Genomic DNA, 56225 nt, shown 5'->3' with positions numbered 1-56225 from the left:
CCAGCGGCGTGCTGACCGGCGGCACCGCAGGTTTCACCGTCGGCGGCACGCTGACGGTTCCGGGCAACCACCCGGCAGGCGTCTACAGCGGTTCGTACGACGCGACCGTCACCTACAACTGATCAAGGAAAGGGGCGCGCCGGGCCTGTTGGCCTGTCGCGCCCTTTTTTTCTCAACTGATCCGCGATGGTTAATACCACCAACCTTGTTGTCGGCTTCTTCCTCGCCAGCAGTCTGGCCCTGACACCCGTCGCGGCCAGCGCGGCTCCCGGAGAAAGCGCGACGGCGGCAGGCGCCGCCAAGGCCACGGTGGTCAATCCCACCGGGGTGATCAAGGTGCGCGACCTTCGCTTCGGCGCTTTCGTCAGCCCCATCGCTGCCAGCACGATCAGGATCGACCCGGACGGAACGCTGGCCCCCGGCGGAGACGTGGCCAACACCGTCGATATCGCGCAGCCGCCCAGCGGTCGCGGCCCGGCGCGCTTCACCATCACCGGTGAAGGGCAGCGCAAGTTCTTGGTCTTCCTGCCCAACAGCATTCGGATCAGCAACGGCACCAGCACCATGACGGTCCGGAGGTTCCGGTTTACGACGCGTCGTAACAATCCGGTAACCGATCCGCGTGCAACATACGACCTGGATGTCGGCGCCACTCTAGACGTCGCCGCCAACCAGCAGGCCGGTGTCTATACCGGCACGTTCGACGTAACTGTAAATTACAACTGATCTCGGCTTGCGCGGGACTCCGCGATTGAGGATAGCTGAGAGGGGTTCTGACGGGGTTCGCAATTAACCATGTTTCACAAGATCGAAAACAGGCTCGCCCGCCTCGCGCTTACCTGCCTCGCCGCTGGCGGGGCTTTTGCGTCTGCCGCCGGTGCCAGCGCTCAGGATGCAGCGCCCGCTCCGATTGAGGCCGGACCGCCAGCCGGGTCGGTCGGCGGCATGGGCGACATCAACCTCTACCCCAAGCGCATCGTGATCGACGCGCGCCAGCGGATCGCCACGGTCGGCCTCTACAATCGCACGGCCAATGCCGGCGATTACGAGATCAACATCACCGACATGATGATGACGCCCGACGGCCGCCTGCTCGCCTTCGACAATTTTGACGACGCCGCGGCCAAGGCTAACGTCAAGACCGCCAGCGACATGCTGCGCTGGTCGCCGCGCCGCATCCGCCTGATGGGCAACGAAGCGCAGACGGTGCGTATCATGTCCCGCACGCCTGCCGACCTGCCGGATGGCGAGTATCGTTCGCACTTCATGGCCGTCTCGGTGCCCGACGCGCAGGACTTCGGCTACTCGATCGGCCAGGCCACCGGGCAGACGCCCGCGGCTGACGAAATCGGCGTGACCATCCGCCCGCGTTTCGGCATTTCGATCCCGGTCATCGTCCGGGTTGGAGAGACGACGCTGGATGTCGGTCTGTCCAATCTCCAGCTTGTGAACGGGCCCGAAGGCGACCAGGGCATCGGCATTACCATTGCCCGCAGCGGCACCCGTTCGGCCTTTGGTGACATTACCATCAAGCTCGCCGGCAGCAGCACCGTGGTTTCCCAGATCAAGGGCATCGGCGTCTATCCGGAAGTCGCCAGCCGCACGCTGGTCGTGCCGGTCGACCCCGAACTGCCCGCCGGGACCGTGCGCTCCGGCACGCGGTTGGAAGTGACCTATACCGACGATGATGTCTCGCCGGGCGCTACGCTCGCGACGCAAGTCTTCACGGTGCCGTGACCACCGGCAAGCCGGCCAGCCCGCTAAGGCCGCATCTTGTCGGCCCGGCGGCTGTCGGGCTGGCCCTGCTGTTGCAGGGTGATCGGGCAGAGCTGCCGCTCGCCCACTTTCCGCCGCAGAGCGAGCCGGAAGAGCTGCGCAATGTCGCGCGCCGCATTACCCTGCCGATGCCCGACTTCGCGCATCCGCTTGGCGATCCCGGGAGCGACAGCGGAGAACTGGCGGCGGCGCCAGCTATTGCCATCCCGCCGGCATCCAGGCCGAGCGTTTCCCGCCCCGCCGCCCTGCGCGCCTCCACCAGCAAAACGGCGCTCACCGGCAGCGGGTTGCGGCACGCGCCGCGTCTCGCAGCGAATCCAGAGAGTGTCGCACCCGCGCCGCACGAAGTCGAAGCGCCGGATCTGGCTCCGGTGGTTCTTCCTCAGCCCGCCTTCGCCGCAGCGCAGCCGGACCTGCCGCCCGAACCAGCCGCCAACCCTGCCTCGGCGCCGCCTCCCCAGTCCGTCGCACTGGCCCTTGCCGATACTGCCGCGCCACGGATTTCCCGTGTCATAACAAGGCGGCAGGGTGAGAACGAACTCCGGCCCGGCGAAACCATCGAAGCCCCGGTCGAACGCGCCGATGCTCTAGCAGCCGACCCAGAGCCTGCGTTGCCGGAGCCGGTGTTCGCGCCGACCGAGCCGCCGCCAGCTCCCGACAGGGGCGAGCAGGCTGAAACGCCGCCAGCATCCGAGCCGATTGCGGCATCCCCGTCGCAGCCGCTTCCCCCGCCGCCTCAGGCAGTGCCGCAGCCCTTATCGACGGCGGTCGCCCTCTCGAGCAGCGCTGATCTGGACGGCTTCGAAGAGACAGCGGACGACGCGGCGGCCACCACCGACCTTCCGTCCGCCCCGCAGGCGCGGGTCACTCCCCCGCGCGTTCCGGTCGTAAACGCCGCGCCGGTCGCGCCTGTCGCGGCGCCTGAAGCCGACAGCGCTACGCCGCCCACGACCAGCTACCTTACCGCGCAGGGCCGACCGACATTCCCCGTCGGCGCGGACGGGCTTGCCTTCAGTTACGACGACGAACTGATCCTCGAAATCCAGGTCGCGGGGGTCAAGGCGACCGACACGGTAATCGCATACGGCACGCGCGATGCTGTCTATCTGCCTTTCGGCAGCCTCTCGCGCATTCTCGACCTGGCTATCAAGATCAGCGACGATGGAAACTTCGCCAGCGGCTGGTTCCTGTCCGAAGACCGGACGCTGTCGATCAACCTTCGCAGCATGACCTACGAACTCGACGGCGTCGAGCGACCGCTGCCGCGCGGTATCGCGCAACCCTTCGAAGGCGAAATGTACCTGCGAACGGAGGTGTTTGCCGAGCTCCTCCCGCTGTCGGTCGAAGCGGATCTGCGCAACCAGTCGATCCTGATCGAGACGCTCGAGCCCTTCCCCTTCGAGGAGCGGATCAAGCGCGAAGCCGACCGCGCACGCCTCGCCTCGCTCGGCGGCAAGCGCGATGACGAGCGCTGGCCGCGTCAGGAGACGCCCTGGCTCGCCCTGTCGGTGCCGGTCGCGGACGTGGAACTGCGCGCCGTCAGCGACACCCGCCGGGGCACACGGGCCGAGGCCGACCTGCGGCTGGCGGGCGATCTCGCTTACATGACCGCGCAGGCTTTCATCAGCGCGGCTAGCGACGAGGGGCTGACGGCATCGCTGATCCAGCTCGGCCGTCGGGACGAGGATGCCGACCTGCTCGGCCCGCTCGGCGCGACAGAGTTCCAGATGGGCGACATCGCGACCTACGCCATGCCGATCGGCCTGCGCAGCACGGCGGGGCGCGGCGCGATGGTCACCAATGTGCCCTTTTCATCCGTCTCCGTCTTCGACCGGATCGACCTGCGCGGCGTGCTGCCCGACGGCTACGAGGTCGAACTGTATCGGAACGACGTGCTGGTCGGCTCGATCAGCCAGGCCTCCAACGACCAGTACGAGTTTCTTCAGGTGCCGGTCGACTTCGGCACGAACATCTTTCGCCTCGTCTTCTACGGTCCGCAGGGCCAGCGACGCGAAGAGGTACGGCGCGTCAATGTCGGCGACGGGCGTATCGCGAAGGGCGACTTCCATTACCAGCTTTCCGCTGCGCAGAGCGGGGTCAACCTGCTCGACGTGCGCGGCCCGGACTTCCGCCCGCTGGAGAACTTCGGGGACTGGCAGGCCATCGCACAGGGCTCTTACGGCGTGACCTCCGGCCTGACGGCGGTGGCGAGCGGCGCCTTCTTCCAGCGCGACGAACAGGACCGCTGGATGGCAACGGCGGGACTTCGCAGCAGCATAGGTTCGTTCGCGGTTCGCGGCGATGCGGGCTTTTCCGATAGCGGGGGCAAGGCGCTATCGGCGGGCCTCGGTGGGCGCATCGCCAACGGCGGCTTCACGCTGACCCATGCCGAATATCGCGGCGGCTTCATCGACGAAACCCGCAGCGTCGGCTCCGATCCGTTGCGCCGTGCGACGGAGCTCGACTTCAACACCTCGCTCCGCCTCGGCGGGGCAGACTCCGGCACTTACCTGCCGCTGTTCGGGCGCGCGCGGCGGGTCGAGTTTCTGGATGGGCGGGAAAGCATGACCGCGCTGGTGCGTGGATCGGCGCGCATCCCCGGCCTGCTGGTATCAAAGATCGTCGAATATTCCGAAACCAAACCCGTCGAGGGTCCGAAATTCCTGACCCTGCGCGGCAGCTTCGATCTCGCCACGCTCAACCGCTCCCGCCTGCAGGCGCGCGGGTCGGTCGGCTACTCGATCAAGCCGGATGCGCGGATCGACAGCGCGGGCGCCAGCGTCGACTACTTGGTGGACGACAGCACGATCGTTTCGGCCTCGGCCAGTTACGGTTTCCGCAATGACGACCTGCAGGTCGGCCTGTCCGGCGTGCGCGAGTTCGAGAACTTCTCTCTCGCCCTCGATGGGCGATACGGTTTCGACAATGGCGATTACAGCGTTGCGTTGCGCCTCGGCTTCAGCTTCGGGCGCGATCCGCTCAAACGCGAATTCTTCATCAGCCGTCCGGGCCAGGCTGCATCGGGGGCGATCGCCCTGCGCGCGTTTCAGGACCTCGACGGCGACGGGCGCTACGGGGCAGGCGACACCGTGTTGCCGGAAGTCGAGTTCGCCGCCTTCAATCGCAGCGGTACGACCGACGAGAGCGGCTTCGTGCGGCTCGGAGAGCTCGGCGATGGCAACCGCACGAGCGTGCAGGTCGATATCGCCAGCCTGCCGGACATCATGCAGACGCCGGTCAGTCGCGGGATCGAAATCGTCCCGCGTCCCGGCCGCATCCATGTCGCAGACTTCCCCATCGTTGGGCTGAGCGAGGTCGAGGGAACCGCCGCGTTCCTCTCAGGGGGCGGATCGCGCGGCGTTTCCGGCGTGCGGCTGCAACTGATCGGCGCGGATGGAAAGCCGGTCGCTTTCGCGCGAACCGAGCTGGATGGTTACTATTTCTTCGAACAGGTGCCGCCGGGCGAATACGACCTCGTTATCGACCCGTCGCAGGCAAGCGCGCTCGACATCTGCCTGACCGCGCCGGTCGCGGTGCGCGTCCCGGCGCAATCGGACATCATCGCACAGGACATCGCCCTGGCAGCTTGCGAATAGCCGTCACCTCCTGACGCGGCGCCTCAGAACGAACACTCCGCGCCCTCGGGCATTTCCTGCCGGGCGATCCGGCCAATCCGAAGCGAGAGCGGTGCCTGCGTGGTAATCGTCAGCCTGTCGCCCAGTCCGGGGAAACAGTTGTCGGTAAGCACCATTTCACGCCAGCCCTTGCCAGCGGCAAGCTGCAGCTGCCGGGTCGCATCGTAAGTCGTGTTGCCAAGGGTCAGCGTGACCTTCCCGCTCGGCGCGGTTTCCATGTCGTACAGCAGGACATAGTCGCCATTGCCATTGCCGGTCTGGGCGAAGCTGATCGACGACCCTGCCGCCAGTGTCAGCTCGCGCGCATCTTCCTGCCTCGTCCGGTCATAGCCGCGCGCGGTGACGCCACCCGCGGTACCGACCAGATTGGGCAGCACCGTGCCATTCGCGCTGGCCGTGACGCCGGTGCCGAGGCGGCCCATGTCGAACCATGTCGTCGGCACGAGCTGGTCGAGATAACCGCAGGCCTCGCTCAGTTTCGCAGTCGGCGCATGATCGGCCAGAGTGCGACCGAAGCCGACGTTGAACAGCGCACCCTCGGACGAATTGACCGGCTCGCCTTCGCAAAGCGCGGGCCAGCTGAACGACAGGCGGCCGGTGGCCTCGCGCTTGCCGAACAGGATGTCGGCGACGCCGTCACCCTCTCCACCCGGCAGGAAACCGGCGACGAAAGCGTCGGCCGCGTTCATCTCGCGGTTCATCCACATAGGACGACCCGACAGAAACACCGCGACGGCGGGGACGCCTTCGCGGTCGAACTTGCGAAGCAGGTTCAGACCTTCTTCGTCGGAGAAGACCATCGTCTTCCGGTCGCCCTGAAACTCGGCGTAGGGCTGCTCACCGAACACCACCACGGCGACGTCGGGTTTGGCCGCGTAGCTGCCGTCTTCCGACAGGATTGCAGTGCCGCCTCCCGCCTTTGTCGCCTTCTGAATACCACCCCAGATCGACGTGGCGCCGGGGAAGTAGTCGTTGGTCAGCTCCCGCCCGCCTTGCCAGGTCAGCGTCCAGCCACCTGCGGCTTGCGCGATGCTGTCCGCGGCGGAGCCTGCGACGAGAATGTTGGCGCCGCTCTTCAGAGGCAGCACGCCGTCGTTCTTGAGCACGACCTGCGACTTGGCAGCAGCCTCGCGCGCGATGGCCCGGTGTTCGGGCGAACCGAGAAGGGCATAGTCGCCGCCATTCGGTCTTTCGGACGGCCGCTTGGCATCTGCGTCGAACAGCCCCGCGTGCATCTTCATTCGCAATATCCGCCCGACGGCTTCGTCGAGGCGGGCCATCGGAATGGTGCCGTCCTCCACCTGTGCGACGGTGTTTTCGAGCAGCGCCTTCCAGTCGTCCGGCACCATGTAGATGTCGAGCCCGGCCAGCAGCGCCTGTGCGCAATTGTCGACCGTGCAGCCATCGATCTGGCCATGCGCGTTCCAGTCGCCCACGACGACGCCTTCGAAGCCCATCTCGTCGCGCAGAACTCCGGTCAGCAGCGGCTCGTTGCCGTGCATCTTTACGCCGTTGATCGAATTGAAGCTGGCCATGATGAATTCCACGCCAGCCTCGATCGCAGCCGGATAGGGAACGGCGTGAATGCGCTTCAAAGCGTCGATGTCGCCGTTGACGTCGCCCTGGTCGACGCCCTGCGTGGTGCCGCCATCGGCAAAGAAATGCTTGGCCGTTGCGCTCACGCGGCCCGCGCCCACGAAGTCCGCGCTGCCTTTAGCGCCCTGCAGGCCCTCGACCAGCGCCGCGCCGAGGGTCGCCGCGATCTGCGCTTGCTCGGAATAGCTTTCGTAGGTGCGGCCCCACCGGTCGTCCTGCGCCACCGCGACGGTGGGGGAGAAGTTCCAGTCGATGCCAGTCACTTCGATTTCGAGAGCGGTGGCCTGCCCGATCCGGCGCACGAGGTCTGCGTCATTTGCCGCGCCCAGCCCGATGTTGTGCGGAAAGATCGTTGCGCCCACGACATTGGTATGGCCGTGCACGGCATCGGTGCCCCACATGGTCGGGATCACCGGCTCCTCACCCTGCATCGGCTTGACCGAGGCAAGGTACATCTCGTCCGCCAGCTTCAGCCATTCGGATGCTGGCGCGTATTCATCGCCATAGGGTCCGCCGTTCCCGCCGTTGAGATAGCTGCCGAAACGGTAGCGTTCCATGTCCGCCGCGGTGAAGGAGTTGATCTGCGGCTGGATAAGCTGCGCGACCTTGCGCTCGACACTCATGCGCGAAAGCAGGTCGGCGACCCGCGCATCGACGCTTCCCTGCGGCGCCGCGGCGACCGTTTCCATTTCGCCCGGCGCAGCACTGCCCACCGCGCATCCAGCCAGCGATACACTCGCCAGCAAAGCCGTAATCCCGTAACGCATCCTCATCCCACCGCCGTTGTTGTGAACGTTCTCAAACAACGAAGTCGCAGAGGTACGGCGCAATTGCAAGCGTCTAATCGGCTGCCGGGCGAGCTCTCATGGTGATGGCGAGCAGGAGCCCCGCCGCCGCGATCGACAGCGTCGCGAGCAGTGCGAACAGCCCCGCGAACCCGAACACGGGCACCAGCGCCAGCGTCAGCACCGGCATGATCAGCGAAGGGACCGTGTTGGTAAGGTTGAACAAGCCTAGATCGCGTCCGCGCGTGGCTGGCCGCGGAAGCACGCGGAGCGTCTGCGCCGAATGCAGCGAGAGAAAAACCGAAGCCGACAGACCGAACAGCACGTAACCCGCGATCGCAGGCGCGAGGCCGCTGGCCAGCGCCATCGTCACGAGCCCTGTCGCGGATCCGAATGCGCAGGCGATCAGCGGCACGATCGGACGGTCGCGATTGTCGGCCCAGCGCCCTGCCAGCATCGCGAGCGGGATAGCGCCCAGCAGGACCATGGCGAATATTCGGGCCGTGTCGTTGTCGCTCACCCCCGCCGATAGCGACTGGAACCAGTAGAGGAGGTAGGCGAACAGCGCAGCCTCAGCGATCTGCACAAGGAGCCGCGCGATCCACATCCGGACGACAGCGTGACGGGTGGCGAAGCGCTTCTCCTGCGCGCCGGCTTCTCTCGCGCCGGCGGGTTCGTCCGTCACCAGTTCTGGAAAATTGCGCGGGCGTGCGATCACCAACACCGGCAGCACGCAGGCCGCGACGATCCCCGCCACCAGCCATACGCGGCCACTCGCCTCCGCAAGGCCGGGCAACGTCACCAGCGTTGCCGATGCCGCGCCAAGCGCTGGCGCAAAGGCCATCAGACCGCCGAGCCGCCCCTTCTGCCTGTCCGGAACATAGTCCCCGGCCAGTGCGGCGAGCGGCGCCAGCATCATGTTGAGCGCCAGCTGCCACGCGACGATCAGTGCCAGCATGACCGGCAGGGTGGTGACTGCGGGCGTCGCGACGAGCAGTGCGCAGGACAGCGAGAGTCCCACCAGTATCCAGGTCTTGCGGTTGTGCGTCCGGTCGCTGAGCCAGCCGAAGGCCACGTTCGCGATGCTCGCGCTGATGGCTCCGGTGAAGGCGATATAGGCGAGCCATTGCACGGCCTCGGCCCCTGCGAGGCGCGCGACCTGGACCGGCAGCAGGATGGTCAGGAACGGAACGTAGGCGACTGCGCCGCCCGCCCAGGCAAGCGCATACAGCGCCAGGAATAGCGTGTTCTGGCGTTGAACGTGCTGGTCAGCTTGCAGGGGCAGCGACCGACTCCCGCTCTACCAAACGACCCTGAATGGCCGAGGGCGGTTTGCTGTCCTTCGCGCCAGAGGTTTCCGCAATGATCGCGGCCACCGCGGCAGAGGCGGTTTCCGCCACGGGCTGGTCGATGGCAGTCAGGGCGGGATGGGTGAAACGGACCAGCGGGGTATTGTCGAAACTGACCAGCGAGAGGTCGCGCGGCACCTCTAGCCCCAATTCGCGCGCAACGCTCAGCGTGCCGAGCGCCATCTGGTCGTTGCTGGCGATAATGGCGGTCGCCCGCTCCGCGCGATCGAGCAATTCGCGCGCCGCCACCTCGCCGGATGCGCGGGTGAAGTCGCCCGCGACCATCAGGTCCCCGGTCGCAAAGCCCGCCTCTTCCATCGCGGCGCGCCAGCCGTCGACGCGCCAGCCGCTGAGTTCGTATTCGGGAGAGCCCGCGATGAAACCGATCCGCTTGTGCCCGTTTGCCAGCAGATGCTCCGTCGCAAGCCGCGCCGAGCCTTCGTCGTCCATCGAGATCGCAATGCCCGCACCACCGCCGCGCGAACCAATCCGCACGAAAGGTATCCTGGCGGCCGCAAGCTGGCTGACGATGAGCGGATTGTCCGAATGCGGCGGGGTCAGAATGACGCCGTCGGGCTGCACCGCGGCGAGCACGGCGGCAATCTCGCGCTCTACATGGTCGTGATGGGTGTCGACCAGCTCGATCATCATGCGGTAGCCATGCTCCGCGCAGGTCAGCATCCCGCCCAGGAGCATCTGGTCGACCCAGTCCGTCCCCTCGCGCGCGCGCCAGTCGGCAATCGTCCGCTCGCGGTCGTTGAGGGCGAGGATCAGGTAGGATCGCGATCCGCTCATCCGCTGGGCGGCGATGGACGGTACGTAGCCGAGCTTGTCGATGGAGGCCTGCACCCGCTCCTTCATCGAAGGGCGAACGTTGGGTTCCTTGTTAATGACGCGGCTGACCGTCTGCAGCGAGACGCCTGCGTCCGCAGCAACGTGCTTGATAGTGACAGATTGCCGCCGCCGCGCCATGTGAGTGCCGTCGTTCCCCCTCGTACACCCGCTTGCTAGCGAGCCGGAACCGCGCTGACCAGACCAATTGATAACGTTGCCAATGGGCGGTCCGGGGGATTCTAAGGGGAAAGGTGGCGGAGCAGGAGGGATTCGAACCCTCGATACGGGGTTACCGTATACACACTTTCCAGGCGTGCGCCTTCGACCACTCGGCCACTGCTCCGCGTGAGGCGCGCACCTAGCGGGGGGTGGCGCGGATGACAAGCGCTCAAGGGCGCAGTATCGCGTATTCCCATGACTCGAACGATCGGCCCCGCCCCAAGCCTTGCAGAGATGGAAGCCATGGCCCTTGCCGCGCTCGATCGCCTGCCGGCGGAATTCCGCGCACATCTGGGCGATGTGGTGATGCTGGTGGAGGACTTCGCCAATGCCGAGACGCTGGCCGATCTCGGCATCGAGGATTCCTTCGAACTGTCGGGCGTGTTCGAAGGCATCGGCCTGACCGAAGCGAGCATCGAGCATTCGGGCCAGATGCCCAACCGCGTGCGGCTGTTCCGCCGCCCAATCCTCGACGAATGGGCCGAACGCGCGGATGAAACGCTGGAGCATCTGGTCGCCCATGTGGTGGTGCACGAGATCGGCCATCACTTCGGTCTGTCGGACGAGGATATGCACGCGCTGGAGGATATGGCGGAGGACTGACCGCCTGCTTGTAATCGCGCGCAATTCGGGCGAAACCTTCCGCATGAAACATCTGCTCGCGCTTTCCGCCGCTCTCGCTCTGTCCGCCCCTGCCGTGGCGCAGGACGAGCCGGAGGGGGCACCGTCCCCTGGCGAAATCGTGGCCGAAGCCCCCGCTGCGGAATGGGTCACCATCGCGCCGGAGAATCTGCTGGTGATGACCCTCGCGCCCGATGCGAAGGGCAATTCGCGGCAGGTCGTGATCCAGCTGATGCCTGCGCCATTCTCGCAAGGCTGGGTCGACAACATCCGCACCCTCGCCCGCGCCAAGTGGTACGACGGCATCGCCGTGGTCCGCGTGCAGGACAATTACGTCGTCCAGTGGGGCGATCCCAACAACGACAACCCCGAAGCGAACGGCCCCGCCAAGCCACTGCCCGAAGGGCTGAAGGTAATGGGGGAAGATGAGTATGTGTTGGGTGACAACCCAAATCCAGCCTATTGCAACCATCACGTTTGCCCTCCGAATGCACAAGTGCGCCTAGGCAACTTTCGGACATTTGAGCCGTACGCTGTTGGTGCATTCACGAAAGGATGGCCAGTTGGACTAGCTGGAAACCAAGCGTGGCCTGTCCACTGCTACGGCATGGTCGGGGTCGGGCGCGGGTATTCGCCGGACACCGGCACCGGGGCCGAGCTTTACACCGTGATCGGCCATGCGCCGCGGCATCTGGATCGCAACATCGCGCTGGTCGGCAGGGTTGTCGAGGGGATCGAGCATCTCTCCAGCCTGCCGCGCGGGACGGGGGCGCTGGGCTTCTACGAGACAGCGGAGGAACGGGTGCCGATCGAAAGCATCCGCGTGGCGAGCGATCTGCCCGAAGCCGATCAACCGGGGTTCGAATATCTTTCGACCGAGGGCGAGACCTTCGCCCGCTACGCCAAAGCGCGCGCCAACCGCCGCGATCCGTTCTTCATCCAGCCCGCCGGTGGCGCGGACATCTGCAATATCCCGGTCCCGGTGCGGCGCGTGTCCCGGTAAACCGGTTAGAGCTTCTGCATCAGTTCGACGCGGTTACCGAAGGGATCGTCGGTAAAAAAGCGCGCGTAGCCTTCGACCGGCTTGTCGTCTCGCGTGGCGTGACCCGCATCCTCCAACCGCTCGCGAAGATTCGCAAGGTCGTCGACCAGAAACGCCGGGTGCGCCTTAACTGCCGGGCGGAAATCAGGGTCGACACCGATATGCAGGCGCGCGCCGCCCCCTTCGAACCAGCAGCCGCTTGGCGACAAATTGGCGGGCTTGGGCACCTGGGCCATGCCGAGAATCTCCACAAAGAACCGGCGCGCCTCATCTTCCCCGCCTTCGGGGATCGCCAGCTGCACGTGGTCGAGGCCGACGACCGGCATCAGATACGCTCCGCCTGCGCCACCGCGTCGCTTGCGCGCAGGGCGCTGAGGATGCGCGTCAGGTGGGCAAGGTCGGTGACTTCGAGATCGAGATCGTAGGTGTGGAACGGGTCGTCACGCTGCGTCAGGTCGAGCGCGACGATATTCGCCCGCGCCTGCGCGAACAGGCCCGCCATTTCCGCCAGCGTGCCGGGCTGGTTGTAGAGCACCACGCGCATCCGACCGACCGCACCGGAGCTGCGCTCTCCCCACGACAGATCCAGCCAGTCGGCATCGATCCCGTTGGCGAGTTCGAGGCAATCGATGGCGTGGACTTCGACCCCCTCGCCTTCCTTGCGCAGGCCGATGATGCGGTCGCCCGGCACCGGGTGACAGCAATCGGCGAGATGATAGCCGACGCCCGGCGTCAGCCCCTTGATCGAAATGGCGCGTTCCTGCCGCACCTCTTCGTCCGGCAGGTCCGCGGTGCTGCCGGGGATGACCGCCTCCATCACGTCGCGGTCGGACAGCTTGGCCGATCCGATGGCGGCCATGAAATCTTCCTCATCCTCGTAATCGAGCCGTTTGACCGCCGCCTTGATGCCCTTCTTGCCGACCTTGCCCGGCAGACGCTGCGCGATCTCGTCGAACAGCATCCGCCCGATGGCAGCGATTTCCGCCCGTTCCTTCGCGCGGACGGCGCGGCGAATCGCAGCGCGGGCCTTGCCGGTCACGACGAAGCTCAGCCAGCTCAGCTGCGGCTCGGACTTTTCGCTCTTGATGATTTCCACCACGTCGCCGTTCTGCAACTGCGTGCGCAGCGGCATATGCCGGCTGTTGATCTTCGCCCCGACCGTCTGCGCGCCGAGATCGGTGTGGACGGCAAAGGCGAAATCCACTGCCGTTGCCCCCTTGGGCAGCTGATGCAGCGCGCCCTTCGGCGTAAAAGCGAAGATGCGATCCTGGTAGATCGCCATGCGCGTGTGTTCGAGCAGTTCTTCGGGATCGTGGCTCGCATCGACGATCTCGATCAAATCGCGCAGCCAGCCGACTTGCCCGTCGGGCCGGTCGCCCTGCTTGTAGGCCCAGTGCGCGGCGAGACCGAATTCGTTGAGGCGATGCATTTCCCGCGTGCGGATCTGCACTTCCACCCGCATCGACTTTTCATAGATCAGCGAGGTGTGGAGCGATCGGTAACCATTGCTCTTGGGCGTCGAGATGTAATCCTTGAAGCGCCCCGGAATGAATTGCCACGTCGTATGCAGCAGACCCAGCGCGCGATAACATTCCGCCTCGCTTTCGCAGATGACGCGAAAGGCCATGATGTCGGTGATCTGTTCGAAGCTGACGTGCCGTTCCGCCATTTTCTTCCAGATGGAGAACGGGTGCTTTTCACGCCCGATGACTTCGACCTGCAATCCTGCTTCCGCGAGCGCCTGCTTAATATTGAAGGCGATTGCGTCGACCTGCCCGCCGTCCTGACTTCGGATCTGGTCGAGCCTGCCGGTGATGGTGCCGTAGGCTTCCGGCTCCAGCTCGCGGAAGGCCAAGAGCTGCATTTCCCGCATGTATTCATACATGCCCACCCGCTCGGCCAGCGGCGCGTAGATATCCATCGTCTCGCGCGCGATGCGGTGCCGTTTTTCGGGCGACTTGATGAAATGCAGCGTGCGCATATTGTGCAGCCGGTCGCCCAGCTTAACCAGCAGGACGCGGATATCCTCGCTCATGGCGAGGAAGAACTTGCGCAGGTTCTCCGCAGCCCGTTCGTCTTCGGGCATCTGTTCGAGCTTTGACAGCTTGGTCACGCCGTCGACAAGCCGCGCGACGTCCTTGCCGAAGTTGATCTCGATATCGTCGATCGTCGCCAGCGTGTCTTCCACTGTGTCGTGGAGCAGCGCGGTCATGATCGTTTCCTGATCGAGCTTCAGGTCGGTCATCAACCCCGCGACTTCGACCGGATGGCTGAAGTAGGGATCGCCGCTGGCACGTTTCTGGGTGCCGTGCTTCTGCACGGTGTAGACATAGGCGCGATTGAGCAGCGCCTCGTCGGCGTCGGGATCGTAGGCCCGGACCCGCTCTACCAGTTCATATTGACGCAGCATCATCCCCAAGATGGGGTCAAAGCATGGGCCATTGCAACTCGAAAAGCGGGTCCGGCGATCAACCGATGACCTTGTCGACCCCGCCCTGCGTCACGGAGTGGTAGGTTGCCCGCGTATCGCCGTAGATCCGCCGTGCTGCGGCCTGGCCCCAGGCGCCCTGTTCCATCAGCGTGGTGAACAGCGGGCGCACGAACTTGGCACGGCCTACGCGAGCGAGGAATTTCTCCGCGTCAGGCAGCGCGCTTTCGTATCCGTTGGCGAGCGCCAGATCGAGCCACAGGAAAAGCTCCTCGTTGTTCGTGTTTCCCGACAACATCAGCGCCTCGTCCAGCGCGGCCAGTTCGGCATTGTCGAGTTCGCGCGGAAGTTTCGCGAGGAAACGCTGGCGCTCTGCCGAGTTCCAGCCCTTCCACGCTGCCGGGTCGAGCGTGCGGTCGTCGGCAAACGCCTTGGCGGCGGCATCGACCGCGGCAAAGGCCTTGGGATTGGGGCGATGGACATTGCTCGGCAAGCCGGGCTCGAAGATCCATTCGCGCAGCTTCAGCCGCTGCGCCTCTTCGGGGCTTTCGATCAGGTTCTCTTCCATGTCGGCGAGGATCATCGCGCTGGTCGCGGGCTGGAAAGCGTGGTTGTCGAACCACTGGCGCAGCCATGCGTCGAGCCGTTCGCGACCGACCTCGTGCTCCACGGTGCGGAGGAAATATGCCCCCTTGTCATAGGCGATGGCGCTGCCGACCAGCTCCTCCCCGTCGCTTTCGGTGTGCAGCGCCGTGCCCGGCGCGTCCTCGCCCACTTCGGCGAGCGTGTCCTCGATATTGGCGAAGGACAGGGCGGCTTCCTGCTCGGCGCGTTGCTCGCCGTAGACCTGCTCGACGATGCGGTTTTCGAAGTAGGAGGTGACGCCTTCGTTCAGCCAGCCATCGCCCCACACCGCATTGGTGACGAGGTTGCCAGACCAGCTGTGTGCCAGCTCATGCGCGACCAGGCCGGTCAGGCTCTTGTCGCCAGCGATGAAGGTGGGGGTGAGGAAAGTCAGAGTCGGATTTTCCATCCCGCCATAGGGGAAGGACGGGGGCAGCACGATCATGTCGTACCGGCCCCAGCGGTAAGGGCCGTAAAGCTCTTCCGCCGCGTCGATCATGGCTTCGGTGTCTTCGAGCTCCGCCGCAGCCGCGTCGATCATGGCAGGTTCCGTCCACACGCCGCTGCGCGGGCCGAGTTCGCGGAACACGATGTCCCCCGCTGCGAGCGCGATGAGATAGGGCGCGACCGGCTTGTCCATTTCGTAGGTGAAGGCGCGGCGACCATCGTCGAGCTGCTCCGTCTCGCCCTGCTTGAGACCGGACATGACGACCGTCAGCTCCTGCGGCGCCGTGATGCGCGCAGACCAGGTCTGGCGGATGCCGGGGCTGTCTTGCGTCGGGATCCAGGTCCGGTTGAGTGTCGCCTGCCCCTGGCTGAAGAGATAGGGATGCTTGCCGCCCGCGGTTTGTTCGGGCGCGAGCCATTGCAGCGCGTCGGCATCTTCGGCGGAATAGGCAATCGTGATTTCGCGCGCGTCGCCCATCTGGACGGTCAGCGGGGCGCCCTTGCCTTCCACGACTTCGCCGACCTCATATTCGAGCGGGCGCCCGTCCTTGTCGGTGATAGAGGCGATATCGAGCCCGTCGTCGTCGAGCACCACCGTATCGACACCCGGCTTCGCCACGAGGTCGAGCATCGCCGTGCCGGACACCTTCTGCGCTTCGAAATCGAGATCGAGGTCGAGGTCCACGTGTACCACGCGGGCTTCAAGCGGCCTGGCGAAGGTTTGCGTGTCGACGGCATCGGCTGTCTCGAGCACCGGAGCGACGCGCGGGGCATCAGGCTCGGACGTGCCAGAGGCGTTGCAGGCGGTAAGCGAAAGGGTCGCGGCAATACCGGTGATGGCCGCCGCGAAGGGGCGGGCTTTGCGGGTGATTTCGGTCATGGCGGCGCTCAATCGGGCAATGCGGCTGTCCCTGCAATGAATTTTTCCCGCCTGCGCCGCGGTGGGGTTGCACGGGGGCGGAGAACGGCTACTCCTGTCATGATAACGTTCACAAGGGGGAGATTGTCATGAAGCTCGCTGCATTGGCGGCGCTGTTGAGCGCCGGACTTCTGGCCGGTTGTACCACACCGACGGAAGCCACTTTGGCGGATGCCAGCCCTCCCTCTCCCGATCGAACGCTGATCTTCGCAGACGAGTTCGGGGGCGATGCGCTGGACCGTACGAAGTGGAACGTGCTGGGCGCGGATTTCTGGGTCAACGACGAACAGCAAGCCTATCTCGACCGGCCGGACACGGTGACGGTGCGCGACGGATCGCTGTTCCTCACCCCGCTCTATCGCCCCGGCGAAGACACCAATGCAGAACGCAGCGCCGACTTCGTATCGGGCCGCGTCAACACGCGCGGCAAGTTCGACTTTACCTATGGTCGTGCCGAAGCGCGCATAAGGATGCCGGACGCCGTCGGCGTCTGGCCCGCTTTCTGGCTGCTCGGCAACGAAAGCTGGCCGGAAACAGGCGAGATCGACATCATGGAGTATGTCGGGGAGAAGGACTGGACTGGCGTGGCGCTGCACGGCCCCGGCTATTCCGGCGAGACGCCGGTGGTGAACAAATTCACCTTCGACCCCGGAACCGATGTGACCGACTGGCACGTCTATGCCGTGGAGTGGACGAAGGATGCCATCCTGTTCGAAATCGATGGCCGGCTGACCTACCGCGTCACGCGCCCGATGGTCGAACATTACGGCAAGTGGGCCTTCGACACGCCCAAGTTCGTGATCGCCAACTTCGCGCTGGGCGGCGCCTATCCCTACAAGACCAATATGATCGAGAAGCCCTACAACGGCCTGCCGGCCGCGACGGTCGATCGGATCAAGCGCGAAGAACTGGCGATGGAAGTCGACTGGGTGCGCGTCTACGCGCCGGAATAGCCCGCGCTCAGCTCCACACCGCTTCGGGCGGCAGACTCATCAGAATGGCATCGATGTTGCCTCCGGTCTTCAGGCCGAACAGCGTTCCGCGGTCGTAAACGAGGTTGAATTCGGCATAACGTCCGCGCCATTCCAGCTGGGTCTGCTTGTCCTGTGCGGTGAACGGCGAATCCATCCGGCGGCGCACGATCTGCGGGAATATGTCGAGAAAGGCCTCGCCCACCTCTCGCGTGAAGGCGAAGTGGCGTTCCCACTCGGCTTCGTCATGGCATTCCAGATGGTCATAGAAAATGCCGCCCACACCGCGATGGGTATTGCGGTGCGGAATGTAGAAATAGTCGTCGGCCCACTTCTTGAACCGGTCGTAATAGGTCGGGTTATGCGCGCTGCAGGTGGCGCGGAAGCGGGCGTGGAACGCCTCGGTATCATCCTCATACGGGATTGGCGGGTTGAGATCCGCCCCGCCGCCGAACCACGCCTTGCCGGTCGTCAGGAAGCGCGTGTTCATGTGGACCGCGGGAACATGCGGGTTCGCCATGTGCGCGACCAGGCTGATGCCGGTCGCCGCGAAGCCAGGGTTCTCCGCATCCGCGCCATTGATCGTGCCGGCAAATTCCGGCGCGAAATTTCCGCGCACGCTGGAAATATTGACGCCGACCTTTTCGAAGACCTTGCCCTTCATCACTCCGCGCGTGCCGCCGCCGGGGTCGGTATTTCCGTCCTCCTCGCGCTGCCAGTCGGTGTAGGCGAAAGCGGCTTCGCTGCCCGCCTCGCGCTCGATCGATTCGAACTCGGCGCAGATGCGATCGCGCAGCTCGGCGAACCAGTTGGTCGCGCGGGCGGTCATGGGGGTCCAGTCGGTCATGCAAGGCCGCTTGCCAAACTGCGACCCCTGCGGCAAGGGGTCACCATGGTTCCCCTTTCGTTCGCCAATCAGGAAATGCTCCTCACGCGCAGCGGCGCGCTGTTCTGGCCGCGCGAACGGGCGCTGCTGGTGGCGGACCTTCACCTTGAAAAGGCGAGCTTCTTCGCCGCCCACGGCCAGATGCTGCCGCCCTATGACAGCCGTGACACGCTGGAACGCGTGGCGAGCGCGGTGCGCGAAACGGGCGCGCGGCGGGTCATCACCCTCGGTGACAATTTCCACGACGACGACGGCACGCTGCGGCTGGAGCCTTATGCCGCAGGTATGCTGGAAGCGCTTACCCGCTCGATGGAGTGGATCTGGATCACCGGCAACCATGACGAGAACATGCACCGGACCTTCGGCGGCGATCTGGCGGAAGAGCTGGAGATCGGCGACGTCGTCCTGCGCCACCGCGCGCAACGGGGCGAAGCGCGGGCCGAACTGTCGGGCCATTATCACCCCAAACTGCGGCTGAAGCTGCACGGGCGGCACATTGCGCGGCCGTGCGGCGTGATCTCGAGCGGTCCGAACGGCGCGCAGCGGATGATCCTGCCGGCTTTCGGTTCGCTGACCGGGGGCATGGATGCGCAACACCGCGAGATACTCAAGGTGCTTCAACCGGCCAGTGCGATCGAGGCGGTCGTGCCCACCGGTCGCCGCCTCGCCCGATTCCCGCTGTGGCAGGCGGCGGCCTGAAAGCCACACCGTCCACGCAAAACGGCAACACGACGGGGTGGATTCGCCCGCGCCCCCTTTCATGCGCGCGGGAAAGGCACTAGATAGCGCGCCGAACAAACGGCAATTTCAGGAGAATGCCCCATAGCCCGTCCACCCCGGCGCTCAATGGCCCCGCCCGTCAAGAGCGGCCCGCGCTACGATAATTTCATCCAGTCCGAGAAGGTCCGAGTCATTGACGGCGAAGGCGAGAACCTCGGCGTCATGTACACCCGCGAAGCGATCGAACAGGCCGCAGAGGCTGGCCTGAACCTGGTTGAAGTTTCACCCAATGCCGATCCGCCGGTTTGCAAGTTCCTGGACGTGGGCAAACACCGCTACGAGGCTCAGAAAAAAGCCAACGCCGCGCGCAAGACACAGAAGACGCAGGAGATCAAGGAGATCAAGATGCGTCCCAACATCGACACGCACGATTACGACGTGAAGATGCGCAACGTGAACAAGTTCCTTGAAAACGGCGACAAGGTGAAGATCACCCTGCGCTTCCGCGGGCGCGAAATGGCGCACCAGGATCTCGGCATGGATCTGCTGCGCAAGGTGCAGGCCGATGTCGAGGAGATCGCCAAGGTGGAAGCCTACCCTCGCCTCGAAGGCCGCCAGATGCTGATGGTGCTGGCTCCCAAGTAATTTACGGCGGCTTCGCTAGTCGCTGATCCAAGACAACAAAGCGCCTGTCGGGATGCGATAGCACCCGGCGGGCGTTTTCATTAGTCGTCATCGCAATCGGACCGATGGTTGAAATCCGCCCGAGCCGGGGATAATTGCAATTGCAACGATCCCCGGGCCGGTGGAGATGCGTTCCTGCGGAGGTTAGGAACGGGCGCCCCGGCCGGTCATCCGGCTCCTGCCTTCCTGGGAGCGTATGCACAGGAGGGCCTTCGCTCATGAGCGACAACGATATCGATCCCACCACCCCGCGAATCGCGCCCAAGCGCAAGATACCCGAGATCAACGGGCGTCCGCTGAAACCCAGCACGCTGATGATGGGCCACGGGTTCGATCCGACCCTGTCGGAAGGCAGCCTGAAGGCACCGATCTTTCTCACCAGCACCTTCGCCTTCCCCAGCGCAGCCGACGGCAAGCGCCATTTCGAAGGCATTACCGGCAAGCGCCCCGGCGGCGCGGATGGCCTCGTCTACTCGCGCTTCAATGCGCCCAATCAGGAAATCCTCGAAGACCGGCTGGCGGTGTGGGACGGCGCGGAAGAGGCGCTGTCCTTCTCTAGCGGCATGACCGCGATCGCTGTGCTGCTGCTCGCCGCCTGCAAGGCGGGCGACGTGATTGTCCATTCCGGCCCGCTTTATGCTGCCTCCGAAGGCTTCATCGCCAAGACGCTAGCGAAATTCGGCGTCACTTTCGTCGACTTTCCCGCAGGGGCCAGCCGCGAACAGCTGGACGAAGTGATGGTGCGCGCAAAGGCCATGGCGCAGGAACACGGCGGCGAGGTGCCGATGATCTACCTCGAAAGCCCGGGCAACCCGACCAACGCGCTGGTCGATATCGAAGCGGTAAGGGATGCGCGCAACGCACATTTCGATCCGGACAAATGCTCGATCGCGATCGACAACACCTTCCTCGGCCCTCTCTGGCAGCGCCCGCTGGATCATGGCGCGGACCTGGTGGTCTATTCGCTGACCAAATATGTCGGCGGTCATTCCGATCTGGTTGCGGGCAGCGTGGCGGGCAAGAAGCGCTTCATCGATGCCATCCGCATGCTCCGCAACACGATGGGCGGCATTTGCGATCCGAACACCGCATGGATGCTGTGCCGCAGCCTCGAGACGGTCGAACTGCGGATGCAGCGCGCCGGAGAGAATGCGGCCAAGATTTGCGACTACCTGTCGAAGCATCCGAAGGTTGAAGGGCTCGGCTACCTCGGCATGATCAAGGACGCGCGCCAGCAGGACATCTACGACCGCCATTGCCTCGGCGCGGGGTCCACGTTCTCGCTGCTGCTGAAAGGCGGCGAGGCGGAATGCTTCCGCTTCCTCGACGCGCTGAAGATCGCCAAGCTTGCCGTCAGCCTGGGCGGGACGGAGACGCTCGCCAGCCACCCGGCCAGCATGACGCACCTGTCGGTTGCGGAAGGGCGTCGCGCGGAACTGGGCATCTCGGACAATCTCGTGCGGATCAGCATCGGGATCGAGGATCCGGACGACCTGATCGCCGACTTCGAACAGGCGCTCGAAGCGGTCTAGGAGCAACCGGCCCACTCGTGCTACGCAACATGCCATGAGCGACGAATGGTATCGCGGCAGCGCATGGGATGACGAGGCGCGGGCGTTCTTCGAAAAGAAGATCGGCCGCGCCAAGTTCCAGAAGGCCTTTTATCTCTGGGTGAAGGCCGCCGCCATTGCGCGCGAACACCCGAAGGATGCCGACGCGCTGTTTCAGCGCTCGCTCGATTGCGACAATGGATTTGAAAACAATCGCGCGCTGAACGCCTGGGGCGCTGCCTTGGCCGAGCGAGGCGATGTGGACGCATCGCTCGACATGCTGTCGCACTGCTCGCGGCAAGACGGCGCAAACGGACTGTATTTGCCGACCGCAAAATGGGATTTCGCAATGCTCGCCGGATCGAACCGGAAGCGAGAGAGGTATGACGAGGCGCTGGAGCTGCTGGGGCCTGATCAGGACATTCCCGCTGGCGCTTTCGCCGCGCATTCGGGGCTTGCATTCATCCGCCATGATCGCGGCGAGCACAAAGCAGCTGCCATGCACGCAATCAAAGCGCTGGAGCGCGCACTGGCGCAGAACGAAACGATAGCGGGACTGGTGATGGCGCCCATCGCACCGTTCCCCAATCCGTTCTACGATCGCCTGCTGGTCATCGCGGGCAAGTGGGACGAGAGCGAACTCGGCCCGCCGCCGCCGGTCTGGCCGGAAGCTGCGGACTAGACGCTCAGCCCTTCCATTCGCGGCGCTGTTCGGCCTGTGTCAGCACCTCGTAGGCGAGCTGAATCTTCTGGAATTCGACTGCTGCTGCCTCGTCGTTCGGCTTGACGTCGGGGTGCACTTCCTTCGCCCGTTCCCGATAGGCCTTCTTGATGTCGGAAAACTCAGCGTCCGAATCGAGGCCCAGCAATTCGAGCGCGCGCATCTCGTCCGCGCTCCGGCTGCCATCGCCCGTTCCGCCCCAGCCGTAATGCGCGGCCTCGGCATAGCCGGCGCTTTCCTGCTGCTCGGCCCTGGCGCGTTCGGCGCGCTGTTCCTTGTCGAGCCCTTCGAAATAATCCCACTTGCGGTTGTATTCGGCAGCGTGGGGCTGACAGAAATACCACCGTTCCGGGCTGTTGGGGGACTTGGGCGCGGGGCAATCTCCGCGTTCGTCACACCCGTATCGGTCGCAGATGCGGACCGTCGCCGCCTCGCGCGAGCTGCCATAGCCGCGCCAGCGGGGGAAACCCCAGTCGTTCGATCTGCCTGCTTTTGCCATTGGTCGGTCTCTAAACGTCCCCGGTAGAGGCGCACAAGTGCGCGGGAACCCAATCTTGTAAACTTGGTTTTGTTTTGAAATGTTGCATCGCGGCAATCGTGGCCGCAACAGCTGTGCAACGCCAGTTATGAGAGTTTCCGTGAGCAAGCAATTCGCCATCAGTTCGACAGCATCGATTTTCGCGATGGCGGCGTTCGCGCTGTTCGCACCCGATGGTGTCCGGCTTGGCGATCTGATGGGCGGCGAAAGCGCGCCGGTCAGCTACGAGGCAAGCGCGCCCGTGTTCGACCTGCCCCTGCCAGAACTGCCGTTCTTCACGCAATAGGCAACTCCCCCGCCGAGGCGGGGGGGTATAGGGAACGACACAGAAATGCGGGGAGCTGACCACACGGTTGGCTCTCCTTTTTCTATTGGGTGGCAATATTAGGTAAAACGCTGCTTCACATAGTCTGTAACGGATGAACCCATGAGTTCCGCCGTCGCGTTTCCACCACGAACGAAAAAGCGCTGCTGGCTCCCATCCTTTACGAAAGCCGCTTTTGGCCCTCGCTCACATCGAATGGCTAAAATTCGCCCATCGTCTTGATCTTCGAAATGTGGATGAATGTAAGGGAGGAAAACCTCTCCGATGCGATCCCTGATAAGGTTAACGAGGTGCAATCCCATTTTGTCCTCGTTCGGAAAGCCATCGGTTTCAAGTCCGAGAACCTCGCCGTTATCGGTCACGCCAATGAGAAGGGTTCCTCCCTTTGCATTGAGAAATCCGGCAATTGTCTTGAGGGCCGCAAGGTGCATTTTCTCATCGGGCTGACCGGTGTGCAGGTTGGTGCGCAAGGTTGACTTGAACTCAACTGCGCCCGTTTCGCCGCCAGCGATCAATTCAGCAATGCTTGTCGGCACGGCTTCCTCTGCCTTCGTATCTCCAATCAGCTTGGTCCAAGCTTCCCTGACAACTTGAGCCATGCGCAATCGCCTTGCGACAAGGAAATCCTCATACGGCAATTCCCACCAGAGGTGTGGCAAGGCGTGAAGTCGATAGAGGTAGTCTCGTTCCTCTCCCGTCAATTTCGCATCCAAATCGGGAACATAGGTGGCCGGCGACTGCTTGCCGATCTTGATATTGTCGGGCCACTCAATCGGCGCAAAATTGGCAATCTGATTGATTAGCTTGAAGTCTTTGAATCCCTGATCCTCCAAATAGCCGCGAGGGAACAAGTGATGTTGCTCTAGCGAAGCCTTCGAGCCTTTGATCGCTGGATCGACCATCGCGGAAATTTTCATGGGGCTGAAAAGGACAGGAGCATCCAATTTTATCAGCGATGCCTGATAGGCAAACAGCGATGGGCTGCGCGCTGCGGAAGTCGCCAATTGGCTTGGAAGCGTGATTTCCCAATAGTCGCCTGTCAAAGTGGTCCCGCAAATTTCTCTCAAACGGGCAACAAAAGCCGCTCCATCTGCGAGACTTCGAACAATCGACAAATCAGCTTCGAACCGAGTTTCCGGCGAATTGGTATATCGCCCCGTCATCGCGGCCATGAAATAGAATTCTGCAATGACCTGCCGCACCGTGGTCCGGTCGATCCCATAGTCCCGGATGCCAATCAGATACAGAACGTAGCAATAGATGATCGCAGCTTCTGAGCTGACCATCTTTTGACCGCGATACCCCGCCAGTTTCAAGGCATCTAGGAAGTGGTGCCAGTTGGTAAGGTTCAAGACCGCCTTCTGCGCTTCGCGCATCAATGCGAACTGGCCATCCCGCTTTTCGGGGTTGTCGAGGCCGGTCGCCGGATCGCGTCCGCGCAGGGCGCTATAGACGTTTTCTAGGCGGGCGCGCTTGAGTGCCAGGCCGACTGTTGCGCGCAACATCTGATCGGGTGAAGGCTTGATGAAATGATTGAATGGCGAGGACTGGCCATCGCTGGGCATCGCTGCCTTGTGCGAGAAAGCCTCCAATTCGACGCGGCCCTCCTCCCAAAAGACGGACATAAGCGTCATAATGAAATCGGCTTGGTTGAGCGGCTTGCCCTTGCCATTGATGCGAACGAAAACCTCAGCGATGGTCTGTTCATCCACTGAGGCATTCAGCGTTAGAGCTGTGAAATTGTATTTAGTCAGGTCGTGCAGCTTGTTGATGGAATCCTCAATTCGGCCCTTTTCGTCATCCGTCAGTTCGCGGGTGTCAGAAAGCTGCTTGAGATAAGCCTCTCGAAACTGCCGCTGGTTGTAGTCGGCGCTCCAAAGGGTGGAGATATTGGAAATGTAGGATCGATCCTTGCGGATGGCCGCGTCCGCCACATCAAACCGCTCCGAAAGCGGATTGAAGGCAATCTCGATCCTCTCCTTCTTGAAGTTTGCCCTCAGCACTTCCGCGCCCTTAATGACGGCATAGAGGGAAGTTAGGCGTTGCTGGCCATCTACGATTGCCAGCTCAGGAACGGCTTGTTTGATTCCTGTCCCGATGCTCTTGAGAGGGCCATCACCTCCCGTTTTCCAGAACAGGAGGAAACCCGCCGGGTATCCGCGATAAAGCGAGTCAAATAGATCACGGACGTGTACGTTCGGCCAAACGAACGGGCGCTGTAACTCCGGAAGGCCAATCTTGCCGCGGTCGATATCCTCAATCAGCGTGACGATTGGCTCGCTGCTAGGGGAAAAGATGGTCATAATCGCTTCGCCTCAATTGTAACGCTCAGAGCTGTCCAGTCCCGTGCGATAGCCATGAATACGGGTTTCCGTCGCTGGCCAGCGTGGAGTGATATTCCGCAAGAATGGGTCATCCGTCATGTCGGCCCGGATTGATGCTATATCGTCGGCGCTCAGGCCAAGTGCAGGGCCGATAAGAGCATCAATCTTGTCCACTACAGCATCGATTGCGCTGGCGTGGTCGGACTCCCGAAACTGCTTCACCACGGCTTGGAATTTGTCGCAAGTGTCCGCATCGGGCGGGATCGGCATTTCGAGCAAGATCGAACGATCCACCATGTTCTTTGAAGTCCCCGCACGGGCTGAAAGTGCCGTTGCGAGGCCAAGCGCGGCACCTCCATCTGGAACCTTCACCCAATCAAGCAAATATTCCGAGATACGGATGTGCCAGGAATCCCCTTCAACAACCGCCTTGCAGTCGGGCGCGAGTTCGATTGCCTCAGTTCCCTTGTTCAGGCTTTCGGACCATTCCACTTTGTGGCCGGTCGTTTTCGCCGCGTTCTTGACCACTTCGCGGAAAGGCTTGAGCGGCAACTGATCCAGCGCCGCAAACATTGCCGCCTCTGTCCGGAAATGGTTCTCGCAAGCGCTGACAAGATCGCCTCGCAATGCTTCCAACTCAGCAGCCTTCTCCGAGATGGCATCGTTCCAAGGCAGCAAGCGCAGGTTCGTTGGATAGATATCACCGCGATAGGTATTCAGATACGACATCTTGGCCGCAAGAGCATAGAAATAGCGATAAATCCTTGAGACAAACAAGATGTCGAACGGGACATCGACCAAGTCCGGACGTGGTGCAAAGATCGTTGCGGTATCAGTGAAAGCAACTGTGCGAGGATCGAACGGCACCGCATTCGGGCATCGTTCAATTCGAGCTACTGCCCAAAGACGCTCAGGCAAAATGTCCATATATTCGAATAGGTAGCGATTTCGGGCCGCTGAAATGTCGATCCCTTGATCTTGTGGTTCGCCGTGAATCCCACCTGAAACAATGTTCTCGGCCTTGTAGATTGTATGTCCTTTTCCCTTGGCGGCATTTTTCTTGCGTCCCGCAAAAACAATGCCACGAGAAATCATCTCGCGATGTTCCCACCGGAAGCTGTCCATCGTCGGAGCTGTCAGCCGAACGTTGCCGCGCCCTTCGCCGGATTTCTTATACCAATATTCCTGAAAAGCTGATGACATCGGCGGGTTGAGGCGCAGCTTGTTGATGATCGTTCGGCGTTCAGGAGTGATACGGGTGACTATGCGGCCATCAGGCGTGAACAAGTCTCTATAGGCAAGTTGGGAGCCGGAAACGCTGGCGAGATCAAAGGTTGGGCGCTTCGTGCCATCGCCAAAATCAATGCAGCTCTTGTCTGCCAATTTGATGATGACCTCGTCCGGCTCCCACCGCTTCCGATTTCTATCCGACAGGCTTTGCCAAATCGCCACTCTGTCTGGCGAAGCATTCGCAAGTCGAGCATCGATCCAAGGTTGCAGCCGTGCGGCGCGGACTTGGTGGCGCAGAGCTTTGCGATCCGGCAGAGGCTCCGATCTGTCCAGCCATTTGGTGTCAAGCGGCAATCGGGGCGGTCGAGCCTCGGCAATCAGGACGATTGGCAAAACGTCGGCGTCAAACACGTTGCGCCAGATGACTTCCAAATCGACAATTTCCATGATCGTCCAGCGGCCATCGGGAGCGAACAGCCGCCGCAACTCGGCATTTTCCTTGGTCCCGCACAAGGCGAGCGGCACAACAAACCCAAGCCGTCCGGCACCTTCGCCCCACTTATTTGGGAGGCGGCACCAACCATCAAGAGCCCGGTAGATGAATAGCGCATAGAGGTTGGCCTCTGCGGAAATTCCCTTCCATTCTTCATGGTCGCTTTCGAAATACTGCTTGGTTGCCTCGTCAATCTCGCCAGAGCGTTCCGGCCTGACGTAGGGCGGATTGCCTCCGATCCCGCCATAAGCCCCGCGGTCGAGTTCAACAAAGCGCCCGTGCTGAGCGAATTCCACTCCCGGTCGAATGATGCTGTTCGCCTTGTCGCTGATTGCGATATCCGGAAATTCTTCCGCAACGATCAAGTCATCTTTGAAGCTCAGAACGTGCCAGAGAATCTGGATTTGCGCCAGGACGGCCGAAAACGTGTTTAGGTCGTTACCTGCCAATCGGGCCAGCGCCGCTACAACTTCGGAATAGGTTGCAAGCCCTTGATCGGCATCCTCGCCAACCACTTGCTGATAGCGTTCGATAAGGAATGTGCCGCTCCCGCAAGCCGGGTCCATAAACCGATCTTCCGGCTGCAACTCCAATCGATCCACGATGTAACGGGCGATTGATGGTGGCGTGTAGTATTCTCCGAATTTCTTCCGCTGTTCGCGGTCGAGGAACCTGTCATATACGCCGGTTAGAATGTCGCCTTTGACCGTAGTGAAATCGTAGCGCGATAGCTGATACATTGCCCATTCGATAGCGTTTGACAGGTTCGCGTCATTCGTCGCGAAAACCCAATCCAGCTCGGTTTCGTCAAATGCTGCCGCATAGAGCGCTTGGGCCTTTTCGTAGGCCATCTTGAGCAAGCGGGTGTATCCAAATGTGAACTTCTCTCGAAGCATCTGGAAAGCTTCAACCCCGCCATTGCAGAGGAAGCGATTGGCTCCAAAAAATCCGTGATCTTCAAAAAACCGGATAAGCAAAATACGGGCAAGAATGAGGTTCGCGGTCTCAGTCGCGAACATCTCTAATACCTTCTTTTCCTCTTTCGCGTCGTTCTCTTTGGCGTTCACCCGCGCCTTGAATTCCGGCAATCCGTCGAGCGCCAACCGGGCGATGCTTCCAGCCTTCTTGAGTTTGCGATTGAGGCGAGCAACGTCACCGCCATATGTAATTGCGAGTTCGTAATTGTCCGGCTTTGCCGTCGCGGTCAGAGTGTATGGATCGAAAGCTGCATCGGGATATTTTTCAGCGAATTCCTTCCAAGCGGTCGAAACATCGGTTGCCATGCTGAGAACAGATTGCAGCGTTCCAAGGGTAGATTCCTGCAAGTGGCTGGTGGTGGTGCGAAGGGTTTCGTAGAAATTCCGTCGCGCAACTGCGACCTGATTTTCCTGTCGCTTGGTAGCGTTCTCCGGGACTGTCAGCTTCTCGGTTGCAATGAGGCTGGTGTCGCCTTCGCGAAATGCCCGCAAGCGCTGCGGGACACCCGCAACACCGTATGACAAGCGGGCGAAGGTGTGGCGGAAATTGGCCTCATCTGCCGATGCATTCAATTCAAAGATGATATCGTTTGCGCTGTCATGCGTGGAGTTCATCACGGGACGGGCAACGATCACGGTCGGGTCGGCCATGACAAACCAAGCCGTATCTGGACGCACATATTTCGCCTTCTGCGCGAAAATCGCCTCCCGCTTGCCGGTCGTAGAAAATGCGTCGTGCTCGTCTTTGGCTTCGACAACCATCCAGTCGATTTCGAGTGACTTGCCGTTGCGGTCCACGATCCCAGACGGCGCTCGACAGGTCACATCCGGCCTTCCGGCTTCCCCGGCGATATCGATGTGAACGGAACTACGAGGATAAACTAGAATATCGCAAAATATATCACGGAGCGGACCATACATGGCCGCTTCTTGACCCTTCTTGGTTTCGCGAATTGTCCGAATTGCGACCTGAAAGGAAGTATCCGAACTTGTCTTTGGCTTCGCCACGCAATTCCCTCTTTGGCCGAACCAGCCAATTCATATTCCAAAACGACGCGAAAGCTGTGACATTCTTCTCCGCAGATTTGAATGGTCAACGCCAAGTTGGCGCGCTGCCTCCCGCCAGCCAAGCTTTTGAACCATTTGGCTAAGGCGCTGCAACTCCTGCCGTCGCTCTGCACACAGCAATTCCGCTTTTGATTGCGCAGCAGGGAGGCGCGCAAACAGGCGGCGCAATGTTGCGTCATCGAAGGTGACGTTCCCGGATATCATTGCTTGAAGCCGCCGTGCCTCAATTCCCAAGGATTTTGCGGCCCCGGCATTGCCGAGAATGAAAACAAGGTTCGCCATATCAGACCGGAGTTGCTCAATCGCGTCGGCGGCTAGGCCATAGTCGGGATCTAACTCGCTATCCGCCCCAAGCATTTGCTGCCTATCAAGTTCATTGGCTTCCTTGCCGATATGGCGAATGCCGCAGGCGTGAATGTGCCGCCGCCGGGTTGTCCCTCGCTCCACGAAATCGCCGCCCAGGAATTTGAATTCCGGGTGCAAGTGATATTGCGCTACGGCCTCGGAATAGGATTGCAGGGCATCGGCCGAAACAGGGTTGCCGCTTGCACGATCAAAGGCGGTCGCTGCCACCTTGGCCAAATCCCGGTCGAACAGTGCGACAGGTTTGGGCAGCTCCACCTTTGGCGGACGGCCTCGCCGGGGTTGAAAGAGTGCCGCCTCACCCGATTGCCAATCTCGCTTGGCGCGAAGTGCCAGTAAGAAGCCGAACGGTTTAACCTGATCGGGATAGGAGCGGTCCGCGTTGTGGCCATCGAACCAACGCAGCAAGTCCGGCGCGGTTGCTCCATAGCGACTGACTGCGGGGGCATTCATCGCCGGGTGGAAATCAAGCCGGGGCGTATCCGGCCTTGCCCCAAGCCCCGCTCTGACAATCTCGAACCACAAATCGCAATGCCAACGCTCGACACCGCTGCGCATGACCTTTTCATCGGGCGCGGGAATATCGGCAGGCGGGTTGTCGGGCCGGTAAGGCGGCAAAAGGTGGCCAAGCCCGTGTGCAGATACCTTGCGCAAGATCGGGATTCCATCGCTCGCCAGATTGAACAAAGCATATCGCTTCGATGAAATTGCCCAGCAATAGAGCGGCTCAGGCTTTCCCGATTCCAAACCGAAATTCTCGCCTTCGATTTTCAGGATCGAGCCGGGAAAGTCATAAGGATTGAGCGCAGCAAACCAGTCGGTGATTTCCTGCACCCGTTGGCCAAATTGATCGCTCGCCACTCCATCGGGCTTTGCAATCGCCATGCTGTCTGTGTCGCAGAAGGCCCATTCCAGACCTTGCGCAGCAATCAGGCTTTCGGTGATTGCCAGCATGAGCCGTGCCGCGCCTGTTATGAGTGAGCCTAGCAACGGGTGAAAATACTCACCCGGCTTTTCGGCCTTATCTGTTTCCCGTTCGAATGGATTGCCGTCATGGCCAAATATCGTGGCATCGAAACGCTTTGAATGCTTGGCCACATTGACCTGCATCCAGATGCCGTAGCTGGTGGAATTGGCGCAAATCTTGAGCGCGTGCTGTTCACCATCCAACTTGGTCCATTCGTCGCCGGTCGCACTATCCCTTCGCGCCTTGGTTGCAGCCCGCAACTCGATCACCCGCCGGAAAAAGTCTATCTCGACTGGATCGACACGGTATTGCGGATTGCCGCTGATATTGCTCGGGCAAAGCCCTGCCTGCATCGGTCCCGGCTCGAATGCGATGGCTTCCACGATCTTGGGAGCCTTGCCGGTCAACAATTTGGAAGCAATGCAATCGGCCAGGGTGAACCATTGCGGAGTTGTGGAGCTGAGATAGTTCGCGCCGATTGTCGCCATTGCATCGGCTTCATAGACCGCTCGCACTGGAAAAATGTCGCCGTCTGGTCTTACTCGCACCAGCGTTGCCAATTGCGGCCAAAGCTCAGGCGATTGCAAATCCGCCAAGGTGACATTGGCGAGAAATGCCCGCGTCTTTTGCGTTACCCTGCGCTGCCTAATGCCGCTTGCCGTCACAAAGCGCCAAAGCCCCATGAGGGTGCAGACAGTCGGATACATCGACAGGAAATCGCAGAGGATCACTTGCCGCGCTTCGCGCCTTATCCTGATTTCCGAACGCCCGCCGTAATAGCTCGACAAAATCCGGCCCAACATTTCCGGCGGAAAATGGGGCTGTAATTGCCGCCACGGGGCGATGCCCATTGCTCTGAGATAGCCTTTGCCGACGCTCGCTTCGCTATATATTTCCTCTGGCCGCAAATTGGGCAGGTCCAGCTCTGCAAGCTTTTCCAACAAGGCTGCGTAGCATTCCCAAGTGGTCTGCACATCGCGCACCGCATAATGCAGCATGGTATCAGATACCGGGCCTTCGAATTCGTCGAAATCCAGTTTGGGACTTGGCACATTCAGGGATTTGCTCAGGCTGCCCAAACTGAAATTCTGTGACAGCAGCGAAGCGGCCAAGGTGTTAATGTCCACAAAGGAGCCGCGCCGCACAGGTATCTGCATATCCCGATTGCGCTCGCCCCGGCTTTTTCGCTGGCGACGGGGCGCAGCAAAATCAATCAATGCACAGCGTCGGCTCAGGTGCTTCACCCGAATGTGCGGCCAATAATGTTTGGTCGAAAGGGTGAAGGTGAAGCCACCATACATCGAACCACGCGCAACACCGTGGCCGATGGCGAGCCGGGAAATGTCGAAAGGCAGGTTGAAACCGACAATGCGGGCGCGAAGCTGATAGGCGCGCCAGAAAATTACATCATCTACGAATTCTTCGCGGGTCCGCACAATCAGCCGGTGCCGCTTGGCAAAGGCGCGAAGGGTAACAACGTCCGCCGCTGAAATCCCTTGCGGATCGTAGAACAGCCCTGCCTCTTTCAGCTCGCCACCCTTGCGGAATTGGTAGGCTCCAAAGCGCAGCGCCTGCCCAGCATCCACGCGGGTTTCGCAATCGAAAGTGAGCGACCAATCGGATGCATCGATGCCGCGGCGCGGCTTTCTTGCTTTCGGAGCGTCGGCGTAGGCACGAATTGCAATTGGCCTGCGATCGGTAACTGGGATCATGGCTGAGTCTCCCCTGTTGCGGGCGCGGCTCGTTCGATAAGTGCCAGTCCAAATTCGGTCAGCTTCTGCAGTATCAGTTCCAGCAGGTCGGCAAGGCCGATGAGGAACAGCCCGATAGCGTGCAGCAATTGGTCGGAGCCGGGTTGAGGGTCAGGGTGATCTCTCTGATCGTCGCTCACCTTGCGGTGGCAGTTCCGGCAAATGACCACCGTATCGGGATCATGCTTGCGGCCTGCAACGTGGTGTCTTTCCAACGTCCGATAATCCGGCTCGCCACAAGTGCCGCAAATCGGATCATTGCTGCCCAGCTTTTCCAAACGCCGCTGTTTGCGAATTTCGAGTGCAAGTTCCTTGTCTGTCATGTCGCTTCTCACAGATTGAGCCGGTAGATTTCGTGAAAGACCTCGCTCCCGGCAGCAGCGAGGCGGTAAAGAGCGGAAGGGTTGGTTTCGAGCGGGTGGGATTGGCCCGTGGCATCGATGACCGACTGGCCTTCGAATGGGCGCAACTGGTCAATGTCGTTGGTGCGCAAGAAGGTGCCAACGGCGGCCAGGTGCCTGCCATTGAGCGATGATTGCTCGAAGTCCCGCAGCGTAAGTTCGACAGCTTCCCCGTTCGTGATGACGGTCATCCGGCGGCTGCGATTGTCGGTTAGCACCCACTTTCGGCCTTGCCGTTCGGCAAGCGCATTGCTGCGCAAGAAGCGCCGGAAGCGTTCGGCGGAAACACCGGCTTCGTTGGCAGCGCGGCTCTGATTGTTTGACTGGCGCAGGAGCTTCAGCGCAGCCTCTAGCTGTTCATCGCTCTTGACCCGCGTGGGTTGGATTGGCTTTTCGCCAGCTCTTGCATGGCCGCGAGCCTGCGAACGGCTCAAGCCGCGCTTGGCAGCGTTGGCAATGCGGCGCTGATACTCAGCCTTGTAATCCCGTTTTTTGGCCATCTTGGTTTCCACTCGCTGATTCGAGTGGGCCAAGGATGGTGGCGGGAGTGAGGGCTAGGCGACTGAATCAATCGGCAAAATCAGGCCGATTGCGTTTCTTCCAATTCTTGCCGAAATCGCTTCAAATGATCGCGCAATGTGCGCTGCGAAGGCGGTGCAATTCCCCATTCGCTTAATGGGTATTGGCGTTTGAATTCCAATTCGAAATCGGGATGGAGCTTTTCCGCCGATTTGCTGCAATTGCTTTTAATCTGGAAGAGCGCCGCAATTACTGTTTTGCTCTTTGGGTATGTGCTTCGCCGGCCTGCGGAAATTTTTGAGATTAGCTTTCCAAAGCTATCGCAGCCCGCCTCGTGGTTGGGAACAATGCGAATGCGCTCATAAGAATAACCCGAAACCTGCAATTTGTCGTTTCGGACAAGCTCCAATTCAGGGCGCGGCTCAAATGTGTGTTCGGGAATTCTCACAGGGCCATCGCTAACCGTTGGTGCGAGCCTAAAGCCAATTGCGGCAAACTCGCCTTCCTGAATTCGACCGAACAGGTCGGAGATCAGCAGAAATTCGTGAGCATCAATTGCCCCAATGCCGTCAGCTCCACGCCACTCGCCTACTTGATATGGATCGCCAAACTTAATTGCGGCAAACCCCAACGGCTGACCATTTTCCCAGAGTTGCAATTCGCTCATTTCGCTACCCTAGCACGCAATTGCAAATACCCTTTTAACCTTGAAATTATGACGGGAATCCGGGGATTTGTGCTATTAGGGCCAATGCTTCAGGAAACCGAAATTCGCCCGAATGAAATTGCCGATGAATGGGCAATTCGCTCAGAATTATGGATGGCCAAAGCCGCCAAGCCACACCGCAAACGGAAACGGCGCGAACGCAATTTCCGGCCATTGATTCTGACCGGCCACGGCACCACTTTGCGAATTGAAAAAGGCTCATTGCTAATCAAGCAGGGCTTTAGCCATTACCCGCAAAAGGCAGAGCAATTCCGCTATTTCAAAGGCGATTTGGAATTGCCGAAATTGATCCTGCTACTGGACGGAACCGGCTCAATCTCATTTGATGTGCTGGGATGGCTTGCCGAGCAAGGTGTTGCACTCGCCAGAGTTCAATGGAGCGGTGATCCGGTCGTCTATGCATCCGGCGCAGGCTTCATTGGCAATCCCGAAAACCTGCAATGGCAATACAAAACGCAATCCAATGAACAATTGCGTTTGGAATTTGCCCGAAAGCTGATTTGCGACAAAGTCCGCAATAGCCTTGTGACCCTGCGAAACCACGTTCCCGATAGCCCTTATCGGGAAAACGCAATTGCCAAAGCCAATGAGACATTGGCCATCCTCCCCGATTGTCCGCTAACTGAAATGAATGACATTCGCTCAATCGAAGGGGAATGCGCCGCCCGCTATTTCGCGGCTTGGAAGCCAATCGAATTGCAATGGAAGGCAGAAGGCCGTTACCCAATTCCCGACACATGGCGGCAATACCGGGCGCGCAGCTCAATTCTCACAGGCCGGAAAGCCCGAAATTGGAAAGCCTCGCACCCTATCAATGCAATGCTCAATTACGCCTATTCCGTGCGATTGGCGCAATTGCAGGTCCAAGCCGTAATTGATGGCTATGACCCTTTCGCCGGGATCATGCACCATTATCGCCGCGAGGTTCCGGCCTATGCCTATGACGTGATTGAGCCGGAGCGGCCAAAGGTCGATGCTGCCATTCTGGCATTCGCCCAAAAGCATACGTTTTCGGGCGCCGATTTCATTTTGCGAAAGGATGGAGTTTGCAGGTTGTCGCCTCAGTTGGCGCGTGCGGTGGCAAGCGTCATATGTTGATAGCTCATTCTTAGCCCAAGAGCTTTGGCAATTCTGAAATCATTTTTGTCTAAACTCTACATCGAATGGCGTAGCGGCTTGCTGCGTGCTCGAAATTCGGTTTCTTGATGGGAGCGAAGCATGATTTTCAGCCTTATATTACTGGCAGTGATGGCTGCGATAGCGACGTTCGCACTGGTTTTTGTGCTCAATATTGTTGGTCTTCCTGGGGCACTTATCGCTCGCAATGAGCCGCGTGCAAGTAGCCTAAAATGGTGGATTGGGTTCTTGATTGCGACCATTGGCCAATATTATCTCGCTGCGTCTTACGTCGCCTTTGTGGTCAATTGGACAAAACTAGGCATCGAGCATCAAGACCTGAACGCTTGGCTGTTTTGGCCTCTTGCCTTTCTTGCCAGTGTTCTCCCGCTGACCGCGACTTACAAGGCGGCGTTGCGGGAAGCGAGAGAACATAACAGTTCAAATGTCTCACTAGACGCCCTCGGCTGGGCAACATTGTTGGCTATACCGAGCTTCTTCGTCTTTCTCTTTTTCCCGCAATTTTTGAGCGCAGCTTTTTCGTGGGTCCCCTACATAGACTAACCATTACGAAGGCTGTTGATTTGGAATAGCAGGACACAAGCGATGATCTATTTGCTAGCAGCAATCTTAATTGTTCTTCTGGTTGGATTGGGTTTCACAGTCGCAATCCTCTACGATATTCGCGCCAACCAAAATCGCGAGGCTGCGCTAGTGCAATATCTGCATTCTGTCTTTGGCGAGCCAATTGAGGGAGATGCAGCGCGGCTGATGTCCGACTTGCGGGAATTCCACAGGGACATTCGGCAGGGTTTTTACCCCAACCTTAGGCGCGATGACTGGTATCCTAAGAAGGCTGACATTGCGCGATGGGAAGCAAGGGAAATGCGACAAGCCTATTGTGACGATTGAGCCGCTGCTACTGGCGCAAGGTCAGATACAGTCACCCCAAATAGAAAAAGGAGAGCCAACCGTGTGGTCAGCTCCCCGCATTTCTGTGTCGATCGCATTACCCCCCCGCCGAGGCGGGGGAGCGTATTCGTCAATTCATTATCACCGTCACCGCGCGACGGTTCTGCGCCCAGGCGGCTTCGTTGGAACCGAGCGCCTTGGGCCGTTCCTTGCCATAGCTGACCGTGGCCAGACGCGCGGCGGGAATGCCGAGGCTGATGAGGTAGTTCTTAGCGGCATTGGCGCGGCGTTCGCCGAGCGCGAGGTTGTAGTCGCGCGTTCCGCGTTCGTCGGCGTGACCTTCGATCGTGGCGCGGGCATTGGGATACTGCCCCATGTACTGCGCCTGCTGCTGCAAAGCAGCGGCATCCGAACTGTCGATGTTGTAGCGATCCGTGTCGAAATAGATCGTGTCCTGACCCTGCATGACCGACGCGAAGTGCGCCTGCGTACCGGGAACAGGGCCTGTCGGCGTGGTCGGCGTGGGCGTGGCGTCGGTCTGCTCAGGCGCGGGCGGAAGTTCTTCGGGCGCCTTCTTAGCGCAGGCAGCGAGCGCGAGGCCCGACGCGGCCAGGATCAGCGTGGTGGTGTGCAGTCTCATCGGCATTCTCCCTTTCGAGAATTGAGAGGATCGGAGAGATGTGAGCCCCGTCCCCCGGTTGTCATGGTGTCAACGCACTTACGGCAGAACCGGTCCCCAGGCAGGGTCGGAGCCGTCGACCGGGGTCTGCAACCGCCGCTCGTTCCGGCCGGTCAGATCGACCTGCCAGATAGCGGTGTTGCCAGAATTGCGCGCCGTGCGGAAGAACTGCACGATCCGGCCATTGGGGGACCAAGTCGGCGCTTCGTCCTGCCAGCTGTTGGTGAGGTAGCGCAGGCCGCCGCCGCCCGGCCCCATCACCGCGATGCGGAAATTGCCGGCCATGTGCGTGAAGGCGATCTGGTCGCCGCGCGGGCTCCATTCCGGCGTGGCGCAGCGCCCGCCGAAGAAGCTGATGCGGCGCTGGTTCGATCCGTCCGCATCCATCACATAGCACTGCTGGCTGCCGGAACGGTCGCTCTCGAACACGATCCGGCGACCATCGGGCGAATAGCTGCCGCCGACGTCGATGCCGGGGCTGTCGGTCAACCGCACGGCGTCGCCGCCGGTCGAGGGGACACGGTAGACATCGGTATTGCCCGACACGGCCATCGAATAGAGGATGTAGCGCCCGTCCGGCGACCAGCGCGGTGCGAAGGTCGGGTTGGAGTTCTGCGCCACCAGCGTCTGCTTCCCGCTGCCGACGTCATAGACATAGATGCGCGGATTGCCGTTCAGATAGCTGAGATAGACGATCTTCGAATAGTCGGGCGAATAGCGCGGGGTGAGCGCGGTCGACTGCCCGTTGGTGATGAAGCGGTGGTTCGCCCCGTCGCTGTCCATGATCGCCAGCCGCTTCGTGCGGTTATCCTTCGGCCCGGTCTCCGCGATATACGCGATCTTGGAATCGAAGAACGGGCTTTCCCCGGAGAGGCGCGAGTAGACGAGGTCGGCGCATTTGTGTGCGGCGCGGCGCCAGTCGGCGGCGGCAACCTTCCACCCGGCGCGCGCCAGTTCGTTCTGCAAAGCGACGTCGTAGAGGTAACACCCGACGGTCAGCTGTCCGCCACTGTCCGCCTGGACGTAGCCTTGTACCAGCATCTCTGCCGAGCGGCCGCTCCACACGCCCCAACTGGGCGCGGAGATCTGCGCATAGGTCGGGCGCGGCAGCGGGTCGGGGCCGGTCGGCTTGAACAGCCCGTTGTTCTTGAGATCGTTGAAGATAACCCGCGACAGTTCCAGCCCCAGGGCGGCCGTACCGCTGGAATTGGCAGGCGTGGGCACATTGGCGTTGGTCGCGAATGCCGGGATTGCGATGCCGAGGTCTTCCCAGTCGGCATCGTCGGTAATCTCGATCGCCTGCTCCTCTTCCACCGGCGAGGCCGTGGGTGCAGTCTGGTCGATGGAGATGTCCTGCGCCAGCACCGGCAAGGGTGCGGCAAACAGCAGGAGTGCGGCGGAAAACAGTTTCATGGGCGGGTCAGCCTTTCTTGAAGCTCAATGGGGGCAGGCTCTTCCAGTGTTCGTAATCTTCAGGCGGCAGCTTGAAGGGCGCCGCCAACTGGACGGCGCGGATGGCCTCTTCCGCGTGACGTTCCGCCTGCGCGCGGTTGCTGTCGTCGATGCCCGATTGCGAACGTACGGTGGGCGCGCGGGCGAGACTGCCATCGGATTTCAGCTCGACATTGAGCACGGTGACGAGCCTGTCGGTGTTGACGCCCTGGGGCACCCTGCCCTGCCAGTGCGGTTTCACCTGTCGCAGGACCGACTGCGCGAAGGATGCGCGCAGCTGCCCGATATTGCGCGCGGGATTGCCGTTGTTGTTCGACCGGCTCGAGCCTGCACCCTCGAGGAAGTCAGAGCCGATCTCGCTCGCTCCACCGGATCGGGGAGCGGGCGTCGGCGTCGGCCGCGGCGTCGCGCGCGGTGCAGGCGCAGGCGTGGCTCGCGGTGTCGGGCGCGGCGTGGGCGCAGGCGTGGCTCGCGGTGTCGGGCGCGGCGTGGGCGCAGGGGTCGGCCGGGGCGTCGGGCGTTGCACGGCGCGCGGCGTGGGCGTTGGCGTTGGCGCAGGCGTGACGCGGGGTGTCGGGGTGGGTGTCGGCAACGGGACCGGAGCAGGCTCCAGAATGCTCTCGGAAGGCGGTGCGGGCGTCTCGGCATAAACCGGCGCTTGCGCCGCTTGCGGCTGCGCGGAGGGGTCTGGCGACGTGGATTCCAGCGCGACCTCGTCCGCCAGGCTCACGCTCATCCGTTCGGGCACAGGAATGGTCTTGACCTCGCTCATCGCCTGCCACGCCAGCAGCGCGGCCAGCGCCACGTGCGACACGACGGCGGCGCCGAGGCCGATGCGTTCTTCCCGTTCGAGATGCGCGAAATTCAACGCCATTGTCCCACGGCTATGGCGCGGTAACTGAACTGTTGGTGACCAGCGAGATCTGGCGGCAACCCGCGCGGTTGAGCTCGCCCATCACGGCAATCACTCGCCCGTAATCGAGCGCGCGGTCGGCGCGCAGCGTGATCAGCGGCGCATTGTCACCCTCGCACCCGGCATTGGCGATCGCATCGGGAAAGCCGCCGATGTCGATCAGCGCGTCGTCGAGGTAGATGAAACCTTCGCTGTCGATCGAAACCTGGATCTGGTCCTGTTCCTGCGCCAGCGCCTCTGCGCGGCTGTCCGGCAGGTCGACCGGCACGCCAGCGGTCAGCAGCGGCGCGGTGACCATGAAGATGATCAGCAGCACCAGCATCACGTCTACCAGCGGCGTGACGTTGATCTCTGCCATCGGCGCGCGCCGGGTCGAACGACCCGCACGGCCCGATTTCATGACGCCCATCGCCATTACAGGGCTTCCAGCTGGCGGCTGAGCGCGCCGTGCATCCGGTCGGCAAAGCGCTGCAACCGCGCTTCGTAGCTGTTCACCGAATGGCTGAAGCGGTTGTAGGCGATGACTGCCGGGATGGCGGCGAACAGGCCGATGGCGGTGGCGAACAGCGCCTCCGAAATGCCCGGTGCGACCACGGCCAGCGAAGAATTCTGCTGCGCGCCGATCTGGAAAAAGCTGTTCATGATCCCCCACACCGTGCCGAACAGTCCCACGAAGGGCGCGACCGAGCCGGTGGTGGCGAGGAAGTTGAGGCGCGAGGCAAGCGTGTCCGCTTCCTGCGCGACCTGGCTTTCCATGGCGACCGCCAGCCGCTGGCGCAGACCGTCGCGGTCCTGCACGCCCTTGCGGGTCGAGCGCTTCCATTCGCCCATGCCGGCAGCGGCGACGCGGCCCGACGGTGTTTCTGCCGAGCGGCGGTTGCCCTGGAGCGCGTCGAAGTCCTCCGCTTCCCAGAACTCGCGTTCATACGCGTCGCTCGTTCGGCGCAGGCGGCCCATCCGCATTCCGAACCCGAGGATGATCATCCAGGTCCAGATGCTGGCCAGCAGCAGGCCGACCATAACGACCTGCACGACGATATCGGCGTCGAGAAACAATCGCACCGGGTCCAGCCGGGTCGGGGCAGCACCGGCAGCGGCGAGGATGGAAAGAGGGGTCATGCAGGGGTTTCCGTGAGTATGGACTGGAAGGCTTCGCGCCACGCGGCAGGCTGTTTGCGCGGGCGACCGTCGGGCGCGACGAAGCCGACGCGCAGGCTCGCTTCGCACAGCAGGTCGTCACCGCGAAGCGCGCGCTGGTGCATTTCGCAACTCGCCGCGCCCATCCGGGTGCAACGCGTCTCGATCAGCACATCGTCGTCGAGCTTCGCCGGACGGCGAAAGCCGAGGTGAATGTCGGCGACGGCATAGGCACCCTCGCCCGCTTCCACGGCGGCGCGCTGGTCGATGCCGAGCAGGCGGAGCAGGTCCGATCGCGCGCGTTCGAACCAGCGCAGATAGTTCGCGTGATAGGTCACGCCGGAAAGGTCGGTATCCTCGTAATACACCCGCACCGCGTAGCGATGCAGCGCGCCGTCGAGCGTGCCGGAGGGTGGCTGAGGGAGATTAACCATCGTCGCAGCGCATCTAGCGGGCCGCAGACTCGCTGCATAGCGCGATCTGACGGAGCGACTCAGCCGATCGACAAGCTGCCTCGCCCTATCGCGCGAGCATGGGGCCGAGTGGCTTTCCGGCGAAGATATGCACGTGCAGATGCGGCACTTCCTGGTGACCGTCGTGCCCGATATTGGCGAGCAGGCGATAGCCCGGCTCGACCACGCCCGCCTCGCGCGCGACATGACCGACCGCGCGCACGAAACCCGCGATTTCCTCCGCGCTGGCGCTGGCCGAGAAATCGTCCCAGCTGACATAGGCGCCCTTCGGGATCACCAGGATATGCGTGGGCGCCTGGGGGTTGATGTCGGGGAAGGCGTAGGCCCATTCGTCTTCGTAGATCGCGGTCGACGGGATTTCCTTGCGAAGAATCTTCGCGAAGATGTTCTGGTCGTCGTAGGGCGCGGTGGCGTCGATCGGCATAGTGCGCGCCGCTACCAGTTGCGGGAGGCTTTTTCGACCAGCCCCGACTTGTTCTCGCGCTTTTCGAGTTCCTTCAGCACTTTTTCGAAAGGGACTTCGCGCGCTTCGAGCATCATCATCAGGTGGAACAGCAGATCTGCGGATTCGCCGATCAGTTCCTTCTTGGTCCCGGCGACGGCGGCGATGACCGCCTCGGTCGCTTCCTCGCCCACCTTTTGCGCGATCTTTTCGATCCCGCGCTGGTTCATCTTGGCGACATAGCTTTGCTTCGGCGAGGCACTGCGCCGTTCGATGATCGTGTTTTCGAGCCGTTCGAGCGTGTTCATGCGCGAAAGATGGAGGTCCACCCGATTCGCGTCAACGCAATTAGGCTTGGCACCGCATTACGGACTCAAGGACGGCGCGCGAAGTGCCGTCCGATGACCAGCCCCACGAAGCCCATCGCCGCGAGCGCTAGGTTGGAAGGTTCGGGCACGCTTACCGCTTCCCCCGCCGCAGCGGCAGGAACGGAAATTATCAGGAATGCAATCGCAACGGCGTAGCGCATGAAAATACCCTTCAGGCCCGGCGCCTTGGCAGGGTGGGCGGATGACGCAACGCAGCATGGCCGATCGTCCCTCTGCGGGACGGAGCGTCAGGCGCTCCTTGCCGGAAGCCCGGCGGCGCGCAGCGCGTCGTGCGCCTGTGCGATGGTGTGGGTGCCGAAGTGGAAGATGCTGGCCGCCAGCACGGCGCTGGCATGGCCCTTGGCGACACCGTCGACCAGATGCTGGAGATTACCGACACCGCCGCTGGCGACCACGGGAATGCTGACGCGGTCCGCGATGGCGCGCGTGAGTTCGAGATCGTAACCCGCCTGCGTCCCGTCCCCGTCCATCGAGGTGACGAGCAGCTCGCCCGCACCCAGTTCTGCGATCTTTACGGCATATTCTACGGCGTCGATGCCCGTTTCCCGGCGGCCGCCGTGGGTGAAGATTTCCCACTTCCCGTCCGCCACCCGGCGCGCATCCACGCTGGCGACCACGCACTGGCTGCCGAACTTCTCCGCGATTTCGCGCACCAGGTCTGGCCGGGCCACGGCGGCGGAGTTGATCGCGACCTTGTCCGCCCCCGCCAGCAGCAGCGCGCGGGCATCCTCCACGCTGCGAACCCCGCCGCCCACGGTCAGCGGCATGAAGCACACTGCCGCCGTGCGCCGCACGATGTCGAGCAACGTCCCGCGCCCTTCGTGGCTGGCGGAAATGTCGAGGAAGCACAGCTCATCCGCCCCGGCAGCGTCATAGGCCTGCGCCTGCTCCACCGGATCGCCAGCGTCCTTCAGGTCGACGAAGTTCACACCCTTCACCACGCGCCCATCAGCAACGTCGAGACAGGGGATGACGCGGATGCGGACGGTCATTTCGAGAGCGCCCAGATAACGATGCAGTACGCCAACACGGAATTCAAAACCATCTGGGCCACGATGAGGCTCCAGAAAACAATAGGCTTCTTGGTGCGCTCTATAACGCCGAAACGACCCGAGCGCGTATCAATTGAGCCTGAACCGATCGTTTGAATGACGCCTATCGAGAGAAGGGCTGTCATCACCAAAACAAAGGCGGCAGGCACGAGGGTCATGCTTTATTGGCCATCGCCAGCGCCGCAGCGAGGTCGAGCCGCCCTTCGTACAGGGCCCGCCCTGTAATCACGCCCTCGATCCCTTCATTTGCGTGCAGCGAGAGGACGTGAATATCGTCCAGCCCCTTCACACCGCCGCTGGCGATCACCGGCAGGTCGGTCTGGCGCGCCAGTTCCACCGTTGCGTCGATGTTGCAGCCTTTCAGCAACCCGTCGCGGCCGATGTCGGTGAACAGCAGGCTGGCGACGCCCGCGTCCTCGAACCGGCGGGCCATGTCGGCCACGGGCACGTCGGACACTTCCGCCCAGCCTTCGGTCGCGACCATGCCGTCCTTGGCGTCCACCGCGACGACGATGCCGTTTTCCCATTCGCGCGCCATGGCCCTGACGAAATCCGGGTCTTTCAGCGCAGCCGAGCCGATCACCACCCGCGCCACGCCGAGGTTGAACCACCCCTCCACCGCCGCCGCGTCGCGGATTCCGCCGCCAAGCTGCACATGGCCCGGAAAGCGCGCCACGATGGCTTCCACCGCCTCGCGATTGCGGCTTTCGCCAGCAAAGGCGCCGTCGAGATCGACCACGTGGAGGTGCTCCGCCCCCGCATCGGCAAAGATCATCGCCTGCGCCGCCGGGTCGTCGCCATAGACGGTGGCACGGTCCATGTCGCCCTCTGCCAGGCGCACGACCTCGCCGCCCTTCAAGTCGATGGCGGGGAAGACGATCATCGGGGACTCCAATCGAGAAAGCGGGAGAGCAATTCCAGCCCGTAGCGCTGGCTCTTTTCCGGGTGGAACTGCACGCCGAGGATATTGTCGCGCGCCACTGCGGCCACCACGCCGCCGCCGTGATCGGTCATCGCGGCGATGTCGCGCCCATGGTCGGGTACGAAGTGATAGGAGTGGAGGAAATATGCCTCCCCTTCCTCGATCAGCTCGCTGCCGTCGCCGTGATGGGCGTGCAGCACGTCGTTCCAGCCCATGTGCGGGACTTTGATAGCGGGGTCGATCGGTTCGAGAATGCGAATCTCGCCCGGAATCCAGTCCAGTCCGGCAGTCGTGCCGTGCTCCAGCCCATGCGTCGCCAGCAATTGCATTCCGACACAAATGCCGAGGAATGGCGCGCCGCCGACGAACACGCGCTCGTGCATGGCCTCGATCACGCCGGGAACGGCGCGAAGTCCTTCCGCACAGGCGCGGAAGCTGCCGACGCCGGGCAGGACGATGCGGTCTGCTGCGCGGATCACCGACGGATCGGCGGTCACCGACACCTCGGCGCCGACGGTCCTCAGCGCGTTCTCTACCGAGTGGAGATTGCCCGCGCCGTAATCGACGAGAGCGACGATCTCAGCCATCGTTCTTGCGTCCCGCACGCCCATCCGCGCGCGCGGTCCTCACCAGACGGGCGGCCAGTCGCCTTTGCGGCACGCACCGATCAGCCACCCAGCTGGCCCTTCGTGCTCGGGATCGCGCCGCCCTTGCGCGGGTCGAGTTCGACCGCCGCTCGCATGGCGCGCGCAAAGCCCTTGTACAGCGCTTCGCAAATGTGGTGATTGTTGGTGCCGTAGAGCAGCTCGCAATGCAGGGTGATGCCGGCGCTCTGGCTGACCGAATGGAACCAGTGCTCGATCAGCTCGGTGTCCCATTCGCCCAGTTTTTCCTGCGTGAACTTGGCCTTCCACACGAGGTAGGGCCGTCCGGAGATGTCCAGCGCCACGCGGGCCAGCGTTTCGTCCATCGGCGAATAGGCGCTGCCGTAACGACCGATGCCGCCCTTGTCGCCCAGCGCCTCGGCAATCGCCTGGCCGAGCGCGATGGCGCTGTCTTCGGTGGTGTGATGCTGGTCGACGTGAAGGTCGCCGTCGACCCTCATCGTCACGTCGATCAGCGAATGGCGGCTGAACTGTTCGACCATGTGATCGAGAAAGCCGATTCCCGTCGCCACGTCATAGGTGCCCGTACCGTCAAGATCGACCTCGACGAGAATCTTCGTTTCCGCGGTGTTCCGCTCTATCCGTCCGCTGCGCATGGCCCAGCGCTATAGGCCGCTGGCGGCATGAATCAATCGGGCCAAAGCCTGCCCCTGCCAAAGCTGGGCTTTGTGGATGAGGTCAGCAAATTGGCTTGACCGGCGCGGGTGCAAGCGTAACCGTTTGATCACTATGAGCGACGACACCCCCGACAGCCTGATCCCCTACGACGAAATCGTGCAGGAGGCGCTGCGCGCGGTGGTCGGCCGCGTATTGGGCGAGATCGAGGCGTCGGGCAGCGAACTGCCCGGCAACCACCATTTCTACATCACCTTCAAGACCGGCGCGACCGGCGTATCGATCCCCGATCACCTGCGCGAACGCTTCCCGGACGAAATGACCATCGTTCTGCAGAACAAGTTCTGGGACCTCGACGTGCGCGAGGATGGCTTCACCGTCGGCCTCAGCTTCAACCAGATTCCGGCGAAGCTCGAAATTCCCTACGCGGCGATCACGGCCTTCGTCGATCCGGCAGTCGATTTCGGCCTGCAGTTCCAGGCCTCGGCCGACGAAGTGCCCCCGGCCCCGCACGACGATGCGGAAAACGACACGCCGGGCGACTCGGAACAGGGTGCAGGCTCGCCCGTTGCCAAGAGTGACGATGGTTCCAACGTGGTAACCGTCGATTTCGGTCGCAAGAAGTAAGCCGCGCTGTTCGGGCGCCTGCTACACATGGCGCGGCACGACAGGGGGCAGCAGATGGCAAGACGGCGCAAGCTGAAATCACCGCAGGAAAAGGGCGCGGACCTCGTCGCCGGTGCGCGCCACAAGGTGACGGACGATGACCGCGACGTACCCGGTCCCAGCCCGAATCCCGCCACCAACCTGATAATGGCCGACATCATCATGCGCGCCGGATCCTATGTCCTGCGCGACGCGGTGGAGCGTGGCTTCCTCAAGGGGCGCTATGGCAAGGATACGGCAAAGAACATCGTCAACGCGCGCAAGCCGGTCCATCGGCTGACGTCCTTCGCCGCGGCCAAGGTCGCAACGCGGTCCGTGCCCGGCGCCATCGTCGTCGGCGGCGCCATCCTCGCCAAGAACCTGCTCGACCGCAGTCAGCGCCTGCGAAAGGCGAAGCGCGAAGGTGACCGCGAACTGCTGGAACAGGCAAAAAGCGCCGAGGACACTTGATTTTGCTGGTCGGCCTGCGCCAACAGCGCCCATGGCCGACCCGCAGCAATCCCTGACCCCGCCGAATCTCGCCCGGCGCGGGCTCATGTTCATTCTTTCCTCGCCTTCGGGCGCTGGCAAGACGACCATTTCGCGAATGCTGCTGACGGCAGACGACGACATCGAACTGTCGGTATCGGCCACCACCCGGCCCAAGCGCCCCGGCGAGATCGACGGGATCGACTACCACTTCGTCAGCGACGACAAGTTCAGCCAGTGGGTCGACCAGGACGGCTTCTATGAATGGGCCGAGGTTTTCGGCAATCGCTACGGCACGCCCAAGGGCTATATCCGCAAAGGACTGAAGGAAGGCCGCGACTTCCTGTTCGACATCGACTGGCAGGGCACGCAGCAGCTCTACCAGAAAGACCAGCAGGACGTGGTCAGCGTATTCATCCTGCCCCCCAGCCTTGCCGAATTGCGCCGCCGGCTGGAAAGCCGCGCGACCGACAGCGAGGACGTGATCGACCGGCGCATGGACCGCGCGCGGGGCGAAATCAGCCACTGGGCGGAATATGATTACGTGGTGGTCAACGACGATATCGACGAATGTTTCGTCAAGGTGCGCGAGATCCTGCACGCAGAGCGGATGAAGCGCACCCGCCAGACCGGCCTCATTCCCTTCGTGCGCGAGCTGATGGGCGGCTGATGGCGCACCGGGCGGAGACATTGACCGAGCGCGAGGCGCAGGTCCTGCGTCTCCTGCTGGCCGGTCACACCGCCAAATCGACGGCGCGCGAGCTGGATCTGTCCGTCCACACGGTCAACGACTACTTGCGGGAAGCCCGCAAGAAACTTGGGGTCGGCAGCAGCAAGGAGGCCGCCCGCGCCCTCGCGCAATACGAAGGATCGCCCCCCAATTCGCTTGGCCCTGCGCAAATCGGGAATGCGCCTGCCGAGGCTCCTCAGCACAATGCAGCCTCCACCCACGAAGGCCGGACAGGATTGCCCCGGCCGTGGGTTATCGGAGGATTTGCCATGATTGCCACCGCCATAATCGCCCTCGCCATGATGGGCGGCACCCCAAACGTGACGCCCGCATCCCATCCCGCGCCTGCGGTCGCACAGGACACCCGGGCAAAGGCAGAGCGGCTGGCCCGCGATTGGATCGCTCTCGTCGATGCCGGTCAGTGGGCAAAAAGCTGGGAACAGGCGGGTCCCACTTTTCGTGATGCCGTGACCGCCAAGCAATGGGGCGCGCAGGTGGAACCGGTGCGCAAGCCGCTCGGCGCGGTGGTTTCGCGCCAGCTGAAGGCCGTCACGCCCTATAACGAGCTGCCTGGCGCACCCTCCGGCGATTATCTGGTCGTCCAGTTCGACACCAATTACGCCGCGGCACCCGGCGCGGTGGAAACCATCGTGCTGGAAAAGACCGGCAGCGGTTGGGGCGTGACCGGCTATTTCATCAAGTAACCGCCTTGTCTGCCTTTCACCCCGGCATCGTGCCGGGGCGAAGGTAGGCGAACATGTGCGCGACATAATCCGCCTTGCCGAGGTCTACGCCCTCTGCGCGCAGGATCGCGTAGGCCGCCATCAGGTGGAAATAGAACTGCGGCAGCGCCCAGTCGCGCGCATACTGTTCCCGTGACAGGTCGAAGACCATGCCGTTGGGAAGCTCGTGGGCCAGCGAGGCATCGTCACCGGTCGTCTCGGCGGCGGCATCGAGGCCTGCGAGCATCCCCAGCGTTTCCGCGATCCGCGCTTTCGCACCAGCGAGGGTTCCCGGCGCATCGCCCGCCCCGCGCCCCTCTTCGAGCAGTTCCGCGACCACCGGCGGCAGAGCCTCTGCGCGCAGCCGCGCAACACCTTCATACGCCTCCACGCAGGCAAAGCGGACCTGCGTCGAAAGCGGGAACATGTCGGGCGCAAGCCGCGCCGATAGCACTTCCTCCCCGCTGTCGCCGGGGCGCGTGGCAGCGGCCTTGTCCAGCCAGGCGGACAGCGCCCGCAACATCTGCACGTAAGTCGCCGTCAGCGTGGTCTCGGTGTGCATGGGCCTGCGCCTACTCGCCTGACGGGTCGACGAAATTGCCCGCGCCGATATTGGCATTGACCACGCCGCCGTCGATGGGGATCGTGGTGCCGACCACGTAGTCGCCTGCGCGGCTGAGCAGGTAGATCGCGCCCGCCGCCATGTCTTCCGTCACGCCGACGCGGCGCGACGGGATGCCGCGCGAAGACGCATCGGGATTGTCGCGCGCGGCGCGGTTCATCGCGCTGGGGAAAGCGCCGGGGCCGATGCCGTTGACGACGATATCGTCCTTGATCAGGCGCGCGGCCATTCTCCGGGTCAGGTGGATCAGCCCGGCCTTCGATGCCTGATAAGGATAGGTTTCCCACGGGTTGGACTTCATCCCGTCGATGCTGGCGATCATCAGCACCTTCGCAGGCCGTTCCGGCGTGGCCGCTGCCTTCAGCAGGCCATGCAGCTTCTGCGTAAGGAAGAACGGCGTCTTGAGGTTGAGGTCCATCGTGCGGTGCCAGCCGGCCTCGCTGAACTCCTCAAACGGCTCGCCCCATGCCGCGCCGGCATTGTTGACCAGCAGGTCGAGCCGGTCTTCGCGGCTGGCGATTTCGTCGGCCAGCGCCTGGATGCCGTCCATCTGGCTGAGATCGCCGACAAGGCCGATCACCTTGTCGCCCAGTTCGGCGCTGGTTTCGTCCACCTGCTCCTTCTTGCGCGCGACGATATAGACCTTCGCGCAGCCGGCTTCGAGCAGGCCTTCGACGATCATCTTGCCGATCCCCCGGCTGCCGCCGGTTACCAGTGCGATCTTGCCTTCGAGCCCGAATAGCTCGTTCAGTTTCATCATGTATTCTCTCCCTGGAACCGGCTCTCGTCGAACATTCGCCGATCATTGGCGATGATCGGAGGCGGGCAGACTTCGTCTAGTATCCGCTCATCTCCGCGACGCGCCCAGCGTGATAGTACTGGTCGCCCAGGAATTCCTGCAGCGCGCGATCGCGTTTCATGTAGAGGCCGATGTCGTATTCGTCGGTCATGCCGATGCCGCCGTGCATCTGCACGCCTTCGCGCACCGCGAGGCCTGCCGCCTTGGCGACCTTGGCCTTGGCGACGCTCGCCATCAGGTCGGCCTTCTCGCTTTCGCCATCGACCAGCTGGGCGGCCTTGATGGTTACGGCGCGAGCAATCTCGACCTCGGAATACAAGTGCGCGGCGCGGTGTTGCAGCGCCTGGAATTCGCCGATCACGCGGCCGAACTGCTTGCGCTGCTTGATGTAGTCGACGGTCATGTCCATCGCCCCGCGCGCCACGCCCACGCCTTCCGCCGCGGCGCCCACGCGCCCGGCCATCAGCATCTTGTCGAGGATTTCGCGCCCGCCATCGACCTCGCCGATGACCGCGTCGCCGTCCAGTTCGACCCCGTCGAACACGGTATGCGTCGCCATCGAACTATCGACCAGTCGCACGGCATCGTGGCTCAGGTTCGCGGCGTCTTTCGGGACGGCGAACAGCGTGATGCCATCGGCATCGCCGTCCGAACCGGAGGTGCGGGCCGCGACCACCATCATGTCCGCGCTCGCGCCGTGCAGGACGAAGTCCTTCTTGCCCAATAGCCTGAAGCCGTTGCCCGACTTCTCCGCCTTCAGCGCGACCGTTTCCGGGCGGTGCTTCGGCCCTTCGTCGATCGCGACAGTGTAGACGTGCTCGCCGGAGATCAAGCCCGGCAACCAGCGCGAGCGCGCTGCGTCGTCAGCGTGCTTGAGCGCGGTGGCCGCCAGTACGGAACTGGCGAGGAAGGGCGACGGGGTAAGATTGCGACCGATTTCCTCCAGCACGATGCCCGCCGCGACATTGCCCATGCCTAGCCCGCCGTCAGCCTCGTCCACGAGGATGCCGGTGAAGCCCATCTCGGCAAAGCTCTTCCACAATTCATGGCCGAAGCCATCCTTGCAATCCTTGTCGCGCCAGTGGCGCAGCTGCTTCGCGATGGCGCCTTCGTCGGCCATGAACTGGCCCACGGTATCGGCCAGCATCGTCTGGTCGTCGTCGTAATAGAGAGGCATCGATCAGGCTCCCGGCAGGTCAAGAATGCGTTTGGAAATGACGTTCAGCATGACTTCGCTGGTGCCGCCCTCAATCGAATTGGCCTTGGTCCGCAGCCAGGCGCGCGGTGCCTTGCCGCCGTCGGTCTCCTCGCTTTCCCATTCGAGCGCGCGGCTGCCCCCGGCTGCCATGATCAGCTCGTGGCGACGCTTGTTGAGCTCGGTCCCGGCATATTTGAGCATATTGGGCTGGGCCGGGTGGCCCTTGCCCGCTTTCAGTTCATCCATGAACTTTTCGCTCATCGCGGTGAAGGCGAGCGCATCGACATCGAACATCGCCAGCTCTGCGCGAAGGACCGGGTCGAGCGCGCCCTGACGGTTCGCCACCGCACCGAGCGAGGTCGCGCGGTCGCCGCCGCCGGTGGCTGAAATCATTTCCCGTTCGTGGCCGAGCAGATACTTGGCGACGTCCCAACCGCGGTTGATCTCACCGACGTAGCCCGGCACGTCCTCGCCGTAGCTCTTGGGGACTTCCACATCGTCCATGAACGTCTCGCAGAACGGGCTGTTGCCACTGATCAGCAGGATCGGCTTGGTGCTGACCCCCGCGCTGGCCATGTCGAACAGCATGAAGGTGATGCCCTGGTACTTGTTCGCCTTGTCCGTGCGGACGAGGCAGAAGATCCAGTCCGCCTTGTCGGCATAGCTGGTCCAGATCTTCTGTCCGTTCACGACCCAGTGATCGCCCTTGTCCTCGCCATAGGTCTGCATCGACACGAGGTCGGAGCCGCTGCCCGGCTCGCTGTAACCCTGGCACCAGCGGATCTCGCCGCGGGCAATCTCGTTCAGGAAGCGCTGCTTCTGGCCTTCGGTGCCGAAGTGCAGCAGCGCCGGGCCGAGCATCCAGATGCCGAAGCTCGACAGCGGCGGGCGGGCGTTGATGCGCGCCATTTCCTGCCGCAGCACCTTGCCTTCGGCGGGCGAGAGGCCGGCGCCGCCGTAAGGCTTGGGCCATTCAGGCACGGTGTAACCCTTGTCGCGGCACGCCTCGAACCAGATTTTCTGCGCGTCGCTCTTGAAGCTGGCGTTGCGGCCGCCCCAGTAGACGTCTTCGTCATCGCGCACAGGCTCGCGCATTTCGGGCGGGCAGTTGGCTTCGAGCCATTCGCGCGTTTCCGCGCGGAAGGCGTCCAGTTCCTGATCGGCCATGGGTCGTGTCCTCTCTCGTTCTAAAAACCCGGTATGTTGCGGCGCACGTTAGTGTGATTCGCGCCCTTATCGCAAGTTCATGTTGTCCGCTCGGCCTTGCCGTAGCGTCAGGCGAATGTGCGTTGACGCATCTCGCGCCGTGCTTAAGCTGACGGCAGGAGAGAAAGGTATGGAATGACACCGCCTGCTTGATTCGCGGGCGAGTTCGGCGCGCCGCACGCCGCCCCTCAAGCAGACGCCGTTCCCGCGCCCGCAGCACGACAGGGCCTCTGTCGTCGCCGCACCGCGTACGGCCATCAGACAAGACACAGCACACCACCGAAAGGCAAAAGGCAGCATGGATTTCGAACCCACAGAACGGCAGACCCATTGGCGCGACCAGATCCGCGACTTCATCGACGCGCATGTCCGCCCGGCCGTGCCCACCTATGCCCAGCAGGATGCCGAGGGCGATCGCTGGAAGGTGATCCCGGTGGTCGAGGAGCTGAAGGCCAAGGCCAAGGCCAAGGGCCTGTGGAACCTGTTCATGCCGCCCCGCAACGACAGCCACCACCATGTCGACGAGACCTTCGAATTCGAAGGCCCGGGCCTCACCAACCTCGAATATGCGCTCTGCGCCGAGGAGATGGGCAAGGTCGGCTTCGCATCGGAAGTTTTCAATTGCTCCGCGCCCGACACGGGCAACATGGAAGTGTTCCATCGCTACGGCACGCGCGAGCAGAAGGACGAATGGCTGAAGCCCCTGATGAACGGCGACATCCGCTCCGCCTTCCTGATGACCGAGCCCTACACCGCTTCCTCCGACGCAACCAATATCGAAACCCGGATCGAGCGTGATGGCGACGAATACGTCATCAACGGGCGCAAGTGGTGGTCGTCCGGCGCGGGCGATCCGCGCTGCAAGGTCGCAATCGTGATGGGCAAGACCGATCCGAGCGCACAGCGCCATGTGCAGCAGTCGCAGATCCTGATGCCGCTCGACGCGCCGGGCGTGAACATCCTGCGCCACCTGCCGGTGTTCGGCTACGACGATGCGCCCCATGGTCACATGGAAATCGAACTGAAGGACGTGCGCGTCCCCATCACCAATATGCTGCTGGGCGAAGGGCGCGGGTTCGAGATCGCGCAGGGCCGCCTCGGGCCGGGCCGCATCCACCACTGCATGCGCACCATCGGCGTCGCCGAAGTGGCTCTGGAAAAGATGTGCGAGCGCCTGCAGGAACGCGAGGCCTTCGGCCGCCCGATCTACAAGTACTCGGTCTGGGAAGAACGTATCGCCCGCGCCCGCATCGACATCGAGATGACGCGCCTGCTGTGCCTCAAGGCCGCCGACATGATGGACAAGGTCGGCAACAAGAACGCCAAGCAGGAAATCGCCATGATCAAGGTGCAGGCACCGAACATGGCGCTGAAGATCATCGACGATGCCATCCAAGCGCACGGCGGAGCCGGTGTCTCGAACGACTACGGCCTCGCGAAGTCCTACGCTTCCATGCGGACGCTGCGCCTGGCCGATGGTCCGGACGAAGTGCACGAACGCACGATTGCTCGGATCGAGATCAGCAAGCACCAGCCGAAGCAGGGTCCGACGTCCAATGCCCTGCGGGCCGGTGGCAATTCGGACATGGCCAGCGCCGGCAGCGCAGGCGCGATGAGCAGCGGCGACATCGGCGTTTCGCGCTGATATTCCGGCAGTGACAATCGGCGGGCGGCCCACGCGGTCGCTTGCCGTTTCCTATCCCGACCCCTTCACGAAAGAACACGCATCATGGTGAAAGCAGCCATCCTCGAAACGCCCGGTCAGGGCCTGGTCATCGGCGATATCGAGGTGGCGGAACCCGGCCCGCGCGAGGTGCTTATCGACACCAAGGCCTGCGGTCTGTGCCATTCGGACCTGCACTTCATCGACGGTGCCTACCCCCACCCCCTCCCCGCCATTCCGGGTCACGAAGCAGCTGGCGTGGTCCGCGCCGTGGGGAGCGAGGTTCGCACCGTGAAGCCGGGCGATCACGTCGTCTCCTGCCTCTCCGCCTTCTGCGGGCACTGCGAGTTCTGCGTGACAGGCCGCATGGCACTGTGCGTCAGCGGAGAAGTGCGGCGCGGCCGGGACGATCCCGCTCGCCTGAAGCGCGCCGACGGATCGCCGGTCAACCAGATGCTCAACCTCTCGGCCTTTGCCGAACAGATGCTGATCCACGAACACGCCTGCGTCGCCATCGACAAGGATATGCCGCTGGACCGGGCGGCAGTGATCGGCTGTGCGGTGACGACGGGTGCGGGTGCGGTGTTCAACGCCTGCAAGCTGGTGCCGGGCGAGATGATGGCGGTAATCGGCTGCGGCGGCGTGGGCCTGGCCGCGATCAACGCCGCGAAGATTGCGGGTGCAGGCATGGTCATCGCCTGCGATCCGCTGGAGGAGAAGCGCGAACTCGCCAAAGCGCTCGGCGCGACGCACGTGATCGACGCAATGGCGGAAGATGCGGCAGACCAGATCATCAAGCTGACCGGCGGCGGCGTCCACCATGCCATCGAAGCCGTGGGCCGGCAGGCCAGCGCCGATCTCGCGGTGAAGATCCTGCGGCGCGGCGGCACCGCGACCATCCTCGGCATGATGCCGCTCGACTGCAAGGTGGGCCTTGGCGCGATGGACTTGCTCGCTTCCAAGAAGCTGCAGGGCGCAATCATGGGCAACAACCAGTTTCCGGTCGATCTGCCGCGCCTCGTCGACTTCTACATGCGCGGCCTGCTGGATCTCGACACCATCATTGCCGAGCGCATTTCGCTCGATCAGATCAACGACGGCTTCGACAAGATGCGCGCCGGGACCAGCGCGCGCAGCGTCATCGTGTTCGACTGAGGATAGCGGCGTGAGCGGACCGGCAATCGACTACGAGACCGAAATGGTCGGCACCATCGACGTGCCGGAGCGTGACCAACTGGACGAAGCCGCGCTGACCGCGTGGATGGAAGCGAATGTAGAGGGTTTTTCCGGCCCGATCGGCCTGTCCAAGTTCAAGGGGGGCCAGTCCAACCCGACCTACCGCGTCGACACGCCGGGTTGCAGCTACGTCCTGCGCCGCCAGCCTTTCGGCAAGCTGCTGCCATCCGCCCATGCGGTCGACCGCGAATATCGCGCCATGGCCGCACTCGGCCCGACGGGCTTTCCGGTGCCACGCGCCTACGGGCTGTGCGAGGATGCAGATGTTATCGGCTCCAAATTCTTCGTCATGGGTCTCGCCGACGGACGTTCGCTCTGGAACGGCGCGCTCCCCGATTATGCGCCCGAAGAACGGCGCGAGATCTATCATGCGATGATCGACACCATGGCCGATCTGCACACCAAGGACCCGCAGGCCATCGGCCTCGGCGAATTCGGCAGGCCGACCGATTATTGCGCGCGCCAGATCGCGCGGTGGAGCAAGCAGTACAAGCTTTCCGAAACCGAGCATCAGCCCAAGATGGAGCGGCTGATCGAATGGCTGCCGACCACCGTGCCGCCGCAGCACGCGACCAGCGTGGTGCATGGCGATTACCGGCTCGACAACATGATCTTCGCGCCGGATGAGAACCGCGTTCTGGCAGTGCTCGACTGGGAGCTTTCCACGCTGGGCGATCCGATCGCGGACTTCAGCTATTTCATGCTGAACTGGGTGAACGAGCCGGACGGGCGTGCGGGCATCGGCGGGCTGGCGCTGGACGAACTCGGTATCCCGTCGCGACAGGAAGCCATCGATCGCTACGTAGCGCGCACCGGCTATCCCGTGCCGCCGATGGACTGGTATTTCGCCTACAACCTGTTCCGGCTGACCGGAATCATGCAGGGCATCAAGAAACGCGTGATCGACGGGACGGCCTCCTCCGCCCACGCGAAGACCATGTCCGAACGCGTGCTGCCTCTGATCGAACGCAGTTACGATTTCGCGCTTAAAGCCGGGATGCCCGCTTAGTTTTCGCGCCTAGAACTTGCGCGTCCAGCGGACCGCCGCGCCCTTGTCGTCGTCCTGGCTGGCGATGTGGCCGGGCTGGTTGCGGTAGAACAGGCTCGCCGCCGCGTTGCCGCCCCACAACGGGCCGCGCCACGCGATCTCGCCATTGATCTCCCGCCCCGTGGGGCTAAGCGACAGCGTGCGCGTGCCGAAGCTCGCGCTCTCGGTTGCGTAGTCATAGTCGACCGGCAGTGCGAAGCTCAGACCGCCGCCTTCGACCCGCAGCGGCTGCGACAGACGTAGCGCCATGCTGTCGGACTGGCCGAACACGCCGTAGCGTACCACGTCAGCAGACCAGGCGCTGGTGTCGAAGCGCGATGCACCGGTGACGAAGCCGCTCGCGCGTGGGTCCGTCACACCGTAGCGCGCCGATGCCCCCAGTCGCCATTGCGGCGCGAAGGTCCAGCCCGCCGAACCGTCGAGAAAGAAGGTGTCCGCCCCGCCGACGCCGAGCGCTTCGCCAAACCGCGCGCCGAGTACGGTGCGTTCCTCGTCCATCCAGCCGAGACCCAATGCCGCTTCGACTTTGCCGAAGCTGCGATCCAGTCCGACACCGTAGGTCCGCACGTCGTCATCGCGGCGGCCAAGGGCGATCTCGCCGTTCATGCCTAGCCGGTTGGACAGCAGCGCCTCGCCCTGCCCGGCGCTGACGGTTACGCCCCAGTCGCCCATCTCATGGCGCACGGCGAGCGCGCTGTCCTGCCTCAGGTAGAAGCCGTTGTCCGAACCGGCATCGCGCGCGATCATGAAGGCGGGGCGCGACTGGCCCTGCAACTGCGCGGCAAGGCCGTCCGCACCTTGCGCGTAACCGAGCGCGACGCTGGTCGAGGCGTCGATCCGCATGGCCGCCCGCGCCGCGAGAACGCGGGCTTGCTCGGCCTCCTGCGGCGTGAGCTGGAGTTCGCGCGCGAAGTCGTCGGAATTCTGGAAATGCGCATCTGCGACCGTGAAGGCCAGGCTCGCGCGGCCAGCGTCGATCGCGACGTGGCGCATACCGCCCTCCAGCGCGGGGGCCAGCCGCCGTACCTGCTCCGCCTGTCCGATATTGGCGGCGAGGTCGACACCGTATGCACGCTCGTACTTGTCGGTGATGACGGTGGACAGCCCGCCCTTTCCGCCCGCATCGCCCATTGCAGGCGAAGTCTGCCCGGCGATCTCGCCCAGCTGGACCGCCGTGGTTGTGCCTGCGATGCTGGTCGTGCCCTGCGGCCGGAATGCCGCGCCAATGTCCAGGATCCCGCGGCCATAAGTCGCGTCGACGCCGGCGGTGCCCGCATCCCGCGCCGTGTCGAGCAGCAGTTCGACGATCTGCGACCCGGACAGGTTCGGGAACGCCTGTTTCAGCAGCGCGACCGCGCCGGTCACTTGAGGCGCGGCAAAGCTGGTTCCGGAGAAGACGTAAGCAAAGCCTTCGTCATCGACGAACAGTTCGCCGTCTTCATAGACGCAGCAGATCCGCTCGCCGCGCGCAGAGAGGAAAGCGTTGCGATAGGAACCCGCCCGGTTGGAAAAGGCCGAGAAACCGCCCGCGTCGTCGACCGATCCGACGATGATGACATAACCGCCGCCCGCGTCGCGAATATCCTGCGCGAAAAGGTCCGGATTGTCGG

At 62.7% G+C, this 56225-nt stretch carries 55 protein-coding genes and 1 tRNA gene (2 of these 56 only partly in view); 22 read left to right on the top strand and 34 right to left on the bottom strand.

From position 1 onward, the window contains the following. The 4 genes from ACXYN8_RS02655 to ACXYN8_RS02640 form a co-directional block, all read left to right on the top strand. Positions 1–122, top strand: the 3' end of a protein-coding gene (locus ACXYN8_RS02655) for a DUF4402 domain-containing protein (protein ID WP_458887752.1). 388 nt of this gene lie to the left of the window's left edge; the window shows 122 of its 510 coding nt (coding positions 389–510); its start codon lies beyond the left edge, outside the window; the stop codon is at positions 120–122. A gap of 64 nt (positions 123–186) precedes the next feature. Beyond that, positions 187–726 (top strand): DUF4402 domain-containing protein, encoded by a 540-nt coding sequence (locus ACXYN8_RS02650; protein ID WP_458887751.1) that lies wholly within the window; start codon positions 187–189, stop codon positions 724–726. A 69-nt stretch (positions 727–795) separates the two neighbouring features. Further along, positions 796–1737: a fimbrial biogenesis chaperone gene (locus ACXYN8_RS02645; RefSeq protein WP_458887750.1), complete on the top strand. Its 942-nt coding sequence runs from the start codon at positions 796–798 to the stop codon at positions 1735–1737. Continuing rightward, on the top strand, positions 1734–5372 hold the full coding sequence (locus ACXYN8_RS02640) for a hypothetical protein (RefSeq protein WP_458887749.1): 3639 nt from the start codon (positions 1734–1736) through the stop codon (positions 5370–5372). Before ACXYN8_RS02645 ends, ACXYN8_RS02640 begins: the two co-directional genes overlap by 4 nt. Before the next feature lie 23 nt (positions 5373–5395). Here the strand turns inward: ACXYN8_RS02640 and ACXYN8_RS02635 are convergent, their stop codons facing one another. The 4 genes from ACXYN8_RS02635 to ACXYN8_RS02620 form a co-directional block, all read right to left on the bottom strand. Continuing rightward, positions 5396–7780 (bottom strand): glycoside hydrolase family 3 protein, encoded by a 2385-nt coding sequence (locus tag ACXYN8_RS02635; protein ID WP_458887748.1) that lies wholly within the window; start codon positions 7778–7780, stop codon positions 5396–5398. Between the two features lie 67 nt (positions 7781–7847). Then, on the bottom strand, positions 7848–9023 hold the full coding sequence (locus ACXYN8_RS02630) for an MFS transporter (RefSeq protein WP_458888892.1): 1176 nt from the start codon (positions 9021–9023) through the stop codon (positions 7848–7850). Between the two features lie 37 nt (positions 9024–9060). Further along, positions 9061–10113 carry a LacI family DNA-binding transcriptional regulator gene (locus tag ACXYN8_RS02625; RefSeq protein WP_458887747.1) on the bottom strand — a complete coding sequence of 351 codons (1053 nt, stop codon included), beginning with the start codon at positions 10111–10113 and terminating at the stop codon, positions 9061–9063. A gap of 114 nt (positions 10114–10227) precedes the next feature. After that, positions 10228–10318: transfer RNA gene (locus ACXYN8_RS02620), tRNA-Ser, on the bottom strand. Between the two features lie 71 nt (positions 10319–10389). Here ACXYN8_RS02620 and ACXYN8_RS02615 point away from each other — a divergent pair. Both ACXYN8_RS02615 and ACXYN8_RS02610 read left to right on the top strand, forming a co-directional pair. Further along, a complete protein-coding gene (locus ACXYN8_RS02615) occupies positions 10390–10797 on the top strand; it encodes a metallopeptidase family protein (RefSeq protein ID WP_458887746.1) in 408 nt (135 codons plus the stop codon). A 43-nt stretch (positions 10798–10840) separates the two neighbouring features. Beyond that, complete coding sequence (locus tag ACXYN8_RS02610; RefSeq protein WP_458887745.1) at positions 10841–11818, top strand: peptidylprolyl isomerase; 978 nt, start codon at positions 10841–10843, stop codon at positions 11816–11818. A 5-nt stretch (positions 11819–11823) separates the two neighbouring features. Here the strand turns inward: ACXYN8_RS02610 and ACXYN8_RS02605 are convergent, their stop codons facing one another. From ACXYN8_RS02605 to ACXYN8_RS02595, 3 genes are read right to left on the bottom strand one after another with little or no spacing between them, the layout of a single operon-like run. Beyond that, complete coding sequence (locus tag ACXYN8_RS02605) at positions 11824–12183, bottom strand: VOC family protein (RefSeq protein ID WP_458887744.1); 360 nt, start codon at positions 12181–12183, stop codon at positions 11824–11826. Continuing rightward, the gene (locus tag ACXYN8_RS02600) at positions 12183–14267 is read right to left on the bottom strand and encodes a RelA/SpoT family protein (protein ID WP_458887743.1); all 2085 of its coding nucleotides are present in this window, start codon (positions 14265–14267) and stop codon (positions 12183–12185) included. The genes ACXYN8_RS02605 and ACXYN8_RS02600 overlap by 1 nt, the downstream gene beginning before the upstream one ends. A 58-nt stretch (positions 14268–14325) precedes the next feature. Then, on the bottom strand, positions 14326–16236 hold the full coding sequence (locus ACXYN8_RS02595) for a M1 family metallopeptidase (protein WP_458887742.1): 1911 nt from the start codon (positions 16234–16236) through the stop codon (positions 14326–14328). Positions 16237–16364: 128 nt separating this feature from the next. On the opposite strand from ACXYN8_RS02595, the gene ACXYN8_RS02590 reads away from it, so the two are divergent. Continuing rightward, entirely contained in the window at positions 16365–17228 is an 864-nt protein-coding gene (locus ACXYN8_RS02590; RefSeq protein ID WP_458887741.1) for a glycoside hydrolase family 16 protein, read from the top strand. A gap of 7 nt (positions 17229–17235) precedes the next feature. Here the strand turns inward: ACXYN8_RS02590 and hemF are convergent, their stop codons facing one another. Next, positions 17236–18093, bottom strand: a complete 858-nt coding sequence (gene hemF / locus ACXYN8_RS02585) for an oxygen-dependent coproporphyrinogen oxidase (RefSeq protein ID WP_458887740.1) — start codon at positions 18091–18093, stop codon at positions 17236–17238. A gap of 45 nt (positions 18094–18138) precedes the next feature. Here hemF and pdeM point away from each other — a divergent pair, with 45 nt between their 5' ends. The 4 genes from pdeM to ACXYN8_RS02565 all read left to right on the top strand — a co-directional run bounded on the left by pdeM (position 18139) and on the right by ACXYN8_RS02565 (position 21768). Further along, entirely contained in the window at positions 18139–18831 is a 693-nt protein-coding gene (gene pdeM / locus ACXYN8_RS02580; protein WP_458887739.1) for a ligase-associated DNA damage response endonuclease PdeM, read from the top strand. A gap of 147 nt (positions 18832–18978) precedes the next feature. Further along, positions 18979–19497, top strand: a complete 519-nt coding sequence (gene infC, locus ACXYN8_RS02575) for a translation initiation factor IF-3 (RefSeq protein ID WP_458887738.1) — start codon at positions 18979–18981, stop codon at positions 19495–19497. Positions 19498–19754: 257 nt separating this feature from the next. Next, a complete protein-coding gene (locus ACXYN8_RS02570) occupies positions 19755–21068 on the top strand; it encodes a cystathionine gamma-synthase family protein (protein ID WP_458887737.1) in 1314 nt (437 codons plus the stop codon). 34 nt (positions 21069–21102) lie between these two features. Further along, entirely contained in the window at positions 21103–21768 is a 666-nt protein-coding gene (locus ACXYN8_RS02565) for a hypothetical protein (protein WP_458887735.1), read from the top strand. A gap of 4 nt (positions 21769–21772) precedes the next feature. Here ACXYN8_RS02565 and ACXYN8_RS02560 read toward each other — a convergent pair whose 3' ends face one another. Further along, positions 21773–22306, bottom strand: a complete 534-nt coding sequence (locus ACXYN8_RS02560) for a J domain-containing protein (protein ID WP_458887734.1) — start codon at positions 22304–22306, stop codon at positions 21773–21775. A gap of 139 nt (positions 22307–22445) precedes the next feature. Between ACXYN8_RS02560 and ACXYN8_RS02555 the strand changes: the two genes are divergently transcribed. After that, entirely contained in the window at positions 22446–22631 is a 186-nt protein-coding gene (locus ACXYN8_RS02555; protein WP_458887733.1) for a hypothetical protein, read from the top strand. A 98-nt stretch (positions 22632–22729) separates the two neighbouring features. Here ACXYN8_RS02555 and ACXYN8_RS02550 read toward each other — a convergent pair whose 3' ends face one another. The 6 genes from ACXYN8_RS02550 to ACXYN8_RS02525 all read right to left on the bottom strand — a co-directional run bounded on the left by ACXYN8_RS02550 (position 22730) and on the right by ACXYN8_RS02525 (position 33430). Continuing rightward, on the bottom strand, positions 22730–24973 hold the full coding sequence (locus ACXYN8_RS02550) for a GmrSD restriction endonuclease domain-containing protein (protein WP_458887732.1): 2244 nt from the start codon (positions 24971–24973) through the stop codon (positions 22730–22732). A 12-nt stretch (positions 24974–24985) separates the two neighbouring features. Further along, positions 24986–28702 carry an N-6 DNA methylase gene (locus ACXYN8_RS02545; RefSeq protein WP_458887731.1) on the bottom strand — a complete coding sequence of 1239 codons (3717 nt, stop codon included), beginning with the start codon at positions 28700–28702 and terminating at the stop codon, positions 24986–24988. A gap of 30 nt (positions 28703–28732) precedes the next feature. After that, positions 28733–31804: a hypothetical protein gene (locus ACXYN8_RS02540; RefSeq protein ID WP_458887730.1), complete on the bottom strand. Its 3072-nt coding sequence runs from the start codon at positions 31802–31804 to the stop codon at positions 28733–28735. Further along, entirely contained in the window at positions 31801–32166 is a 366-nt protein-coding gene (locus ACXYN8_RS02535) for an HNH endonuclease signature motif containing protein (RefSeq protein WP_458887729.1), read from the bottom strand. Before ACXYN8_RS02535 ends, ACXYN8_RS02540 begins: the two co-directional genes overlap by 4 nt. Positions 32167–32174: 8 nt before the next feature. Beyond that, complete coding sequence (locus ACXYN8_RS02530) at positions 32175–32744, bottom strand: hypothetical protein (protein WP_458887728.1); 570 nt, start codon at positions 32742–32744, stop codon at positions 32175–32177. Between the two features lie 80 nt (positions 32745–32824). Beyond that, complete coding sequence (locus ACXYN8_RS02525; RefSeq protein ID WP_458887727.1) at positions 32825–33430, bottom strand: hypothetical protein; 606 nt, start codon at positions 33428–33430, stop codon at positions 32825–32827. 84 nt (positions 33431–33514) lie between these two features. Between ACXYN8_RS02525 and cas1 the strand changes: the two genes are divergently transcribed. The 3 genes from cas1 to ACXYN8_RS02510 all read left to right on the top strand — a co-directional run bounded on the left by cas1 (position 33515) and on the right by ACXYN8_RS02510 (position 35518). Then, a complete protein-coding gene (gene cas1 / locus ACXYN8_RS02520; protein ID WP_458887726.1) occupies positions 33515–34588 on the top strand; it encodes a CRISPR-associated endonuclease Cas1 in 1074 nt (357 codons plus the stop codon). Between the two features lie 120 nt (positions 34589–34708). Continuing rightward, entirely contained in the window at positions 34709–35170 is a 462-nt protein-coding gene (locus tag ACXYN8_RS02515; protein WP_458887725.1) for a hypothetical protein, read from the top strand. Between the two features lie 42 nt (positions 35171–35212). After that, a complete protein-coding gene (locus ACXYN8_RS02510; RefSeq protein WP_458887724.1) occupies positions 35213–35518 on the top strand; it encodes a hypothetical protein in 306 nt (101 codons plus the stop codon). 130 nt (positions 35519–35648) lie between these two features. Here the strand turns inward: ACXYN8_RS02510 and pal are convergent, their stop codons facing one another. From pal to hisB, 14 genes are all read right to left on the bottom strand, one after another. Continuing rightward, complete coding sequence (gene pal, locus ACXYN8_RS02505) at positions 35649–36158, bottom strand: peptidoglycan-associated lipoprotein Pal (protein ID WP_458887723.1); 510 nt, start codon at positions 36156–36158, stop codon at positions 35649–35651. A gap of 78 nt (positions 36159–36236) precedes the next feature. Further along, positions 36237–37610 carry a Tol-Pal system beta propeller repeat protein TolB gene (gene tolB, locus ACXYN8_RS02500; RefSeq protein ID WP_458887721.1) on the bottom strand — a complete coding sequence of 458 codons (1374 nt, stop codon included), beginning with the start codon at positions 37608–37610 and terminating at the stop codon, positions 36237–36239. A gap of 7 nt (positions 37611–37617) precedes the next feature. Next, positions 37618–38523: an energy transducer TonB gene (locus ACXYN8_RS02495; protein WP_458887720.1), complete on the bottom strand. Its 906-nt coding sequence runs from the start codon at positions 38521–38523 to the stop codon at positions 37618–37620. A 10-nt stretch (positions 38524–38533) separates the two neighbouring features. Next, entirely contained in the window at positions 38534–38977 is a 444-nt protein-coding gene (locus ACXYN8_RS02490; RefSeq protein WP_458887719.1) for an ExbD/TolR family protein, read from the bottom strand. Next, complete coding sequence (gene tolQ, locus ACXYN8_RS02485) at positions 38977–39681, bottom strand: protein TolQ (RefSeq protein WP_458887718.1); 705 nt, start codon at positions 39679–39681, stop codon at positions 38977–38979. The genes ACXYN8_RS02490 and tolQ overlap by 1 nt, the downstream gene beginning before the upstream one ends. Beyond that, complete coding sequence (locus ACXYN8_RS02480; protein ID WP_458887717.1) at positions 39678–40133, bottom strand: YbgC/FadM family acyl-CoA thioesterase; 456 nt, start codon at positions 40131–40133, stop codon at positions 39678–39680. Before ACXYN8_RS02480 ends, tolQ begins: the two co-directional genes overlap by 4 nt. Before the next feature lie 85 nt (positions 40134–40218). Beyond that, positions 40219–40596: a histidine triad nucleotide-binding protein gene (locus ACXYN8_RS02475; protein ID WP_458887715.1), complete on the bottom strand. Its 378-nt coding sequence runs from the start codon at positions 40594–40596 to the stop codon at positions 40219–40221. An 11-nt stretch (positions 40597–40607) separates the two neighbouring features. After that, entirely contained in the window at positions 40608–40922 is a 315-nt protein-coding gene (locus ACXYN8_RS02470; RefSeq protein WP_458887714.1) for a phosphoribosyl-ATP diphosphatase, read from the bottom strand. A gap of 65 nt (positions 40923–40987) precedes the next feature. Beyond that, on the bottom strand, positions 40988–41143 hold the full coding sequence (locus tag ACXYN8_RS02465) for a PEP-CTERM sorting domain-containing protein (RefSeq protein WP_458887713.1): 156 nt from the start codon (positions 41141–41143) through the stop codon (positions 40988–40990). Between the two features lie 87 nt (positions 41144–41230). Continuing rightward, a complete protein-coding gene (hisF, locus tag ACXYN8_RS02460) occupies positions 41231–41995 on the bottom strand; it encodes an imidazole glycerol phosphate synthase subunit HisF (RefSeq protein ID WP_458887712.1) in 765 nt (254 codons plus the stop codon). Continuing rightward, the gene (locus tag ACXYN8_RS02455) at positions 41992–42213 is read right to left on the bottom strand and encodes a hypothetical protein (protein ID WP_458887711.1); all 222 of its coding nucleotides are present in this window, start codon (positions 42211–42213) and stop codon (positions 41992–41994) included. Before ACXYN8_RS02455 ends, hisF begins: the two co-directional genes overlap by 4 nt. Then, the gene (hisA, locus tag ACXYN8_RS02450) at positions 42210–42938 is read right to left on the bottom strand and encodes a 1-(5-phosphoribosyl)-5-[(5-phosphoribosylamino)methylideneamino]imidazole-4-carboxamide isomerase (RefSeq protein WP_458887710.1); all 729 of its coding nucleotides are present in this window, start codon (positions 42936–42938) and stop codon (positions 42210–42212) included. The genes ACXYN8_RS02455 and hisA overlap by 4 nt, the downstream gene beginning before the upstream one ends. Beyond that, positions 42935–43564 carry an imidazole glycerol phosphate synthase subunit HisH gene (gene hisH / locus ACXYN8_RS02445; RefSeq protein ID WP_458887709.1) on the bottom strand — a complete coding sequence of 210 codons (630 nt, stop codon included), beginning with the start codon at positions 43562–43564 and terminating at the stop codon, positions 42935–42937. The genes hisA and hisH overlap by 4 nt, the downstream gene beginning before the upstream one ends. 80 nt (positions 43565–43644) lie before the next feature. Further along, positions 43645–44238: an imidazoleglycerol-phosphate dehydratase HisB gene (hisB, locus tag ACXYN8_RS02440; protein WP_458887708.1), complete on the bottom strand. Its 594-nt coding sequence runs from the start codon at positions 44236–44238 to the stop codon at positions 43645–43647. 133 nt (positions 44239–44371) lie between these two features. Here hisB and ACXYN8_RS02435 point away from each other — a divergent pair, with 133 nt between their 5' ends. The 4 genes from ACXYN8_RS02435 to ACXYN8_RS02420 are packed head-to-tail and all read left to right on the top strand — an operon-like array spanning position 44372 to position 46825. After that, the gene (locus ACXYN8_RS02435; RefSeq protein ID WP_458887707.1) at positions 44372–44884 is read left to right on the top strand and encodes an SspB family protein; all 513 of its coding nucleotides are present in this window, start codon (positions 44372–44374) and stop codon (positions 44882–44884) included. A gap of 54 nt (positions 44885–44938) precedes the next feature. Beyond that, entirely contained in the window at positions 44939–45373 is a 435-nt protein-coding gene (locus tag ACXYN8_RS02430) for a hypothetical protein (RefSeq protein WP_458887706.1), read from the top strand. A 31-nt stretch (positions 45374–45404) separates the two neighbouring features. Then, positions 45405–46061 (top strand): guanylate kinase, encoded by a 657-nt coding sequence (gene gmk / locus ACXYN8_RS02425; RefSeq protein WP_458887705.1) that lies wholly within the window; start codon positions 45405–45407, stop codon positions 46059–46061. Next, entirely contained in the window at positions 46061–46825 is a 765-nt protein-coding gene (locus ACXYN8_RS02420; RefSeq protein WP_458887704.1) for a helix-turn-helix domain-containing protein, read from the top strand. Before gmk ends, ACXYN8_RS02420 begins: the two co-directional genes overlap by 1 nt. Positions 46826–46841: 16 nt before the next feature. On the opposite strand, the gene ACXYN8_RS02415 is transcribed toward ACXYN8_RS02420, so the two are convergent. The 4 genes from ACXYN8_RS02415 to ACXYN8_RS02400 all read right to left on the bottom strand — a co-directional run bounded on the left by ACXYN8_RS02415 (position 46842) and on the right by ACXYN8_RS02400 (position 50629). Next, positions 46842–47405 carry a DUF1993 domain-containing protein gene (locus ACXYN8_RS02415; RefSeq protein WP_458887703.1) on the bottom strand — a complete coding sequence of 188 codons (564 nt, stop codon included), beginning with the start codon at positions 47403–47405 and terminating at the stop codon, positions 46842–46844. A gap of 10 nt (positions 47406–47415) precedes the next feature. Further along, a complete protein-coding gene (locus ACXYN8_RS02410; protein WP_458888891.1) occupies positions 47416–48222 on the bottom strand; it encodes an SDR family NAD(P)-dependent oxidoreductase in 807 nt (268 codons plus the stop codon). 79 nt (positions 48223–48301) lie between these two features. Beyond that, positions 48302–49441 (bottom strand): acyl-CoA dehydrogenase family protein, encoded by a 1140-nt coding sequence (locus tag ACXYN8_RS02405; RefSeq protein ID WP_458887702.1) that lies wholly within the window; start codon positions 49439–49441, stop codon positions 48302–48304. Between the two features lie 3 nt (positions 49442–49444). Beyond that, entirely contained in the window at positions 49445–50629 is a 1185-nt protein-coding gene (locus ACXYN8_RS02400; protein WP_458887701.1) for an acyl-CoA dehydrogenase family protein, read from the bottom strand. A gap of 337 nt (positions 50630–50966) precedes the next feature. Between ACXYN8_RS02400 and ACXYN8_RS02395 the strand changes: the two genes are divergently transcribed. The 3 genes from ACXYN8_RS02395 (at position 50967) to ACXYN8_RS02385 (ending at position 54576) form a co-directional block, all read left to right on the top strand. Beyond that, a complete protein-coding gene (locus ACXYN8_RS02395) occupies positions 50967–52313 on the top strand; it encodes an acyl-CoA dehydrogenase family protein (RefSeq protein WP_458887700.1) in 1347 nt (448 codons plus the stop codon). An 84-nt stretch (positions 52314–52397) separates the two neighbouring features. After that, positions 52398–53486: a Zn-dependent alcohol dehydrogenase gene (locus ACXYN8_RS02390; RefSeq protein ID WP_458887698.1), complete on the top strand. Its 1089-nt coding sequence runs from the start codon at positions 52398–52400 to the stop codon at positions 53484–53486. A 43-nt stretch (positions 53487–53529) separates the two neighbouring features. Beyond that, positions 53530–54576, top strand: coding sequence for a phosphotransferase family protein (locus ACXYN8_RS02385; RefSeq protein ID WP_458888890.1), 1047 nt, complete (start codon positions 53530–53532; stop codon positions 54574–54576). A gap of 9 nt (positions 54577–54585) precedes the next feature. On the opposite strand, the gene ACXYN8_RS02380 is transcribed toward ACXYN8_RS02385, so the two are convergent. Next, positions 54586–56225, bottom strand: partial view of a S8 family peptidase gene (locus ACXYN8_RS02380; protein ID WP_458887697.1) — the 3' portion only. It continues 760 nt past the right edge of the window; only the last 1640 of its 2400 coding nucleotides appear in the window; the start codon falls outside the window, past its right edge; it ends in the stop codon at positions 54586–54588.

Source organism: Altererythrobacter sp. CAU 1778 (genome assembly GCF_054482795.1).
The sequence above is the reverse complement of the archived record's forward strand: the minus strand, read 5'-3'. Positions and strand labels throughout refer to the sequence as shown.

Coding starts and splice junctions, on each gene's coding strand:
- ACXYN8_RS02650 (WP_458887751.1), top strand. CDS start 187: ATGGTTAATACCACCAACCTTGTTGTCGGCTTCTTCCTCGCCAGCAGT.
- ACXYN8_RS02645 (WP_458887750.1), top strand. CDS start 796: ATGTTTCACAAGATCGAAAACAGGCTCGCCCGCCTCGCGCTTACCTGC.
- ACXYN8_RS02635 (WP_458887748.1), bottom strand. CDS start 7,780: ATGAGGATGCGTTACGGGATTACGGCTTTGCTGGCGAGTGTATCGCTG.
- ACXYN8_RS02625 (WP_458887747.1), bottom strand. CDS start 10,113: ATGGCGCGGCGGCGGCAATCTGTCACTATCAAGCACGTTGCTGCGGAC.
- ACXYN8_RS02615 (WP_458887746.1), top strand. CDS start 10,390: ATGACTCGAACGATCGGCCCCGCCCCAAGCCTTGCAGAGATGGAAGCC.
- ACXYN8_RS02610 (WP_458887745.1), top strand. CDS start 10,841: ATGAAACATCTGCTCGCGCTTTCCGCCGCTCTCGCTCTGTCCGCCCCT.
- ACXYN8_RS02605 (WP_458887744.1), bottom strand. CDS start 12,183: ATGCCGGTCGTCGGCCTCGACCACGTGCAGCTGGCGATCCCCGAAGGC.
- ACXYN8_RS02600 (WP_458887743.1), bottom strand. CDS start 14,267: ATGCTGCGTCAATATGAACTGGTAGAGCGGGTCCGGGCCTACGATCCC.
- ACXYN8_RS02595 (WP_458887742.1), bottom strand. CDS start 16,236: ATGACCGAAATCACCCGCAAAGCCCGCCCCTTCGCGGCGGCCATCACC.
- ACXYN8_RS02590 (WP_458887741.1), top strand. CDS start 16,365: ATGAAGCTCGCTGCATTGGCGGCGCTGTTGAGCGCCGGACTTCTGGCC.
- hemF (WP_458887740.1), bottom strand. CDS start 18,093: ATGACCGACTGGACCCCCATGACCGCCCGCGCGACCAACTGGTTCGCC.
- pdeM (WP_458887739.1), top strand. CDS start 18,139: ATGGTTCCCCTTTCGTTCGCCAATCAGGAAATGCTCCTCACGCGCAGC.
- infC (WP_458887738.1), top strand. CDS start 18,979: ATGGCCCCGCCCGTCAAGAGCGGCCCGCGCTACGATAATTTCATCCAG.
- ACXYN8_RS02570 (WP_458887737.1), top strand. CDS start 19,755: ATGAGCGACAACGATATCGATCCCACCACCCCGCGAATCGCGCCCAAG.
- ACXYN8_RS02565 (WP_458887735.1), top strand. CDS start 21,103: ATGAGCGACGAATGGTATCGCGGCAGCGCATGGGATGACGAGGCGCGG.
- ACXYN8_RS02560 (WP_458887734.1), bottom strand. CDS start 22,306: ATGGCAAAAGCAGGCAGATCGAACGACTGGGGTTTCCCCCGCTGGCGC.
- ACXYN8_RS02550 (WP_458887732.1), bottom strand. CDS start 24,973: ATGACCATCTTTTCCCCTAGCAGCGAGCCAATCGTCACGCTGATTGAG.
- ACXYN8_RS02540 (WP_458887730.1), bottom strand. CDS start 31,804: ATGATCCCAGTTACCGATCGCAGGCCAATTGCAATTCGTGCCTACGCC.
- ACXYN8_RS02535 (WP_458887729.1), bottom strand. CDS start 32,166: ATGACAGACAAGGAACTTGCACTCGAAATTCGCAAACAGCGGCGTTTG.
- ACXYN8_RS02530 (WP_458887728.1), bottom strand. CDS start 32,744: ATGGCCAAAAAACGGGATTACAAGGCTGAGTATCAGCGCCGCATTGCC.
- ACXYN8_RS02525 (WP_458887727.1), bottom strand. CDS start 33,430: ATGAGCGAATTGCAACTCTGGGAAAATGGTCAGCCGTTGGGGTTTGCC.
- cas1 (WP_458887726.1), top strand. CDS start 33,515: ATGCTTCAGGAAACCGAAATTCGCCCGAATGAAATTGCCGATGAATGG.
- ACXYN8_RS02515 (WP_458887725.1), top strand. CDS start 34,709: ATGATTTTCAGCCTTATATTACTGGCAGTGATGGCTGCGATAGCGACG.
- ACXYN8_RS02510 (WP_458887724.1), top strand. CDS start 35,213: ATGATCTATTTGCTAGCAGCAATCTTAATTGTTCTTCTGGTTGGATTG.
- pal (WP_458887723.1), bottom strand. CDS start 36,158: ATGAGACTGCACACCACCACGCTGATCCTGGCCGCGTCGGGCCTCGCG.
- tolB (WP_458887721.1), bottom strand. CDS start 37,610: ATGAAACTGTTTTCCGCCGCACTCCTGCTGTTTGCCGCACCCTTGCCG.
- ACXYN8_RS02495 (WP_458887720.1), bottom strand. CDS start 38,523: ATGGCGTTGAATTTCGCGCATCTCGAACGGGAAGAACGCATCGGCCTC.
- ACXYN8_RS02490 (WP_458887719.1), bottom strand. CDS start 38,977: ATGGCGATGGGCGTCATGAAATCGGGCCGTGCGGGTCGTTCGACCCGG.
- tolQ (WP_458887718.1), bottom strand. CDS start 39,681: ATGACCCCTCTTTCCATCCTCGCCGCTGCCGGTGCTGCCCCGACCCGG.
- ACXYN8_RS02480 (WP_458887717.1), bottom strand. CDS start 40,133: ATGGTTAATCTCCCTCAGCCACCCTCCGGCACGCTCGACGGCGCGCTG.
- ACXYN8_RS02475 (WP_458887715.1), bottom strand. CDS start 40,596: ATGCCGATCGACGCCACCGCGCCCTACGACGACCAGAACATCTTCGCG.
- ACXYN8_RS02470 (WP_458887714.1), bottom strand. CDS start 40,922: ATGAACACGCTCGAACGGCTCGAAAACACGATCATCGAACGGCGCAGT.
- ACXYN8_RS02465 (WP_458887713.1), bottom strand. CDS start 41,143: ATGCGCTACGCCGTTGCGATTGCATTCCTGATAATTTCCGTTCCTGCC.
- hisF (WP_458887712.1), bottom strand. CDS start 41,995: ATGACCGTCCGCATCCGCGTCATCCCCTGTCTCGACGTTGCTGATGGG.
- ACXYN8_RS02455 (WP_458887711.1), bottom strand. CDS start 42,213: ATGACCCTCGTGCCTGCCGCCTTTGTTTTGGTGATGACAGCCCTTCTC.
- hisA (WP_458887710.1), bottom strand. CDS start 42,938: ATGATCGTCTTCCCCGCCATCGACTTGAAGGGCGGCGAGGTCGTGCGC.
- hisH (WP_458887709.1), bottom strand. CDS start 43,564: ATGGCTGAGATCGTCGCTCTCGTCGATTACGGCGCGGGCAATCTCCAC.
- hisB (WP_458887708.1), bottom strand. CDS start 44,238: ATGCGCAGCGGACGGATAGAGCGGAACACCGCGGAAACGAAGATTCTC.
- ACXYN8_RS02435 (WP_458887707.1), top strand. CDS start 44,372: ATGAGCGACGACACCCCCGACAGCCTGATCCCCTACGACGAAATCGTG.
- ACXYN8_RS02430 (WP_458887706.1), top strand. CDS start 44,939: ATGGCAAGACGGCGCAAGCTGAAATCACCGCAGGAAAAGGGCGCGGAC.
- gmk (WP_458887705.1), top strand. CDS start 45,405: ATGGCCGACCCGCAGCAATCCCTGACCCCGCCGAATCTCGCCCGGCGC.
- ACXYN8_RS02420 (WP_458887704.1), top strand. CDS start 46,061: ATGGCGCACCGGGCGGAGACATTGACCGAGCGCGAGGCGCAGGTCCTG.
- ACXYN8_RS02415 (WP_458887703.1), bottom strand. CDS start 47,405: ATGCACACCGAGACCACGCTGACGGCGACTTACGTGCAGATGTTGCGG.
- ACXYN8_RS02410 (WP_458888891.1), bottom strand. CDS start 48,222: ATGAAACTGAACGAGCTATTCGGGCTCGAAGGCAAGATCGCACTGGTA.
- ACXYN8_RS02405 (WP_458887702.1), bottom strand. CDS start 49,441: ATGCCTCTCTATTACGACGACGACCAGACGATGCTGGCCGATACCGTG.
- ACXYN8_RS02400 (WP_458887701.1), bottom strand. CDS start 50,629: ATGGCCGATCAGGAACTGGACGCCTTCCGCGCGGAAACGCGCGAATGG.
- ACXYN8_RS02395 (WP_458887700.1), top strand. CDS start 50,967: ATGGATTTCGAACCCACAGAACGGCAGACCCATTGGCGCGACCAGATC.
- ACXYN8_RS02390 (WP_458887698.1), top strand. CDS start 52,398: ATGGTGAAAGCAGCCATCCTCGAAACGCCCGGTCAGGGCCTGGTCATC.
- ACXYN8_RS02385 (WP_458888890.1), top strand. CDS start 53,530: ATGGTCGGCACCATCGACGTGCCGGAGCGTGACCAACTGGACGAAGCC.